This is a genomic window from Streptomyces sp. ID05-39B, from assembly GCF_033794725.1.
Lineage (GTDB): Bacteria > Actinomycetota > Actinomycetes > Streptomycetales > Streptomycetaceae > Streptomyces > Streptomyces bobili.
This window is the reverse complement of sequence record NZ_JARGEF010000028.1, coordinates 1-52037: the sequence shown is the minus strand read 5'-3', so window position 1 is coordinate 52037 and position 52037 is coordinate 1. Positions and strand designations below refer to the sequence as shown.

The 52037-nt window shown below is 73.2% G+C and carries 49 protein-coding genes; 18 read left to right on the top strand and 31 right to left on the bottom strand.

From position 1 onward, the window contains the following. The 8 genes from P1P75_RS09745 to P1P75_RS09710 all read right to left on the bottom strand — a co-directional run. The coding region (locus tag P1P75_RS09745) for a serine/threonine-protein kinase (RefSeq protein WP_319253585.1) at positions 1–1135 on the bottom strand (1135 nt) is incomplete at its 3' end. Between the two features lie 382 nt (positions 1136–1517). Continuing rightward, the gene (locus P1P75_RS09740) at positions 1518–2480 is read right to left on the bottom strand and encodes a threonine/serine dehydratase (protein WP_319253583.1); all 963 of its coding nucleotides are present in this window, start codon (positions 2478–2480) and stop codon (positions 1518–1520) included. A 366-nt stretch (positions 2481–2846) separates the two neighbouring features. Then, a complete protein-coding gene (locus tag P1P75_RS09735) occupies positions 2847–4157 on the bottom strand; it encodes a CAP domain-containing protein (protein ID WP_319253581.1) in 1311 nt (436 codons plus the stop codon). 107 nt (positions 4158–4264) lie between these two features. Beyond that, positions 4265–7246: an AAA family ATPase gene (locus P1P75_RS09730; RefSeq protein ID WP_319253579.1), complete on the bottom strand. Its 2982-nt coding sequence runs from the start codon at positions 7244–7246 to the stop codon at positions 4265–4267. Between the two features lie 82 nt (positions 7247–7328). Next, positions 7329–7682: a UBP-type zinc finger domain-containing protein gene (locus P1P75_RS09725; RefSeq protein WP_319253577.1), complete on the bottom strand. Its 354-nt coding sequence runs from the start codon at positions 7680–7682 to the stop codon at positions 7329–7331. Beyond that, entirely contained in the window at positions 7679–9166 is a 1488-nt protein-coding gene (locus P1P75_RS09720; protein WP_319253575.1) for an ATP-binding protein, read from the bottom strand. Before P1P75_RS09720 ends, P1P75_RS09725 begins: the two co-directional genes overlap by 4 nt. Next, positions 9163–10839 carry an FAD-dependent oxidoreductase gene (locus P1P75_RS09715; protein ID WP_319253573.1) on the bottom strand — a complete coding sequence of 559 codons (1677 nt, stop codon included), beginning with the start codon at positions 10837–10839 and terminating at the stop codon, positions 9163–9165. Before P1P75_RS09715 ends, P1P75_RS09720 begins: the two co-directional genes overlap by 4 nt. Before the next feature lie 187 nt (positions 10840–11026). Beyond that, the gene (locus tag P1P75_RS09710) at positions 11027–11380 is read right to left on the bottom strand and encodes a VOC family protein (RefSeq protein WP_319253571.1); all 354 of its coding nucleotides are present in this window, start codon (positions 11378–11380) and stop codon (positions 11027–11029) included. A 66-nt stretch (positions 11381–11446) separates the two neighbouring features. Here P1P75_RS09710 and P1P75_RS09705 point away from each other — a divergent pair, with 66 nt between their 5' ends. Further along, positions 11447–12319: a universal stress protein gene (locus P1P75_RS09705; protein WP_319253569.1), complete on the top strand. Its 873-nt coding sequence runs from the start codon at positions 11447–11449 to the stop codon at positions 12317–12319. 19 nt (positions 12320–12338) lie between these two features. Here P1P75_RS09705 and P1P75_RS09700 read toward each other — a convergent pair whose 3' ends face one another. Both P1P75_RS09700 and P1P75_RS09695 read right to left on the bottom strand, forming a co-directional pair. Next, positions 12339–13574 (bottom strand): DUF4032 domain-containing protein, encoded by a 1236-nt coding sequence (locus P1P75_RS09700; protein ID WP_319253567.1) that lies wholly within the window; start codon positions 13572–13574, stop codon positions 12339–12341. A 205-nt stretch (positions 13575–13779) separates the two neighbouring features. Then, positions 13780–14406 (bottom strand): alpha-ketoglutarate-dependent dioxygenase AlkB, encoded by a 627-nt coding sequence (locus tag P1P75_RS09695; protein WP_319253565.1) that lies wholly within the window; start codon positions 14404–14406, stop codon positions 13780–13782. Positions 14407–14544: 138 nt separating this feature from the next. Between P1P75_RS09695 and P1P75_RS09690 the strand changes: the two genes are divergently transcribed. Then, positions 14545–15243, top strand: coding sequence for a TetR/AcrR family transcriptional regulator (locus P1P75_RS09690; protein ID WP_319253563.1), 699 nt, complete (start codon positions 14545–14547; stop codon positions 15241–15243). 17 nt (positions 15244–15260) lie between these two features. Next, complete coding sequence (locus P1P75_RS09685) at positions 15261–16934, top strand: FAD-binding dehydrogenase (protein WP_319253591.1); 1674 nt, start codon at positions 15261–15263, stop codon at positions 16932–16934. Positions 16935–17123: 189 nt separating this feature from the next. On the opposite strand, the gene P1P75_RS09680 is transcribed toward P1P75_RS09685, so the two are convergent. Further along, on the bottom strand, positions 17124–17471 hold the full coding sequence (locus P1P75_RS09680) for a DUF488 family protein (RefSeq protein WP_319253561.1): 348 nt from the start codon (positions 17469–17471) through the stop codon (positions 17124–17126). A gap of 312 nt (positions 17472–17783) precedes the next feature. Here P1P75_RS09680 and P1P75_RS09675 point away from each other — a divergent pair, with 312 nt between their 5' ends. The 5 genes from P1P75_RS09675 (at position 17784) to P1P75_RS09655 (ending at position 23140) form a co-directional block, all read left to right on the top strand. After that, the gene (locus P1P75_RS09675) at positions 17784–19181 is read left to right on the top strand and encodes a M1 family metallopeptidase (protein ID WP_319253559.1); all 1398 of its coding nucleotides are present in this window, start codon (positions 17784–17786) and stop codon (positions 19179–19181) included. Positions 19182–19223: 42 nt separating this feature from the next. Next, positions 19224–19976 carry a L,D-transpeptidase family protein gene (locus tag P1P75_RS09670; protein WP_319253557.1) on the top strand — a complete coding sequence of 251 codons (753 nt, stop codon included), beginning with the start codon at positions 19224–19226 and terminating at the stop codon, positions 19974–19976. Between the two features lie 60 nt (positions 19977–20036). Beyond that, on the top strand, positions 20037–20732 hold the full coding sequence (locus P1P75_RS09665; RefSeq protein ID WP_319253555.1) for a response regulator transcription factor: 696 nt from the start codon (positions 20037–20039) through the stop codon (positions 20730–20732). Then, positions 20729–22594: a HAMP domain-containing sensor histidine kinase gene (locus P1P75_RS09660; RefSeq protein ID WP_319253553.1), complete on the top strand. Its 1866-nt coding sequence runs from the start codon at positions 20729–20731 to the stop codon at positions 22592–22594. Before P1P75_RS09665 ends, P1P75_RS09660 begins: the two co-directional genes overlap by 4 nt. A 96-nt stretch (positions 22595–22690) precedes the next feature. Beyond that, positions 22691–23140 carry a DUF6098 family protein gene (locus P1P75_RS09655; protein WP_319253550.1) on the top strand — a complete coding sequence of 150 codons (450 nt, stop codon included), beginning with the start codon at positions 22691–22693 and terminating at the stop codon, positions 23138–23140. Between the two features lie 19 nt (positions 23141–23159). On the opposite strand, the gene P1P75_RS09650 is transcribed toward P1P75_RS09655, so the two are convergent. Continuing rightward, on the bottom strand, positions 23160–23411 hold the full coding sequence (locus P1P75_RS09650; protein WP_319253548.1) for a WhiB family transcriptional regulator: 252 nt from the start codon (positions 23409–23411) through the stop codon (positions 23160–23162). A gap of 131 nt (positions 23412–23542) precedes the next feature. After that, positions 23543–24442, bottom strand: a complete 900-nt coding sequence (locus P1P75_RS09645; protein ID WP_319253589.1) for a LysR family transcriptional regulator ArgP — start codon at positions 24440–24442, stop codon at positions 23543–23545. 69 nt (positions 24443–24511) lie between these two features. Here P1P75_RS09645 and P1P75_RS09640 point away from each other — a divergent pair, with 69 nt between their 5' ends. Beyond that, positions 24512–25126 carry a LysE/ArgO family amino acid transporter gene (locus tag P1P75_RS09640; RefSeq protein WP_319253546.1) on the top strand — a complete coding sequence of 205 codons (615 nt, stop codon included), beginning with the start codon at positions 24512–24514 and terminating at the stop codon, positions 25124–25126. Between the two features lie 129 nt (positions 25127–25255). Here the strand turns inward: P1P75_RS09640 and P1P75_RS09635 are convergent, their stop codons facing one another. Both P1P75_RS09635 and P1P75_RS09630 read right to left on the bottom strand, forming a co-directional pair. Next, positions 25256–25711 carry a cyclic nucleotide-binding domain-containing protein gene (locus P1P75_RS09635; RefSeq protein WP_319253544.1) on the bottom strand — a complete coding sequence of 152 codons (456 nt, stop codon included), beginning with the start codon at positions 25709–25711 and terminating at the stop codon, positions 25256–25258. A 395-nt stretch (positions 25712–26106) separates the two neighbouring features. After that, a complete protein-coding gene (locus P1P75_RS09630; protein ID WP_319253542.1) occupies positions 26107–26328 on the bottom strand; it encodes a hypothetical protein in 222 nt (73 codons plus the stop codon). 356 nt (positions 26329–26684) lie between these two features. On the opposite strand from P1P75_RS09630, the gene P1P75_RS09625 reads away from it, so the two are divergent. From P1P75_RS09625 to P1P75_RS09605, 5 genes are all read left to right on the top strand, one after another. Then, entirely contained in the window at positions 26685–27086 is a 402-nt protein-coding gene (locus P1P75_RS09625) for an ATP-binding protein (RefSeq protein ID WP_319253587.1), read from the top strand. 228 nt (positions 27087–27314) lie between these two features. After that, the gene (locus tag P1P75_RS09620) at positions 27315–28172 is read left to right on the top strand and encodes a SigB/SigF/SigG family RNA polymerase sigma factor (protein ID WP_319253540.1); all 858 of its coding nucleotides are present in this window, start codon (positions 27315–27317) and stop codon (positions 28170–28172) included. Between the two features lie 74 nt (positions 28173–28246). Further along, on the top strand, positions 28247–28510 hold the full coding sequence (locus tag P1P75_RS09615; RefSeq protein WP_319253538.1) for a DUF5133 domain-containing protein: 264 nt from the start codon (positions 28247–28249) through the stop codon (positions 28508–28510). A gap of 208 nt (positions 28511–28718) precedes the next feature. After that, positions 28719–29558 carry a DUF1206 domain-containing protein gene (locus tag P1P75_RS09610; RefSeq protein ID WP_319253536.1) on the top strand — a complete coding sequence of 280 codons (840 nt, stop codon included), beginning with the start codon at positions 28719–28721 and terminating at the stop codon, positions 29556–29558. A gap of 29 nt (positions 29559–29587) precedes the next feature. Then, positions 29588–30019 carry a hypothetical protein gene (locus P1P75_RS09605; RefSeq protein WP_086767298.1) on the top strand — a complete coding sequence of 144 codons (432 nt, stop codon included), beginning with the start codon at positions 29588–29590 and terminating at the stop codon, positions 30017–30019. Between the two features lie 412 nt (positions 30020–30431). Here the strand turns inward: P1P75_RS09605 and P1P75_RS09600 are convergent, their stop codons facing one another. Both P1P75_RS09600 and P1P75_RS09595 read right to left on the bottom strand, forming a co-directional pair. Beyond that, positions 30432–32669, bottom strand: a complete 2238-nt coding sequence (locus P1P75_RS09600) for an FUSC family protein (RefSeq protein ID WP_319253534.1) — start codon at positions 32667–32669, stop codon at positions 30432–30434. A gap of 23 nt (positions 32670–32692) precedes the next feature. Further along, a complete protein-coding gene (locus tag P1P75_RS09595) occupies positions 32693–34069 on the bottom strand; it encodes an NAD(P)/FAD-dependent oxidoreductase (RefSeq protein WP_319253532.1) in 1377 nt (458 codons plus the stop codon). Between the two features lie 234 nt (positions 34070–34303). Here P1P75_RS09595 and P1P75_RS09590 point away from each other — a divergent pair, with 234 nt between their 5' ends. Then, the gene (locus P1P75_RS09590) at positions 34304–34792 is read left to right on the top strand and encodes a MarR family transcriptional regulator (RefSeq protein WP_319253530.1); all 489 of its coding nucleotides are present in this window, start codon (positions 34304–34306) and stop codon (positions 34790–34792) included. A gap of 30 nt (positions 34793–34822) precedes the next feature. Here the strand turns inward: P1P75_RS09590 and P1P75_RS09585 are convergent, their stop codons facing one another. From P1P75_RS09585 to P1P75_RS09555, 7 genes are all read right to left on the bottom strand, one after another. After that, complete coding sequence (locus tag P1P75_RS09585; protein WP_319253529.1) at positions 34823–36532, bottom strand: SpoIIE family protein phosphatase; 1710 nt, start codon at positions 36530–36532, stop codon at positions 34823–34825. Further along, positions 36529–37572, bottom strand: coding sequence for an ATP-binding SpoIIE family protein phosphatase (locus tag P1P75_RS09580; protein WP_319253526.1), 1044 nt, complete (start codon positions 37570–37572; stop codon positions 36529–36531). The genes P1P75_RS09585 and P1P75_RS09580 overlap by 4 nt, the downstream gene beginning before the upstream one ends. After that, positions 37572–38015, bottom strand: a complete 444-nt coding sequence (locus P1P75_RS09575) for an anti-sigma regulatory factor (protein WP_319253524.1) — start codon at positions 38013–38015, stop codon at positions 37572–37574. The genes P1P75_RS09580 and P1P75_RS09575 overlap by 1 nt, the downstream gene beginning before the upstream one ends. Next, on the bottom strand, positions 38012–38428 hold the full coding sequence (locus tag P1P75_RS09570) for an STAS domain-containing protein (RefSeq protein WP_319253522.1): 417 nt from the start codon (positions 38426–38428) through the stop codon (positions 38012–38014). The genes P1P75_RS09575 and P1P75_RS09570 overlap by 4 nt, the downstream gene beginning before the upstream one ends. Next, positions 38425–39324: an STAS domain-containing protein gene (locus P1P75_RS09565; protein ID WP_319253520.1), complete on the bottom strand. Its 900-nt coding sequence runs from the start codon at positions 39322–39324 to the stop codon at positions 38425–38427. The genes P1P75_RS09570 and P1P75_RS09565 overlap by 4 nt, the downstream gene beginning before the upstream one ends. Positions 39325–39569: 245 nt before the next feature. Beyond that, positions 39570–39956 carry an STAS domain-containing protein gene (locus tag P1P75_RS09560; protein WP_319253518.1) on the bottom strand — a complete coding sequence of 129 codons (387 nt, stop codon included), beginning with the start codon at positions 39954–39956 and terminating at the stop codon, positions 39570–39572. A 253-nt stretch (positions 39957–40209) separates the two neighbouring features. Beyond that, on the bottom strand, positions 40210–41088 hold the full coding sequence (locus P1P75_RS09555; RefSeq protein WP_319253516.1) for an RNA polymerase sigma factor SigF: 879 nt from the start codon (positions 41086–41088) through the stop codon (positions 40210–40212). A 221-nt stretch (positions 41089–41309) separates the two neighbouring features. Between P1P75_RS09555 and P1P75_RS09550 the strand changes: the two genes are divergently transcribed. Both P1P75_RS09550 and P1P75_RS09545 read left to right on the top strand, forming a co-directional pair. Continuing rightward, positions 41310–41681, top strand: coding sequence for a PRC-barrel domain containing protein (locus P1P75_RS09550; RefSeq protein WP_319253514.1), 372 nt, complete (start codon positions 41310–41312; stop codon positions 41679–41681). 80 nt (positions 41682–41761) lie between these two features. Next, positions 41762–42139: an ATP-binding protein gene (locus tag P1P75_RS09545; RefSeq protein ID WP_319253512.1), complete on the top strand. Its 378-nt coding sequence runs from the start codon at positions 41762–41764 to the stop codon at positions 42137–42139. 69 nt (positions 42140–42208) lie between these two features. Here P1P75_RS09545 and P1P75_RS09540 read toward each other — a convergent pair whose 3' ends face one another. Together P1P75_RS09540 and P1P75_RS09535 are read right to left on the bottom strand one after the other, a co-directional pair. Next, a complete protein-coding gene (locus P1P75_RS09540) occupies positions 42209–42643 on the bottom strand; it encodes an ATP-binding protein (RefSeq protein ID WP_319253510.1) in 435 nt (144 codons plus the stop codon). A gap of 173 nt (positions 42644–42816) precedes the next feature. Next, on the bottom strand, positions 42817–44724 hold the full coding sequence (locus P1P75_RS09535; RefSeq protein ID WP_319253508.1) for an AMP-dependent synthetase/ligase: 1908 nt from the start codon (positions 44722–44724) through the stop codon (positions 42817–42819). 174 nt (positions 44725–44898) lie between these two features. On the opposite strand from P1P75_RS09535, the gene P1P75_RS09530 reads away from it, so the two are divergent. Continuing rightward, complete coding sequence (locus tag P1P75_RS09530) at positions 44899–45132, top strand: DUF6480 family protein (RefSeq protein ID WP_319253506.1); 234 nt, start codon at positions 44899–44901, stop codon at positions 45130–45132. Positions 45133–45162: 30 nt separating this feature from the next. Here the strand turns inward: P1P75_RS09530 and P1P75_RS09525 are convergent, their stop codons facing one another. The 5 genes from P1P75_RS09525 to P1P75_RS09505 form a co-directional block, all read right to left on the bottom strand. Beyond that, positions 45163–46251, bottom strand: coding sequence for a glutamate--cysteine ligase (locus P1P75_RS09525; RefSeq protein WP_319253504.1), 1089 nt, complete (start codon positions 46249–46251; stop codon positions 45163–45165). A gap of 57 nt (positions 46252–46308) precedes the next feature. Then, positions 46309–48513, bottom strand: a complete 2205-nt coding sequence (gene glgB / locus P1P75_RS09520) for a 1,4-alpha-glucan branching enzyme (RefSeq protein ID WP_319253502.1) — start codon at positions 48511–48513, stop codon at positions 46309–46311. Between the two features lie 3 nt (positions 48514–48516). Beyond that, complete coding sequence (locus tag P1P75_RS09515) at positions 48517–49878, bottom strand: maltokinase (protein ID WP_319253501.1); 1362 nt, start codon at positions 49876–49878, stop codon at positions 48517–48519. 28 nt (positions 49879–49906) lie between these two features. Beyond that, on the bottom strand, positions 49907–51625 hold the full coding sequence (gene treS / locus P1P75_RS09510; protein ID WP_319253499.1) for a maltose alpha-D-glucosyltransferase: 1719 nt from the start codon (positions 51623–51625) through the stop codon (positions 49907–49909). A 32-nt stretch (positions 51626–51657) separates the two neighbouring features. Continuing rightward, the coding region (locus P1P75_RS09505) for an alpha-glucosidase C-terminal domain-containing protein (protein ID WP_319253497.1) at positions 51658–52037 on the bottom strand (380 nt) is incomplete at its 5' end.

Here is a 52037-nt window from a genome sequence, read left to right as displayed (position 1 = left end):
GGCTGGGGGAGGCCGCGGGCGGTGAGGACGCGGCCGGCGGGCTGGGGACCGGCGTCGGCACCTGGGGGGCTCTGTCGGCGCCGTCCTCGCCGGGCGGGGCGCTGGGCGCGGTCGGGCGGGCCTGCGCGCTGTCGGACGACATGTTCTCGGTGCCGGGCAACTGGCCCGTCGCGGCCAGGGCGGCCACCGTCACGCCGACCACGGCCAGCGCGGTCCCGGCCGCCATGGCCCGCCCGCTCCACCGCGGACCGGCGCCCCGTGCGACGGCGTACGCGCGCCGCAGCCGGGGCGCGGGCACCCCATGCGTGTCCTCGTCCAGGACCCGGGCGAGGCTCTGGCGCACCGCCGGCCGGGTCATCCGCTCCCGCGAGTCCTTGCGCAGCAGGCCCTGGACGACGGGCCCGAGCGGACCGGCCCGCAGTGGGGTGCGCAACGGCAGCCGGTCCACGCCCTTCAGCGTGGCCTCCGGCCGGTCACGGTCCCGGTACGGAGGCCGGCCCTCGACCATCGTGTAGAGGATCGCGCCCACCGCCCACAGATCCGCCGCCGGCCCGATCCGCTCGTCCCGCGCCTGCTCGGGGGAGGCGTACGAGGGGGCGGCGAGGCGGGGAGCGAGGGTCGCGCCCGCGAGGCCGAAGCCGGTGACGACGACGGGACCGCGCGCCCGTACGAACACCTGACCAGGACTCAGCTCGCCGTGGGTGATGCCCTCGCCGTGCGCGGCCTCCAGCACGTCGAGCAGTTCCAGCCCGATCCGGGCGGCACGGGCGGGCGGGAACACCCGCCGCTGCTCGATCAGTTGACCCAGTGGGAGGCCGTCGATCCACTCGGTCACGGTCCACAGGGACTCGCCCTCCGCCAGGGCGTCGTAAACGGTGGCTACCCGGCCGGGGCACACCCTGGCCATCGTCTCGGACATCCGCACCACACGCTCGGCGGCCCGGTGCGCGTCCTCCTCGCCGAGGCCCGCGGGCAGCCCGATCCGGGTGACCAGACACGGGCGGGTGCCGGGCGCGTCGTCGGCGTACTCGCCGTACCAGCCGACGCGGTTCGTCTCGCGGTGGACGACGTCGAGGAGCCGGTAGCGGCCCGCGACCAACTCGTGCGTGGAGACGTGCGCCTTGACCATGGTCATCCCTCGCTGAACCCCCGACTGCTCACCTTTCCCAGTGGTACGGCGATCGAGAGGGTGTGCGTTCAAGAGATCCGCAACTCCGCCGGGATTTCTGTCTTTCATTCAAAAAAGCGGGCGAGGTGCCGATCGTATGTGCGAGGAAAGGAAATTACTTCGGGCCGTCCAGGGGTGTAACCAGGGGTAAACGACTGGCGGGCGTCAACGGAATCGCGCGCGACGGGCGTCGGTCCATTCCCGGACGACGAGCGCCGCGGGCGATTTTTCCGGCGCCGCGCACACGCACACCGAAAACCTCGGGGCGGTCGGACGCGTCCGCACAGCGGAATCGCCGACACGGTACGAGTCGTCGGCGCGGTACGAATCGTCAGCGCGGCCCGAATCGTCAGCGCAGTCCGAAACGCTCGGCCCAGGACGCCATGTCCGCCGCCGACGCGTTGCCCCCGCAGACCACCAGCCCCAGCCGGGCGTCCGGGCCCACCCGCTCCATGATCCGGCGGGCGGCCGGCAGCAGACACCCGGCGGCCGGCTCGGTCCACACCTTGGCGTGCTCGGCCAGCTCCAGACAGCCCCGTACGGCCTCCCGGTCCGGCACCACGAGCACCTCGCCCACCAGCGCCGCGACATGCTCGTACGTCAGCGGTGCGACGGACGGCGCGCTCAGCGTGGTGGAGATGGACGACACCTCCACCGGCACCGGACCGCCGGCCTTCAGTGCCTCCGCCATGGCCTCCGCGCCCTCGGTCTCCACGCCCCAGATCCGCACCCGCGGCCGCAGCGCCCGCAGGGCCGCGGCGACACCGGAGATCAGTCCGCCGCCTCCGACGCTGACCACGACGTCCGTCAGCTCGTCGGCGGCGTCCTGCGCGAACTCCAGGCCGACCGTGCCCTGCCCGGCGATCACCACCGGGTCGTCGAAGGGGTGGACCAGCGTCAGGCCCTCGTCCCGTAGGTCGTTCACCAGCGCGAACGCGCTGCCCATCCCGTCCGTCAGCCGCACCGAGGCGCCCGCCTCCTCGGCGATCTCGATGGCGCGGGCGGGTGCCGAACGCGGCATGACGACCGTGGCCTTCACGTCGAGGGCGGCGGCCATGACCGCCACCGCGATCCCGTGATTGCCGCCGCTCACCGCCACCACGCCGGCCGCCCGCTCCGCCTCGTCGAGCGAGAGCAGCTTCGCCGCCGCCCCGCGCGCCTTGAAGGAGCCGGTGCGCTGGAGCAGCTCCAGCTTGACGGTGACGGGGACGCCGAGCAGGCCGGAGAGCCCAGGACTCGGGAGGGTCGGGGTGCGGACGACGTGCCCGGCGATCCGCTCCGCCGCGGCTTCGATGTCCGTGATGCCGATCAAGACGACCACCTTTCCCGCGCGCTGTGCCGCACGCTCTGTGCACCCTGTCGCGCGGCGGTGGCCCAGGTCAACCGGGATCCGGGCGGTGGTCAGAGGTCGCGCCGCACCAGGAAGTCGAACAGTGAGCGCAGGTCGCCGGCGGCCCGGGTGCGCAGCGGCGCCCCGGCGAGCGCCGCCTCCACGGCGGACACCTGCCGGTGGTGTCCCCTCGACGAGCGCGGCCGCCAGGTCTCCACCGAGACGCGGGCGTCACCGGGTGCCGTGGGTGGTGCTGTTGCCGATCAGGTGGTGCGTACGGCGGGCCGGGTTGCCTGTGAGGCGCACATCACTCGGCGGGACCGAGAGGGCCGGCCGGCCCATCGGGCGTCAGGCGCCGAAGAGTTGGGTCCAGTACGTGGCGGACGGGCCGCCGCCCGCGAAGCCGACGCCGATGTGGGTGAAGGCGGGCTTGAGGATGTTGGCGCGGTGGCCGGGGCTGTTCATCCAGCCCTCGACCACCTCGGCGGGGGAGCGCTGACCGCAGGCGATGTTCTCGCCGATCGTGCGCCGGGCCGACCCCGCGGCGGCGGCCCGGTCCCAGGGCTGACTGCCCTCCGGCGAGGTGTGCGAGTAGAAGGATCGGGCGGCCATGTCGGCGCTGTACGCGCGGGCGGCCGTGGCCAGCTGCGGATCGGAGGCGAGGGGCCGCAGTCCCGCCCGCGCCCGCTCCCGGTTGGTGCGGTCGATGACCTCCGCCTCGGTCCCGGCCAGCCCGGCCGGTGTCAGCGTGCTCGCCCACAGGGCCGTCCAGAAGACGTCACCGGTACGGCCGTCCTTCGCCTGGGCCAGGCCCGCATGGGTGAACGCCGGGTCGTGCAGGGTGCGCCGGGCCTGGTCGGTGCGCAGGCAGTACGCGAGGAACTCGGCCGGGGTGCGGGGTCCGCAGACCAGGTGCTCGCCCACCGCGAGGTAGCGGAAGCCGGCGGCCGTGACGCGCTGGTGGACGGAGACACCGTCGGCGCCCGTCGTGCCCAGCCGGCCGGCCGCGGCCATCACGGCGGCGTGCGTACGGGCCGCCGAGACCAGCCGGGCGTCCAGCGACACGGGCGGTGAACCGGCCGCGGCGCGCGCGGAGTTGACCGACCCGGCAAACCCGTCCGGGTCGGCGGCGGGGACGCGTGCGGGTGTGGTGACGCCGCGGGGTGGGGGAGCGGTCCCTTCGTCGGTGACCTCCACCCCGAAGTCCCGGGCCAGCCCGGCCAGTCCGTCCGCGTACCCCTGGCCCAGCGCCCGCAGCTTCCACACGCCGCCGCGCCGGTACACCTCCGCGAGCAGCAGCACCGTCTCCTGCCGGGCGGGCGGCGGGGTGAACCGGGCGAGGGCGCGGCCCTGCCGGTCGGTGACCCGGAGGGTGGGCGCGGGCAGCCGGGCCGGCGGTGTGCCCGGCTCCGCCGCGCTGACGACCACCGTGACCCGGGTCGCCCCGGCCCGCAGCCGCGCCGGTTCCAGCGTGAGCGTGTCGCCGCGCAGCCCGGCCCCCGGCGCCGTCGGCTGGTTGTAGAACACGAAGTCGGCGTCCCCGCCGACCTTGCCGCTGTCGTCCGTGACCAGCGCGCACACGTCGAAGGGACCGGACACCCGGACAGCCAGCGCACCTTCCGGCAGGGCCACATTGGCCCCGGAAACCAACTCACTCATCGTGCCGCCCGATGTCCCGGTCCCGACCCTCACAGGGACTCGCCGGAAGAACGGACGGCAGGACGGAGGGGTTCCCGAGCGAATCCCCCGCTCGACCTCAGCCGACCTCAGCCCGATGTCCCCGTCCCTGTCCCCGTCCCCGGCTCCGCCTCCAACAGCCTTTCCCGGTGGGCGATCGCCACCGCCTCCGTACGGCTGGACGCGCTCAGCTTGGCCAGGATATTGGAGACGTGGACGCTGGCCGTCTTGCCGCTGATGAAGAGTTCCTCGCCGATCTGACGGTTGCTGCGGCCCAGGGCGAGCAGCCGCAGGACGTCCTGTTCGCGCGCGGTGAGGGCGGCCGGTCCCTCCCGGCCGGGCGGCGCGGGCGCGAGCCGGCCGCGCCGGATCAGGGCGTCCACCCGCTCCAGCAGCGGCGCCGCCCGCAGCCGTACGGCCGTCTCGCGGGCGGCGCGGGCCTCGCCGGCCGCCTCCTCGCGCCGGCCGGCCGCCAACAGGGCCTCCGCCAGCCGCAGCCGGCACCGCGCGCGCTCGTACACGTCGCCGAACTCGAAGGCGGCCGCGGCCTTCTCCCAGGCAGCCGCGTCCGGTTCGCCGGCCGCCCGAGCCCGCTCGGCCTCGGCACGGGCCAGCCAGGCCTGCCCCTCCGGACCCTGCGGCACCCCGGCCTCGCCGCGCCGCGCAGCCGTCCGTGCCAGATCCACCAGTTCCTCCGCGACCCCCGCCCAACGGGCCGCCGTGGCCTCGTCGCCACCGGCGCGGGCCGAGGCGGCCGTGTCCGCGACCGGAGTGAGGGCGAGCGCGACGAGCCGGACGGTGACGTCGAGGGGGCCGCCCGTGTCGTCGGTCAGCGCCTCCAGGGAGGCGCGCAACTGCGTCACCGCCGCCTCGGCGTCACCCCGCAGGGCCGCCGCGTCGGTTCGCACGACGGCCGCGACGAGCGTCGCCATCCAGTCGGCGGCGCCCTCCGTCAGGGCCTCGGCCCGCTCGACGGCCCCCGCCTCGCCGCGGGCCAGCGCGACGTACAGCGCGGGCCCGGCCGCGTACCCGCCCGCCGAGGGCAGGACGGCCAGGTCGGCCGCCGCCGTCCGCACGCACTCGTCCCAGCGGCCCAGGGTGTGGAGCAGCAGCAGTTGCAGGTAGCGCATCTCCAGCGGATACGGCGAGGAGAGCAGGCCGGCCCGGCGGGCCCGGTCCAGGCCGTCGGCCAGCCAGGGCAGGCACTCCTCGAACTCCCCGGCCTCGTAGCAGCCGATGGCCAGGTTGAACAGGGCCCGCATCTCCACCGGGGCGCTGCCGGCCCGCCGGGCCAGCTCGCGGGCCTCGCGCAGGCGCTCGCGGCCCTCGGCGGAGCGCCTGCCGCCGCCCTCCAGGATGGCGAGCGAGATCAGCAGGTCGGCCTGTGCGTCTCTCACCCGCAGCCGGTCCGCGACGCCCAGCGCCTGCCGGGCGACCCGCAGCGCGGTCTCGGTCTCGCCGACCTGACGGGCCGCCAGGACATGGGTGGCCGCGGCCCACACCCAGGTCGGGGACGGCGGCTCTGCCGGGATCATGGCCAGGGCCTCGCTGCTGTAGCGGAACGCCGCGGTCAGACTGTCGACGCCGAGGAGGGTGCCGGCCAGCGTGTACCGCACGCGGGCGGCGAGTTCGGAGTCGGCGTCCTGGTCCACCCCGGCGAGCGCGGCGCGGGTCAGCGAGACCGCGCGGTGCCCCTGCCCCGCGTGCGCGGCGGCCGCCGAGGCGCGCAGCATGAGCGTGACCCGGTCCAGGCCCTCGCCCGAGGGGCGGGCGGCTGCGTCCACCGTGGGCCACAGGTCGAGCGCGGTCTCCAGCTGGCGCAGCTCCTCGGCGGGCGCCCCCACCCGCTGGGCGTGGTCGGCGGCCTCCAGGGAGGCGGCGAGCGCCTCCGGCAGGTCATGGCTCTCGCGGTAGTGGTGGGCCCGCTCGGCGGCGGTCTCGGCGCGATGCCCCCGGCCGCCGAGCAGGCGGGCGAACGCACCGTGCAGCCGGGCCCGTTCCCCCGGGAGGAGGTCGGCGTACACCGCCTCGCGCGCGAGCGCGTGCCGGAAGGCGTATGTGCCGCCCGCGCCCGCGACGAGGAGCTGGCGGCCTATGGCCTCGCGCAGCGCCGACTCCAGCTCGTCCTCGGGCAGGGCGAGCGCGTCCCGCAGCAGGTCGTGCTCCACCCGCCGTCCGGCCACGGCCGCGGTGCGCAGCACCAGTTGGGCGGTCTCCGAGAGCTGCTCCACGCGGATCATCAGCAGGTCGGCCAGACCGCTCGGTACCCCGCCCGCCCCGGTGTCCGTCGCGGCGAGCAGCTCCTCGGCGTAGAAGGCGTTGCCCTCGGCGCGCTCCACGATGCGGCGCACCGTGGTCTCCGGCAGCGGACGGTCCTCCAGGGCGCGCACCAGACGGGTCACCTCGGCGTCCGCCAGGGGCCGCAGCTCCAGCCGCTCCACGCCCGGCAGCCGCACCAGCTCGGCCAGCAGCGGCCGCAGCGGATGCCGGCGGTGCAGATCGTCCGCGCGGTAGGAGGCCAGCAGCGCCAGCCGATGGGCGGGGGCGCCGCCCGCGGGCCGCTGCAGGACACCCCGGCTCAGCAGGAACCGCAGCAGGTCCCGGGAGGACTCGTCGGCCCAGTGCAGGTCCTCAAGGACGATCAGGAGCGGGTTGACGTCCGCGAGGTCGGCGAGCAGGCCCGCCATCCCCTCGAACAGCCGCAGCCGTCCGCCCAGGTCCCGTACGGCGTCGTCCGGCCCGCCGCCGAGCAGCCGGCCGACGACGGGATGCGCGGCGAGGACGGCCGCGAAGCGCTCGTCCCCGGCGAGCACGCCCAGGATCTCGGTGAACGGCAGATAGGGCAGGCCGACGTCCCCGAGGTCGACGCAGTGCCCGGTCAGCACGGTCGTGCCGGTGCGCGCGGCCCGCGCCGCGGTCTCGTCCAGCACGCGCGTCTTGCCGACGCCGGCGTCCCCGGCGAGCAGCACGGCCCGCGCCTCCCCGGCACGGGCGCGCTCCAGCACGCCTGAGAGCCGGGCGATTTCCTCGTCCCGGCCGATGAACGCGGTGGCGAACGCTGTGGGTGGCACGGCTCCATCCTGGCATGCGGCACCGACAACCCCGCCCGCGAGCAGGGGAGACGGCTGAGCCGGGAGACCGCCCAGCCGGGGCTCAGCGGTTCAGCAACCGGGCCCAGTCGTCCGGCACCCGTCCCGCCGGGCCGGGCGTGGGCTGGTCCAGCGGGTGGCCGGACGGCTGCGCCAGCTCCGGGCCGGACTCGTACAGCTCGTCGCTGTCGTAGTCCCAGAACCAGTCCTCGCCGGGCTCGAAGCTCTGCACGAGGGGATGCCCGGTGGACTTCCAGTGCGCGGTGGCGTGCTGGGCGGGGGAGGAGTCGCAGCAGCCGATGTGGCCGCACAGCGCGCAGCGCCGCAGATGGAACCACCAGCCACCGGACGCGTCGCACTCGACGCAGCCGGTGCCACTGGGCGGGACGCTCGGGTCGATGGCGGTGGCGTCGGTCATACGGGCTCCTCGGCGGTCTCGGGGGAGGTGTCGGCGGCGTTCTCGGGATCGGTCTCGGGCGCGGTCAGCGGCAGCAGCACCTGGAAGCGGGTGTCGCCGGGCGCGGACTCGACCTGGAGGCTGCCGTGGTGCTTGTTCACGACGATCCGCCAGGAGATGTCCAGGCCGAGGCCGGTGCCCTCGCCGACCGGCTTGGTGGTGAAGAAGGGGTCGAAGATCCGGCTGCGGATGTCCGCCGCGATGCCGGGCCCGGTGTCGCCGAACTCCACCAGCAGACGGTCGCCCTCCCGTGCGGTGCGCACGGTCAACGTGCCTTCGCCGCCGTCGCTGTTGATGGCGAACACCGCGTTGTCGACGAGGTTGGTCCACACCTGGTTCAGCTCCGCCGGGTACGCGGGGACGTCCGGCACACCGCGGTCGTACTCCTTGACGACCTTGATGCGCTGCCCGATCTTCCCGGACAGCATCAGCAGGGTGCTGTCGAGGAGTTCATGCACGTCGACGACCCGGTAGGGGGCGCGGTCGAGCTGGGAGTACTGCTTGGCCGCGTCGACGAGGTGGGAGATCCGGTTGGTGGAGTCGTCGATCTCGTCCATCAACAGCTCGGTCTCGACCGTGTAGTTGAGCCAGCCGATCGCGTTGGGCAGGATGTCGGCCTGCACGGCCGCCGCGACCTCTTCCAGCCATTCCACGCCGAGCCCGGCCTGCACGAACGTCGGCGCGACCCGCCAGCCCTCCTGGATGCCGTGGCCGTCGAGCCAGTCGGTCAGCTCGTCCTCCCGGTCGGAGGCCTCCAGAGGACTCAGCACGGGGGCCTTGGCGACCCGTTCGGCCGTGCGCTCCTGGATCTCGATCAGCCCGGCGAGCACCTCGCGGGAGTAGGCGCCCTGCGAGATGACGGCGAGCTTGTGCCGCATCTTCGCGACCCGTTCCCGCAGCGTCGCCGTGGCCCGTACGGCCGCGGCGGCCGGGTTGTTGAGTTCGTGCGTGAGCCCGGCCGACAACGAGCCGAGCGCCAGCAGCCGTTCGCGCTGGCCGATGGCCCGCTGGCTGTTCTTCGAGCCGAAGAACAGTCCCTCCAGCAGATGCGCCGCCATCGGGAACCACTCGCGCATCACGTCCGAGAACGACTGCGCCGGCAGCACGAAGAACCGGGTCGGCTCCGTCACCCGCATCGAGTTGTTGTACACCTGCGGCACCCGGTCCCCGAGGTACGCCTGCATCGCGCCCGCGTACACGCCGCGCTGCGAGGTGCGGCTGACCTCGACGTCGTCGCCGCCGACCCGGCGGTACAGCACCACCGTGCCCTCGATCATCACGTAGAAGCAGGTCGCCGGGTCGCCCTCGGTGTAGACCGGGCCGGGCTCGAACCGCTCCACCCGGCCCTCGGCGCACAGCCGTCCGAGCTGCTCGGGGGAGAGCTTCTCGAACAGGAACAGCGTGCTGATCTCGACCGGCTCACAGGGCATCGGGCGCCCGCTCATGACTGCTCCAGGTAACGGTGGACGAGCATGACGGCCATGGCTCCCTCTCCGACGGCGGACGCGACGCGCTTGGCGGACTCGGCGCGCGCGTCACCCGCCACGAACACGCCGGGAATGCTGGTCTCCAGGTGGTACGGCGGCCGGTCCAGCTCCCATTGCGCCGGTGGCCGCCCGTCCGTGGTGAGGTCGGGCCCGGCCAGGATGAACCCGCGCCCGTCGCGCAGCACCGTGCCGTCCAGCCAGTCGGTCAGCGGGGCGGCGCCGATGAACACGAACATCCACTGCGCGTCGACGAGTTCACTGGCCCCGCTGTCCACGTCCCGCACGGTGAGCTGCTCCAGGTGTCCTTCCCCGTGTGCGGCCTCCACGACCGTGCGGGCCCGCACCGAGATGTTGGGCGCCTCCTCGATCTGCTGGACGAGGTAGTGCGACATCGACGCCGCCAGGGACTCCCCGCGCACCAGCAGCGTCACCGACTTGGCGCCCCGCGCCAGGTACATCGCCGCCTGGCCCGCGGAGTTGGCGCCGCCCACGATGTACACGTCCTGCCCCTGGCAGGAGGCCGCCTCGGTGAGCGCCGAGCCGTAGTACACCCCGCACCCGGTCAGGTCGTCGCAGCCGGGCGCGAGGAGCTGGCGGTACGACACCCCGGTCGCAAGGATCACGCTGTGCGCGGCGACCGCCGAACCGTCGGAGAACCGTACGACGCGGGCGGCGCCGTTGACCTCAAGTCCCGTCACCTCGCGCGCGGTGAGGATCTCGGCGCCGAACTTGGCGGCCTGCCGGCGGGCCCGGTCGGTGAGCTGCCCGCCGGACACGCCGTCGGGGAAGCCGAGGTAGTTCTCGATGCGGGAGCTCTGCCCGGCCTGCCCGCCGGTCGCCGAGCGTTCCACCAGCACCGTCCGCAGCCCCTCCGAGGCGCCGTAGACGGCCGCGCCGAGCCCGGCCGGGCCGCCGCCGACGACCACGAGGTCGTAGAACTCGGCCTCCGGCGTCGTCGCCAGCCCGACGCGGGAGGCGAGTTCGGGGGCGTCCGGCTCGATCAGCGCAGTGCCGTCAGGGGTGATCACCAGCGGCAGCCGCTGCCCGTCGGAGCCGGCCGCGGCGAGCAGCCGCAGTCCCTCGGGCTCGTCGCAGGAGTACCAGCGGTAGGGCACCTGGTTGCGGGCCAGGAACTCCCGTACGCCGGAGGAGCGCGCCGACCAGCGGTGCCCGACGACCTTGGTGGCAGGGACGGGCCGGTGGTCGCTGGTGCGCCACGCCGCGAGCAGGTCGTCCAGGACCGGGTAGAGCTTCTCCTCCGGCGGGTCCCACGGCTTGAGGAGGTAGTGGTCGAGGTCGACCACGTTGATCGCGTCGATGGCCGCGTTGGTGTCGGCGTACGCGGTCAGCAGGACGCGGCGGGCGCCCGGATACACGTCCAGGGCCTGTTCGAGGAACTCGATGCCGTTCATCTGCGGCATGCGGTAGTCGGCCAGGATCACGGCCACCAGGTCGCCGCGCAGCTTCAGCTCACGCAGAGCGTCCAGCGCGGACTCGCCGGACTCGGCGCGCACGATCCGGTAGGCGGCCCCGTAGCGGCGCCGCAGATCGCGGGCGACGGCGCGGGAGACCCCCGGGTCGTCGTCCACGGTCAGAATGACGGTCCGCGCGGTCTCGGCGGCCTGTGCCATACGTCTCCCACCCCGGGGGTCAGGACCGCCCGGCAGGGGAAGAACGGTCCATGGACTCGCGGCACGGCGGGCCCCGCGCCGGTTCCCGCCCATCGTATGTTCGATCGCCCCGGTTCGCTCCGGGACCAGGCGGACCGTGCGCTCTCGGCGCAGGGCCGTGCACCGGCGGTCGACGCGGGAGCGGGTCTCAGCTCCTGCGGTCGCTCAGCACGCAGAACTCGTTGCCCTCGGGGTCCGCCAGCGTCACCCAGCTCACCTCGCCCTGACCGACGTCCGCGTGGCGCGCGCCCAGGGCCAGCAGGCGCTCGACCTCCGCTCGCTGGTCCTCGGGCCGGAAGTCCAGGTGCAGCCGGTTCTTGACCGTCTTGGCCTCGGGCACCGTCCCGAAGAGCAGGCCGGGCAGCCGGTCCGGGGCCGGTCTGATCTCGAACTCGTCGGCCGCGTCGTTCACCACGACCCAGCCGAGGGCCTCGGCCCACCATCGTCCCAGGGCGACCGGATCGGCCGAGTCCACGATCACCTGTTCCCACTCCAAGGTCATGACGCCGACTGTAGTGGTGAACACTGGACCCGACGAAGTGGAAGCACGACGCGGGGAGGCGACGGGATGACGGGCCCGATCACGGCAGGGGTCGACGGGACGCAGGAGAGCCTCGCGGCACTGGCATGGGCGGCCAGGGAGGCCGTACGGCGGGACCTGGCGCTGCGGGTGGTGCACGCCTGGCGGTTCCAGACGGACGCGGCGGCAGAGGTGGCGGACCGGGAAGCCCAGGAGGAGTGGGTGCGGGCAGCCGTCCGGGAGGCCGTCACCGACGTATCCGGACGCCACCCCGCACTGCGGGTGACCAGCGACGTCCTGGAGGGCGACCCGGCGGACACGCTGGTCGCCGCCGCGGCGGAGGCGGAGCTGCTGGTGCTGGGCTCGCGCGGGCACGGAGCGGTCGTCGGCTTCCTGCTCGGCTCGGTGGGCCAGCAGGTGATCGCCGAGGCCCACCGCCCGGTCGTGCTGGTGCGGGCCGGGGACAGGGCGAGCGCCGAGGTGGCCGGGCACGAGGTCGTCGTCGGACAGCACGGCTCCCCCGAGGACAGCGGGCCCACGCTGCGGTTCGCGTTCGAGACGGCCGCCGCCCGCGGTGCCTCCCTGCGCGCCGTGCGGGCCTGGACGCTGCCCCCGGTGTTCTCCTACAGCCCCGCCTCGCTCAAGCTGCTCGACGACGCAGGCGGCCTGGAGCCGTACGAGAAGAAGGCCCTGGCCGACGCCCTCGCGCCGTGGCGGGAACGCTTCCCGGACGTGCCCGTGGTGGAGCACGTGGAGATCGGCAGCGCGGGACAGGTGCTGCTGTCGGTGTCCGGGCGGGCCCAGCTGGTGGTCGTCGGCCGGCGGGCCCGCCGTACCGCGGTCGGCGCCCGGATCGGCTCGGTGGCGCACGGCGTGCTGCACCACGCGGACTGCCCGGTCGCCGTGATCCCGCACGAGTGACGCGCCCCCGGCGCCCGGTTCACTCGGGCGTCGTCGGCTCCAGGGTCTCCCGCGCGCGGGGCAGGATCCTGGCGATGTAGTCCTGGACGGCCGTGTCGAGCCCGATGTCGTGCTGAGCGCGCTCCGACAGGTACCAGCGGTGTTCGAGGAGTTCGTGGTAGATCTCCGCCGCGTCCATGGAGCCGCGCAGTTCGAGCGGCACCGCCCGCACGGTCGGCCGGAACACGTCCCGCACCCAGCGGTGCGCCAGCACCTCGGGGCGGGCGGCGAGGGGGTCGCCCGGGGCGTAGTCGTCCTGGGTGGCCATCCAGCTCTCCAGGTCGTTGAGCAGCCGCCTGGCCTGGTTCTCCTCGGTGTCCAGGCCGGTCAGCCGCAGCAACTGCCGCTGGTGGTGGCCCGCGTCGACGACCTTCGGCACGAAGGTGACCGTGTCGCCGTTGGACGAGTGCTCGATCTGCATCTCGGCCACGTCGAAACCCAGCTCGTTGAGACGGCGGATCCGGCGCTCGATGTAGTGGTACTTGCCCGCCGGGTAGACGGAGGTGCGGGTCAGCTCCTCCCACAGGCGCTCGTAGCGGGCGCAGATCTCCCTGCCGAACTCGACCGGGTCCACCGACGGGTGCAGGGCGCCCGAGGCCTCCAGGTCGAGCAGCTCACCGCTGATGTTGACGCGGGCCAGGTCGAGGTCGTAGTCGCGCTGCCCGGGGCTGAGCTGCGGATGCAGGTCACCGGTCTCGGCGTCGACGAGATAGGCGGCGTACGCGCCCGCGTCGCGCCGGAACAGGGTGTTCGACAGTGAGCAGTCGCCCCAGGCGAAGCCGGACAGGTGCAGTCGCACCAGCAGTACGGCCAGGGCGTCCATCAGCCGGTGCATGGTCGCCGGACGCATGGTCGTCTCGAACATCGACCGGTACGGCATCGACCCGCCCAGATGCCGGGTGACCAGCACCGGCTCCAGCGGGTCGCCCCCGGTGTCGGCGCGCCCGGTGACCACGGCCAGCGGGTCGACGGCGGGGATGCCGAGCCGGTCCAGGACACGCAGCAGCTCGTACTCGCGCAGCGCCGGGCGCTCGGCCAGTTCCTTGACGGCGATCACCTCGTCGCCGGCGCGGGCGTAGCGCACCACGTGCCGGGAGATGCCGCGCGGCAGCGGTACGAGAACGTCCTCGGGCCACTCCTCCAGCGGAAGCTGCCAGGGCAGTTCCAGCAGGAGGGCCGGATGCTCCGGGTTGGTGGCACTGATCTGCAAAGCCATGGCCCGACCTTAGACCGACCGGCTCAGCCGGCGTGGTCCCGGGCCCTCGGTGAGGATCACCCGGTTGGTGTGGCTGCCGTGCACCAGGTAGGTGCCGTCCGCGACCTGCCGTACGGGGCCCGCATGATCGTCCCGTGGGGTGAGGTCCGTGTCCGACGGGAACAGGGAAGCAGGCCGGCGGGGGTGTGCGGGTCCGCTCGGCCTCCTACTGCACGCCGCGCGGCCGGAACTGGACGCTGATGCGAGGCCCCGCGGCCCGCGTCGTCTTGGGGACGCAGTGCTCCCAGGTCCGCTGGCAGGAGCCGCCCATCACGATCAGGTCGCCGTGGCCCAGCGGGCGCCGCACGGTGTCGCCGCCGCGCACCGGACGCAGGAGCAGGTCACGGGGCGCGCCCACGGAGAGGATGGCGACCATCGTGTCCTCGCGGGCGCCCCGGCCGATCCGGTCGCCGTGCCAGGCGACGCTGTCGCGGCCGTCGCGGTAGTAGCACAGGCCCGCGGTGACGAAGGGCTCGCCCAGCTCGTCGGCGTAGTGCGCGCAGAGGGTGGCGCGGGCCTCGTCCAGCACGGGATGCGGCAGCTCACGGTCCTCGCCGTAGAAGGCGAGCAGCCGGGGTACGTCGACCATCTGGTCGTACATCTGCCGGCGCTCGGCGCGCCACGGGACGTCGGCCGCGAGCTGTTCGAACAGCTGGTCCGCCCCGGTGAGCCAGCCGGGGAGCACGTCGATCCAGGCGCCCGAGCCGAGTCCGGTACGGCGGATCCCGGTCAGGGGTCCGAGGTGCAGCTCGTCGGTCTGGTCGAAGAGGGAGCCCTGGAGGTGCCTGGTCATGCGGCCAGCGTACTCCTTAATCGAATGTGTGTTCCATGTGGTGTCGGGGTGTGTCTCGTGCGGTCCGCCGCGCCGGCGCCGGAGCCTTTCGATACATCAACGCATCGGATACATTCCCGTATCGAACGGAGGTCCGGCATGGCGGACGAACAGACGGCGAGACGGGTCACCCGGCGCCGGGTGCGCACCCGGGCCAACCTCCTCGACGCCGCCTTCCAGGTGTTCGCCGCCAAGGGCTTCGGCCGGGTCTCCATCGAGGAGGTCTGCGAGACCGCCGGATACAGCCGGGGCGCCTTCTACTCCAACTTCGCCAGCCTGGACGAACTGTTCTTCGCGCTCTACCGCCAGCGCGCCGACCTCATCGCCCGGCAGGTCGCCGACGCGCTCGCCGGGGACGGCCCCGGCCTCGACGTGCCCGCCTCCGTGGACCGCGTCACCGAGGTGCTGCTCCTCGACCACGACTGGCTGCTCGTCAAGACGGACTTCCTCGTGCACGCCGCCCGCGACCCGGCCGTCGCCCGGTCCCTGCTCGAACACCGGGCCACCCTTCGCGGCGCCATCGCCGACCGGCTCGGCCGCGACCGCGCCCACACCGCACTGCCCGCCGTCCTCGGCGACGCCGACGCAGCCGCCCACGCGGTGGTCGCCGCCTACGACGGCGTCACCACCCAACTGCTCCTCGACAAGGACGTGGACGGCGCCCGCGCCTGGCTCAAGCAGCTCCTCACCGCGCTGCTCACCGAGGGTGGCGCCCATCTCGAACGTCCCCCCGGGATCCACCCGGGCAACCACCCCGACAACCACCCCGACAACCACCCCGACAACCACCCAGAATGAGAAAGGCAACGGTCGCCATGGACGCGGACGTCATCGTCGTCGGAGCGGGCCTCGCCGGCCTGGTCGCGGCGCACGAACTCACCAGCAGGGGCAGGCGGGTCGCCCTGGTCGACCAGGAGAACGCCGCCAACCTCGGCGGCCAGGCGTTCTGGTCCTTCGGCGGGCTGTTCCTCGTCGACTCGCCCGAACAGCGGCGCCTCGGCATCAAGGACTCCCTCGACCTCGCCTGGAGCGACTGGCAGGGCAGCGCCCAGTTCGACCGCACCGACGACGAGGACTCCTGGGCGGTGCGCTGGGCGCGCGCCTACGTCGAGTTCGCGGCCGGGGAGAAGCGCACCTGGCTCGCCGGGCACGGCATCTCCTTCGTACCGACCGTCGGCTGGGCCGAACGCGGCGATCTGCGCGCCGACGGACACGGCAACTCCGTGCCCCGCTTCCACGTCGCCTGGGGGACCGGCACGGGCGTCGTCGAACCGTTCGTCAGGTACGCCGAGCAGGCCGCCCGTGACGGGCTGCTCACCTTCCACCACCGCCACCGCGTCGACGAGCTGGTCCTGGAGGGCGGCGCCGCCCGAGGCGTACGCGGCACCGTCCTCGCGCCCGACGACTCACCACGCGGCGTCTCCTCCAGCCGCGAGCGTGTCGGCGACTTCGAACTGAGCGCCCAGGCAGTCATCGTCACCAGCGGCGGCATCGGGGCCAACCACGACCTGGTCCGCCGCCACTGGCCCGAGCGTCTTGGCACCCCGCCCGCCGAGATGGTCACCGGCGTCCCCGCCTACGTCGACGGCCGGATGCTCGACATCAGCGCCGGGGCCGGGGCCCGGCTCGTCAACCGCGACCGCATGTGGCACTACACGGAGGGCGTCCAGAACTGGGACGCCGTCTGGCCCGGCCACGGCATCCGCATCCTGCCCGGCCCGTCCTCGATGTGGTTCGACGCCCTCGGCCGCCGGCTGCCCGACCCCTGCCTGCCGGGCTACGACACCCTCAGCACCCTGCGGCATCTGCGCACCACCGAGGACCTCGCCGGCCACGACCACTCCTGGTTCGTCCTCACGCGCAAGATCGTCGAGAAGGAGTTCGCGCTGTCGGGCTCCGAGCAGAACCCCGACATCACCGCGAAGGACCGCAAGGCCGTCCTGCGCGACCGGATCCTCGGCAAGGGCGCGCCCGCACCCGTGCAGGCGTTCATCGACCGCGGCGCGGACTTCGTCGTCGCCGACACGCTGGACCGGCTGGTGGAGAAGATGAACGGCCTGACGGACAAGGCGCTCCTCGACGCCGAGGGCCTGCGCCGGCAGATCCGCGCCCGCGACCTCCAGATGGCCAACGCCTACAGCAAGGACGCCCAGGTGCAGGGCATCCGCAACGCCCGCCGCTACATCGGCGACCGCCTGGGCCGCGTCGCGTCCCCGCACCGCATCCTCGACCCCGACGCCGGACCCCTCATCGCCGTCAAGCTGCACGTCCTCACCCGCAAGACCCTCGGCGGCATCCAGACCGACCTGGACTCGCGCGCCCTCGGTGCCGACGGCAGCCCGGTCGAGGGTCTCTACGCGGCGGGCGAGGTCGCCGGGTTCGGCGGCGGCGGCGTCCACGGCTACAACGCCCTGGAGGGCACCTTCCTCGGCGGCTGCCTCTTCTCGGGGCGCGCGGCGGGACGGGCGGCGGCACGGCAGACGGGGTGACGTCCGGGGCCGGGGCGTGCCGGTCCCGTCCGGAGCGGCCCGGCCGCCGGCGGAGCGGCGGGCGCAGGCGTCGGGTCGCTCCCCGGCCCGCTCCCGCCCGACCGTCGGGTTCCGTCCGGGCCCGGACGGCCCGCCGACCGAGCGGGAGGCGGGCCGCCGTGTCGGCGAGCCGGCCGGGCGATCCAACCCTCAGCCGAGCATGCGGGCCAGCACGGCCGCGTGACTGTGCTCGGGCTCCTTCACCGCCGTGAGCAGAGTCACCGGACCGGCGTCCGCCAACTCACGTACCCGATCGAGGAGCTCGGCCGCCTCCGGCTCGGCAAGCTCCGCCTCGTAACGCCGCGCGAACTCCTCGTACGAGCCCTCGCCCGCGTGGTACCAGCGGCGCAGCTCGTTCGAAGGAGTCAGTCCCTTCGGCCAGTCGTCGACCCGCGCCGCGTCCTTCGCCAGGCCGCGCGGCCACAGCCGGTCGACCAGGACACGGACTCCGTCCCCCGGCTCGGGCGGGTCGTACACACGGCGGACGCGGACACTCATGGGCGGCCTCTCCACGGGGCGGTCGGTGCTGTCGAGGGTAGGACCGTCCGGCAACGGGAGGGCGGCGTCGCGGGGTCGGGCACGCCCATCTGCCGCGTTGTCGTCCGTCGCGATGGCTCCGCCATCACTCCCTCCTCCGCCTTGCAGCTGCACGCACCCGCCCCCGCTCCTTCTCCCACCCTCCCCTTGCCGGACGGTCTAAGCACGGGCCGCTCGCGCGCGCCGCACGGCTTGACCTGAACGAGGGCGAACCCGCGGGGCCCGGTGCCTAGTCTGATCACGTTTGATCACAGCCACCCCCCAGGAGCGCACGTGACTCACCTCCGCAGACGCCCCGCCCTCCTCGCGGCCGTACCCCTCGCCGTGACCGCCCTGCTGACCGCCGCCGACCCGGCGCTCGCCGCCGGTCCGGTGGGTACGCCCGGCGTCGGCGACCCCTACTTCCCGCTGGCCGGGAACGGCGGCTACCACGTCGACCACTACGGCCTGACCCTCCGTTACGATCCGGCCACCCGGCACCTCGACGGCAAAGCCGTCCTCACCGCCCGCGCCACCCAGGCCCTGACCCGCTTCGACCTCGACCTGAACGGCCTGAAGGTCACCGCCCTGACCGTCGACCACGTCAAGGCCGGACACCGCCGCGACGGCCAGGAACTCGTCGTCACCCCGCGCCGCGCCCTGCGCAAGGGTGAGCGTTTCCGGGTGAGCGTCACGTACTCCGGCACCCCCGGCCCGGTCACCGACCCCGACGGCTCCCTCGACGGCTGGATCCCCACCGACGACGGCGCGTTCGTCGCGGGGGAACCGCAGGGCGCCATGACCTGGTTCCCGGCGAACAACCACCCCACGGACAAGTCCTCGTACGACTTCGCCATCACCGTCCCCGAGGGCCGTACGGCCGTCGCCAACGGCGTCCTCCTCGGCAAGCGCACCGCGCACGGCAAGGCCACCTACCGCTGGCGGCAGGCCGAGCCCATGGCGGCCTACCTCGCCACGGCCACCGTCGGCACCTTCCAGGTCCGGCAGTACACCACCCGCGACGGCGTCAAGGTCTACGACGCCGTCGACCCCCGCGAAGCCGCCGCGGCGGGGCCCGTGCTGGCGAAGCTCCCCGCCGTACTGGAGTGGGGGAGCGGCCTGTTCGGCCCCTACCCCTACCGCGCCGCCGGCTCCATCGTGGACCACGCTCCCAACGTCGGCTACGCCCTGGAGACCCAGACCCGGCCCGTGTACGACAGAGCGCCCGACCTGAGCACCCTCGTCCACGAGAGCGCCCACCAGTGGTTCGGCGACTCCGTCTCCCTCACCTCCTGGAAGGACATCTGGCTCAACGAGGGCTTCGCCACCTACGCCGAGTGGCTCTACGCCGAACAGCACGGCGGCGACAGCGCCCAGGCCGCCTTCGACGCGCTGTACGCCCGCCCGGCGGCCGACGGCCTGTGGGCGTTCCCGCCCGGCGACCCCGGCAGCGGCGCGAACATCTTCGGCACACCCGTCTACGCCCGCGGCGCCATGGCCCTGCACGTCCTGCGGACCACGGTCGGCGACCGTGCCTTCTTCCGCGTCCTGCGCGCCTGGGCCGCCGCACACCGCGACGGCAACGGCACCACCGCCCAGTTCGAGCGGCTGGCGCAGAAGGTGTCCGGAAAGGACCTCGCAAGCCTGTTCGCCACCTGGCTGTACGCTCAGGGAAAGCCCAACCGTCCCTGAGAACCTGACCAGTTCCTCACACCTCTCGGCCAGGGTCGAGTCATGATCACGCATCGCGCCCGCGCCGCGCTGCTCGCCGCGTCCCTCCTGCTCACCGGATGCGGCGGCGGCGCGGCGACCTCGCCCGACCACAACGCCCCCGCCCCCGCGACCACTTCGGCGCCACCGGGCACGCCCGCGCCCAGAGCCGCCGTGCAGACGGTCCCGCGCAAGCTGCCCGGCCTCGGCCCGAAGACCCGCTCCGCCGTACCCGCCGCCGCGCGTCAGGTGGTCGTGGTGACCGGGCGCGGCCCTGACTCCCCGCTCTCCGAAGTCGTCCTGTACCGCCGCACCGGCACCGGCTGGCAGCCCGGCCCGGCCTGGCCCGCCCACAACGCCCTTCGTGGCTGGACCGACCACCACCGCGCCGGCGACCTGCGCACACCCATCGGCGTGTACGGCCTCTCCGACGCCGGCGGCCGACTGCCCGACCCCGGCACCCGGCTGCCGTACGACCGGTCGACCGGTGGATTCCGCTCACCCGGCACCGGATTCGAGGGTGAGTCCCTGGCCGGCTCCTTCGACCACGTGATCGCCATCGACTACAACCGCAAGCCCGGCACCTCGCCGCTGGACTGGACCCGCCCGCTGGGCGCCGAGCGCGGCGGGGGCATCTGGATCCACGTCGACCACGGCGGCCCCACCCACGGCTGCGTCAGCATCGCCGAACGGCACCTGAGGGAGCTGCTCCGCGCCCTCGACCCCGCCCTCCACCCGGTCGTCGTCATGGGCGACCATGCCTCCCTGGCCCGCTGACCCCGCCCTGCCGCCGACCGACGGCCGACCGCCCCACCGAACCAAGGGAGAGACCACCGCGTGTGCGCCCACGTACTCGTCGCCGAGGACGACGCGATGCAGGCCGAACTCATCCGCCGCTCGCTGCTCGCCGAGGGGCACACCGCCACCGTCGTGCACGACGGCTCGGCCGCGCTCGACGCGGTGCGCCGGGACCGGCCCGACCTCGTCGTGCTGGATCTCATGCTGCCGGTCATCGACGGCTTCGGGGTGTGCCGGGTGCTCCGCCGCAGCGACGACATCCCCGTCCTGATGCTGACCGCCCGCGCAGCCGAGGACGACGTACTGCTCGGCCTGGAGCTGGGTGCCGACGACTACATGACCAAGCCGTACAGCCCGCGCGAGCTGATGGCCCGTATCCGCACCGTCCTGCGGCGCAGTGGATCCACCGCCGGCCGGCCGGAGGACCCCGTGCTGCGGGCCGCCGGGATCGCCGTCGACCCGGTGCGGCACGAGGTGCGGTGCGACGGGGAGCCGGTGGACTGCACGCCCGCCGAGTTCCAGATCCTCCTCGCCCTCGTCGGCGAGCCCGAACGCGTCTTCTCCCGGCGGCAGTTGCTCCAGTACACCCGCGGCTACGACCGCGCCTCCACCGAACGGGCCGTCGACGTCCACATCATGAACGTGCGCCGCAAGATCGAGGCGGACCCGCGCAGACCCGCCCGGCTCCTCACCGTCTTCGGCGTCGGCTACAAACTCAGCGGCACCCGCCCGTGAAACGCACGCGGACCGGCACCGGCACGCGCACCCGCATACCGCTGCGCAAGCGCCTCCTCGTCCGGCTCCTCATCGCGTCCGTCCTGATCGCCGTCTGCTCGGTGGCCGCGACGGCCTGGCTGGCGGTGACCACCACCACCCGCGCCCTGCGGGAGGAACAGGGCCAGGCCCTCGCCGACGACATGGACATCCTCGCCCGGCTCAGCGGCTACGCGGCCACCCACCCCGACTGGAGCGGCGTACCCGCCACCGTCCGCGCCCTGTCCGCGCAGACCGGCCGGCGGATCGCCCTGACCGGCGCCGACCGCACCCTCATCGCCGACTCCGCGCCCCGCGGCACCTCCCTGCCGCCGCGCGCCGCCGCCACCGTCGACCCCCTGCGCACCGACACCTCCAGCGAACCCGGCGCCCAGCTCAGCGGCACGGACCCGCGCGTCGTCGGCCCCTACCGGCTCACGGCCGGCGAACGCGACGGGCTCGACGCCCTGGCCCGCAAACGGCAGAGCTGCTTCCTGCGCAACGGCATCGGCACCACCGTCTCCCGCACACCCAGCGGCCGCCCGGTCCTGCACCCCGCGGACGACACCGTCGAGGACGGCTACGTCCCCGAACCGTGTGCCGACGGGCGGCTCAACGCCGCGATGCCCACGGAGGAGAAGGCGCTGGCCGCACTCCAAAAGCTCGCCCGCGGCTGCCTGACCGAGGCGGGGCTGGACCCCGGCACACCCGTGGCCCTCGGCGGCATCGCCGGCCCCGGCGGCACGGACCTGCGCTCCCCGACGCCGTCACCCGGCTTCCTCATCAAGGGCGACGGCGCGACGACGCGCACCGCGCAGCGCTGCCTGGACGACGCCCGCCGCACCCAGCTCGACCCGTACGTCGCTCCCGTCGCGGAACTCTTCCTCGGCGGCGGGAACAACGCGGCCGGACCCCGCTGGGACATGTCCTCCGGCAACAAGGCGAAGGTCGTCGGCGCGGCCGGGCTCGTGCTCGCCGTCACCGTCGCCGTGACCGCCGTCGTCGCCACCCGCCTGGTACGGCCCCTGCGTGCGCTCACCGAGGCCGCCCAGCAGCCACCTGAACTGCACGTACGTGTGCCCGTCACCACCCGCGACGAGACGGGCATCCTCGCGGAGGCCTTCAACGGCCTGGCCGAGCGCCGTGAACGCCTCGAAGCGCAGCGCAAGGCCCTGGTCAGCGATGTCGCCCACGAGCTGCGCAGCCCGCTCACCAACATCCGGGGCTGGCTGGAGGTCACCCGCGACGGCCTCGTCGAGCCGGACCCGGCGCTCCTCGCGGCCCTGCACGAGGAGGCCCTCGTCCTGCAACGGGTCATCGACGACCTGCGCGACCTCGCCGACGCCGACGCCGGCACCCTGCGCCTGCACCGCGAACCGGTACCCGCCGACGACCTCCTCGCCCAGGTCGCCGCCGCCCACCGCGTGGCCGCCGACACCGCGGGCGTCACCCTGCGCACCGACACCCACGGCAGCCCCTGGCTGGACGCCGACCCGGTGCGGCTGCGGCAGGCGCTCGGCAACCTCGTCATCAACGCCGTACGCCACACCCCGTCGGGCGGCACGGTCACGCTGACCGCCCGCGCGGACGGCGAACAGGTGGTGCTGGAGGTCGCCGACACCGGCACGGGCATCGCGGCCGAGGATCTGCCGCAGGTCTTCGAGCGGTTCTGGCGCGCGGAGAAGTCGCGCAGCCGCCGCACCGGCGGCAGCGGACTCGGCCTGTCGATCGTCCGCCAGCTGACGGCCGCGCACGGCGGCACGGCACAGGCGGCGAGCACTGCGGGATCGGGGAGCGTCTTCACCCTGAGGCTGCCCGCCGAGCGGACACCGAAGGAGGGCTGAGGGGCGCCCGGAGGGCCTGATTCCGTCCGGGCGGTGCGGGTACCCCGTTGTCCTGACGGCGCGAGCCGTCCTGACGGCGGAGAGGGAGGTCAAGCCATGAGTTCGTCCGACGACCTGCCGGTCGCACGCTCCCTGGCCGAACTGGCCGACCTGGTCGAGCGGCAGAGGGGTCTGTTCGTCCGCTGGTCCCGTGGGCCGGGGACCGACCTCGGTGAGGCGTCCAGTACCGACGAACTCACCGGTGTCCCGATGAACGGCCTGTCCGCGAACCCCCTGGACGTCGAGGACTGGTGGGAGGACCGCTCCCGCATCCTGTGGGTCGCCCGGCGCCTGTACGACTACGCGCACCTGCCGCACGACAAGGGCCCCGGCGTCCGCCCCTGGGTCCTCGCGGGCCGGGAGACGAGCCGGGGCCCCGACAACGAGCCGCTCGTGTCCGACGTAGGGCCGCTGTGCTGGATCGACGGGTCGGTGATCGAGGCGGCGCGCGAGGAGGTGGCCCGCCAGGAGTCGCGGTGGGGCACGCTGCGGCGGACGGGCCGGTGAACACCGGCCCGTCCGAGGCTCATGAACTGCGGTGCCGTGCCCTGATACGCCGCTTCAGGGCATGCCGTTCGGTCTCGCTCGTACCGCCCCAGACCCCGAGGCTCTGATCGGTCTCGAGCGCCCACTCCAGACACTGCGCCCGGACCGGGCAGCGCCGGCAGACCGCCTTGGCCTGCTCGGTCTGCAGGAGAGCCGGACCCGAGGTGCCGATCGGGAAGAAGAGTTCCGGGTCCTCGTGGCGGCACGCGGCGCGCTGTCGCCAGTCGTCCATGCGAAGTCACCTGCGTTCGAAATCGTCGCGGCTGCGGATGAGTTGCTCCTGTTCGGGTGACCGGCGGGACGGAAGTGAAACCGTGCCGGGCGGGTGGGTGGCCGTCTCGGCGGCGCGGGGCGCCGGGCCGGTCAACTCCGCAGGGTCTGCGCCGCGGTCGCCGCCACGGCTGTCGCCACGGCCGCCAGGGCGGGGGAGTCGAGCTTCCACTGCTGCCAGAACAGGGGGACGTCGAAGGGACGCTCCGGAGCGAGCGAGACCAGGCGGCCTTCCGCCAGCAGCTTGCTCGCCTGCACCTCCGGCACCATGCCCCAGCCGAGTCCGGCCTCCACCGCGTCGAGATACCCCTCCGAGGTCGGCACGGTGTGGCGCAGCCGGCTCGCGCCGTCGGGGCCGCGCCGCAGCCGGCGTACGAACGCGTCCTGGAGGTCGTCGCGCCGGTCGAAGGTGACCACGGGTGCCCGCGCGAGTCCCTCGCCCAGGGGCAGGCCGTCGAGGAAGGCGGCGGCGAATCGCGGACCGGCCGCGGCGAAGTAGCGCATCGAGCCCAGTGACCTGACCGAGCAGCCGGTGACGGCGTCCGGCGAGGAGGTCACCGCGGCCATCACCAGCCCCTCCCGCAGCAGTTCCGCCGTCGCCGTCTCGTCCTCCCGGTGGAGTTCGAAGCAGAACGGCGGTTCGCGCGGCACGCGGGTGAGGGCGGGCAGGAACCAGGTGGCGAGCGAGTCCGCGTTGACCGCCACCGTCACGCGTGTCGGCTCACCGTCGCCGTTCATGCCCAGCTCGGACCGCGTGTCGCGTTCCAGCCGGGCCAGCTGGCGGGCGAACCGTACGACGATCTCCCCGGACTCCGTCGGCCGCACCGGCTTGGTGCGCAGCAGCAGGACCCGGCCCGTGCGCTGCTCCAGTGCCTTCACCCGCTGGCTGACCGCCGACGGCGTCACGTGCAGGGCGGTGGCCGCGGCGTCGAAGGTGCCCTCGTCGACCACGGCGAGGAGGGTGCGGACCTGGTCGAGAGGGAGATCTGTCATCACGAGTGCTAATGATACGTATGAATCTTTAGCTGGACCCATGTCGATCGGCTCCCTAGCGTGGACGTCATGTCCTCCTCCCTCACCGCCGCGGCAGCGGGCTTCGGTACCGGTCTGTCCCTCATCGTCGCCATCGGCGCCCAGAACGCCTTCGTCCTGCGCCAGGGCATCCGCCGGGACGCCGTGCTCCCCGTCGTCGCGATCTGCGCCCTGTCCGACGCCCTCCTCATCACGCTCGGGGTGGCCGGGGTCGGCGCTCTGGTGGTGGCCTGGCCGGGCGCCCTGACCGCCGTCGCCTGGCTCGGCGGCGGCTTCCTGCTCTGCTACGGCGTCCTCGCCGCCCGCAGGGTCCTGAGGCCGGGCGGCGCCCTGGAGGCGACGGGCGGGGCCACCGGCTCCCGGCGGCGCGCGGTCCTCACCTGCCTCGCCATGACGTGGCTCAACCCGCACGTCTACCTCGACACCGTGTTCCTGCTCGGCACCGTCGCAGCGGACCGCGGCCCGATGCGCTGGACCTTCGGCCTCGGGGCGGCGGCGGCAAGCCTGTGCTGGTTCGCCGCGCTGGGCTTCGGGGCGCGGCTGCTCGGCCGCTTCCTGGCCCGGCCCGGCGCCTGGCGCGTCCTGGACGGACTCGTCGCCGCGACGATGATCACCCTCGGGATCACCCTGGTCGCGGGCGCCTGAGCGCCCGGCCGGCGGGGCTGGTGACGGACAGCGGCGGCCTGCTGGTCGTCGTCGTGATGCCGGCCGTGGTGGCCCTGCGGGTCGTGCCGGCCGTGGTGCCCGCTCCGGGGCGGTACGCGTCTGCCCCGGTCAGATGACCCCGCGGCGGTGCGTGCTGTAGTGCTCCATGAGTTTGCCGCGGGTGGTCTCCAGGCGGTGGGCGAGGATCTCGGCCACGATCCGGACCAGGGAGAGGCCGAGCGCCGGGTCCTCCTCGCACAGCTTGAGCACCGGCTGGGCCTCGAACTCGTAGGCGCGGACCGGGCTGAACGCCTCCGCGCCGAAGTCCCATCGGTACGGGGGGAACAGCCAGGACCAGCCGAGGAGGTCGCCGGCGCCGAGGCTGGCGACGGTGACCCGCTGCACGGACGTCACCCGCTGGTCGAGGGTGACCGCGCCGGAGCGGATGACCCAGAAGCGGTCGGCCGTGCCGCCCGCTTCGAAGATCCGGGTGTCCTCCGGGAAGGACACCTCGCGGGCGAGGGTCATCAGACGGTGGCGTTGGGGCGGGGGGAGGGCGGTCAGCAGTCTTGTCGCTCTGGTCATGGCGCGGGGCTCCTCGCCGGGGACGGTTCCGGGATGTTCCCTGGGCCTCGGGGCCCTAAGCCCATTTCAGCCGCTGCGGGCGCCGCGAGCACCTCGGCGGCGCGAGATTTGTCCCGCGGGCATGGGAAAGCCCTGGCTGGACGGGGGAAGCCAGCCAGGGCCACCGCATGCGGTATGCGGAGGAGTATGCCTCGACTCCGCCACCACTGGATGAACCGTAAACCATTCTGGTGCCTATCACCGCATCACAACCCGGTCACGTGACCCGTTTCACTCGGGTCGGCGCCGCGCACCTGGCGAGGGCGGGTCTGCGGCGCGGGTGTGACCGCCGGCCATGCAGGTCCGGGTTGCCGCAGCTCTCGGCGCACACCCCGAAGGCACCGGCGCCGGCCAGGTCACGAGGGCTCAGCGTGGTGTCCCGGAGTCACGATCTCGTCCAGTACGTCGAGCACCGCCTCGTAGGCCAGGCCCCGTACGTGCGCCTCGCGCGCCGCGTCCGGATCGGTGCGCCCCAGATCCTCGCTCCGGGACCGCAGGGTCCGCAGCTCCTCTCGTGCGCAGGCCCTGGCGCGCTGGATGCGCCGCAGCAGTTCGTCCGAGTCCACGACATCCGTCATGTACCCCGCCTACCCCGGCGACGCCGGACGATGACCGGGCTTCGCCCCTGGATCCCCCGGTCTTCTCCGGCAGCCGCTCAGATGTCGCCGAATGCCCGGAAAGGCAGGTTTGGCGGGGCTCCCGGGGGCCAGCCGAAGGGAGTAGGGCCGTACCGCCCGGCGGGGGAGAGGGTCCATCGACCAGTCGAAGACGTCAGGAGAGCGAAAGGATGCGCGCGAACGCGAACAACGCGAACAACCGGAGCGACCGCACGAACAGTACCGACCGCATCGACCGGAGCGATCGCATCGACCGGAATGACCGGAGCGAGGGGGCCGAGCCCGTCGACCGTACGCACAGGACCGGCCGAACCGACGTGCCCGTGCACTGGCACGGGAGCGGCCCGTGCCGGCCGTCCGACGTGCGCAGTGCCATACGCCGCGCCGTCGCCGGGCGGGGCCGGACCACCGGCAGTCCCTACGACGAGGAAGCCCTCTCCGACGCCCTGCTCGTCGCCTCCGAACTCACCACCAACGCCATCCTGCACGGGGGCGGCATCACCGACTTCGACGTGGACGTGGACGGGCCGGCCGTGCGGGTCTCCGTGAGCGACCGCAGCGACCGGCTGCCCGTCGTCAGCGACCCGCTCGACGAGCAGGGGAGGCGCCGGACCGGCGGCCGGGGCTGGCCCATCGTCTGCCGGCTGGCCTGTGACGTCCGGGTGTCCGGGCTGCCGTCCGGCGGGAAGCGGATCACCGCCGTGGTCCCCGTGTCCTGACCGGCCGTCACGGCCGTCATGGCCGTATCAGCCGTATCAGCCGTCCGAACAGCTTTCCGGCCACCGGAGTTTGTTCCTCCGGACGCAGGGCAGACGGAGGTTCGTGCTTCGGACCGGAGGCGCGCCGACGGGAGTGGTATGACCGCTCCGGGGCGCTCCCTGCGCCCCGGGACGACAGCGACCCTCCCGTGGTCATTCCTTGACACGACCGCTCAGGAGCGATTCCGCATGCTCATCGACATGTCGACAAGCCGTCCTGCCACGTCCGCCCCGAACACCACGTCCGCCCCGAACCCCACCGGTCACCCCCGCCGCACCCACGACGACGCTCCCGACACCGCACGCCTCTTCGCCCGGCTGACCACGATGGAGGAGGGAGCCGAGAGGGACGCCGTCCGCGACGAGATCGTCACCGCCTGGCTGCCCATGGCCCACCGGATCGCCGGCCGCTTCCGCGACCGCGGCGAGGCCATCGAGGACCTCCGTCAGGTCGCGGCGCTCGGCCTGGTGAAGGCCGTCGACCGCTTCGACCCGGAACGCGGGGCCTTCGAGAGCTACGCCGTCCCCACCATCACCGGCGAGATCAAGCGGCACTTCCGGGACCGGATGTGGGCCCTGCGGGTGCCCCGCCGGGTGCAGGAACTGCGCAACAAGGTACGTCTGGCCCGACGCGAACTGGCCCAGACCCCCGGCGCCCCCGAGCCGTCGACCGCCTACCTCGCCGCCCACACCGGCCTCACCGAGGACGAGGTCGCCGCGGGGCTCGAGGCCCTGGAGAGCTTCAGCACGCTCTCGCTGGACGCCGAACTCCCCGCCGGCGACGACGGCTACAGCCTCGCGGACACCCTCGGCGAGGCCGACCTCTCCTACGACATCGTGGTCGACCGGGAGTCGGCCAAGGAGAGCCTGCGCAGGCTGCCGGAACGCGAGCGGGCCATCCTCTACATGCGCTTCTTCGAGGACATGACGCAGAGCCGCATCGCCGACCGGCTCGGCATCTCCCAGATGCACGTCTCCCGGCTCATCAGCCGCAGCTGTGCCCAGGTGCGCCAGGAGGCCATGGGCCGACCGGGCGACGGCCGCTGAGCCGGCGGCCACCGGGAGTCGTACGTACCCCACCGTTTCGGACAAGGAGCCTAAGGAGCCTAAGGAGCCTATTGATGCTGATGCCTCACCCCGCCGTCCTGCGCACACTCGTCGACGAGTTCGAGGCCACGAAGGCGAGTGGATCCCCCGAGGACGAGACGCGGGCGCAGGACCTCGCGTACACGCTGTGCGTCTCCACCGGGACCCGCGAGGTCACCCGGGCCCTGGAGGTGGCCCGCGGCTGGCTCGCCGCGGCCACCGACGCCGACGCCACCACCCGCCGCACCACCGACGCGCCCCGCGTGTCCACCACCGACGGGTCCCGCGTGTACGCCTGACAGGCCGGCCCACGGGCGCCCCGCCGCGGCACATCCGCGGCGGGGCGCCCGTGTGTGCGAAGCCAGGCGTGTGGCGCGGGGTGTGAAACCTGCGTGCGGCGCCCAAGCGTGCGGCGCCGAAGTGTGCGGCGCCGAAGTGTGCGGCGTCCGAGTGTGCGGCGCCGGAGCCGGGGCATCCGGGTTCCCGGGACTCTTCCAGGAGGTTGGCATGAATGCGAGTGCCCTGGTGCGCGACGGCAGGATCCAGGCCGAGCGCGCGGCGCGGGGTTCGGTCACGCGGGGGGCCGCGAGGGCCGGACTGGCCGCGCGCGGAGTGATCTACCTGCTCGTCGGGGCGCTGGCCCTCCAGATCGCCTTCGGCGCCGACGAGAAGCGGCAGGCGGACCGGCAGGGCGCCCTCGCCGAGATCGCGGACAGACCCTACGGCTCCGTCCTGCTGTGGGCCCTGGGCGCAGGGCTGGTCGGCATGGCCCTGTGGCGGCTGTCCGAGCTGGTCTTCGGCTCGGTCGGACCTGACGGCCGCAAGCTGAGGAAGCGCCTCCTGGCACTCGCCCGCTGTGGCTTCTACTGCTTCGTCGCCTACTCCGTCCTCGCCTTCGCCGCGGGATCGGGCGACGGGGGCGGGTCGAGCGACGAGCAGTCCCGTGACGTCACCGCCCGGGTGCTGGAGCTGCCCGCGGGGCGGTGGATCGTCGGCGCGGTCGGCGCCGGGATCGTCGTCGGCGGAATATGGATCGGCGGCCGGGCCCTGCTGCGCACGTACCGCGAGAACCTGCGTCTCGGGCAGATGTCCCCTCGGACGCGCCGACTGGTGGACGTCACCGGTGTGGCCGGCGGCGCCGCGCGCGGCCTGGTGTTCGCGGCGGCGGGCGCCTTCGCCGTCCGCGCGGCCCTCGACTACGAGCCCGACAGGGCCAAGGGACTCGACGACACCCTGCGCTCCTTCGCCGAGACGTCCGCCGGGCCGGGGCTGCTGGCCTGCGTCGCGGCCGGTCTGGTGCTGTTCGGGGTGTTCTCCTTCGCGATGGCCCGCTGGCGCAAGGTCTGAACATGCCGTCGGCGGGGAACCCGGGGGAGATGAACGAATCCGAGTTCCCGCCGGACGGACGGCCCGTGGACATGTACCTCGACCTCCTGCGCGTCCGCATGGACAGCGAGGACTTCGCGATGCTGCTCAAGGTCGTCGCGCCCGCCCTGCGTGCCCTCGACGAACAATCCGCCGAGACTCTCGACTTCGCCCTCGATCCGCAGGAGACCGAGGAGCTGCCCCAGGAGATCCGTGACGAGGCCGCCCTGGTCATCGCCACGGCCGTCACGGGCCGCCTCGACAACCAGCTCGTCGAGATCCAGGTCGACGGCACCGGCCCGGTCCGCGTGGTCACCGACGCGGTGACCGCCTCCGACCCGGACCGCCTCGCCGAGATCGCCGGCTGCATCCAGCAGCGCCAGAACGACACGGATGAGCTTCGCGGCATCGCGGCGGCGAGCGGCCTGCCGACGGACTTCTGACACCGTCCACCGCAGCCCACTCTCCGGGCGCCCGCCCGACGCCGACCGGCGCCGGGCGGGCGCCCGCTTCACATGGCGCGGCCACGGGGTGGCTGTCGGCTGCGGCCCACGGGGTTGCCGGCCGACGCCGTCCGGCCCCTGAGTCGGGCGCCAGTTCCTGCCGACGGGCGCCGACGGCGCGGTGACGGGCGACGGGTGACGAGGGCAGGTCCGGTGACGGGTGAGGAGGGCAGGTCCGGCCGCTGGTCGACGTCAGGATCCGCCCGCGGACGTCTGGGGCCTGCGGTCCACCCCGCGCGGGGTCGGTGGGGCGGCCAATGCCGCGTGGCTACGGCAGCCGACGCCCGTCTCGCATCCGGTGCCGGGCGGCCCCGTATGCCCGGACCCCGACCTCACCTCGCGGACCCCGACCTCACTTCCCCGGCGACGACACCGGAACCCCCAGCGGTCTGGCCAGGCCCGCCACCGCCTCGTCCAGGCGCTGCAGGTGGCGCAGAACGCGGTCGGTGACGCGGCCGTAGCGGGGGGTGCCGGGGGTGCCCGGCGCCAGCAGCGAGGCGACGCTGGGGCCGGTGCGGACCTCGGCCGTGCTGCGGTCGTCGGCGACCCGCGCGGCGATGGCGCCGATGTTGTGCAGGATGCGCTGTCCGGCTCCGCGCAGCCGGGGGTCCGCCGCGATGGACGGGTGGGTCGGCAGCAACTCGGCCGTGGCCGCGAGCGACCGGGCATGGTAGGCGCAGGTCTCCAGCAGGGCGACGACGTACTGGGCGGTGTCCCGCCGGGTCCGCAGCGGGGTGACCGGATGGGTCAGCGGATGGGTCGCGGACCGCAGGTCGGACAGGGCCTGGTCCAGTTCCCGGGCGCGGTCCAGCAGCTCGGCCGCAGGCCCGCCGGCGAGCTGTTCCAGGGAGGCCTCGGTGACGTCGGTCAGCCGGTCGAGGACGGTGGTGAGCAGCTCGTCCGTCCGCCGGTCGGTTCGCACCGGCAGGACCAGGACCGCCGCGACCACTCCGCAGGCCACCCCCAGCGCGGTCTCCTCGATCCGCAGGACCAGCACCTCCAGACTGTAGGTGTGCAGCAGCGTGTACAGCACGCCGAGCGCTGCGGTGACGAAGAACGACATCAGCGTGTACGACAGCGGCGCGGTGTAGAACATCGCGAACACGCACAGCAGCACCACCGCGAACGCCGTCCACGTGTGGTGGCCGACCAGTCCCGCGAGCCCGATGCCGGCGACCACGCCGAGCGCGGTGCCGAGCAGCCGCCGGTATCCCTTGACCAGGATCTCACCGGTGGACGCGGTGTTGAGGAACACGATCCAGCAGGTCAGGACCGCCCAGTACCAGCGATGGGTGGACAGCAGTTCGCCGCCGGCGATGGCCAGCGCGGAGCCGACGGAGACCTGGACGGCCGCGCGGGTGGTCGGCCTGCGCAGCCCCGTGGGCTTCCGCGCGGTCTCCTCCTCGGCCTCCGATCCGCCGATGGCCGCGTCCTCCGCGTCCAGTTCCTCCCGGGAGCGGGCCGTCTCGGGGCTGTCGTCGGACTCGTCCTGCGGCCCGTCGAGCGCGATCCGCAGGCCGAGCACGGCGCGGGCGCACTCGCCGACGCCCCGGAAGACGTCCCGCACGGCCGGTGAGGCGGACGGCAGGTTCTCCTCGTCGCGGTAGCCGAGCAGCCGGTTGCGGATCTGCGCGGACCCCGCGCCGTCGCCGACGGGATGCCGTACCAGCAGGCGCAGCGCGCGCAGGTCGCGGCGGAGCACGTCCGTCGACTCCTCCCGCACGGGCAGGAGACCGCCCTCGGGGACCGGCGCGCCCGGCAAGTGCAGGGTCAGGGTGTCGGCGCGTTCGGCGCTGCGCGCCGTCAGCAGGAGCAGTCCCAGCCGCTCGGCGGCGATCTCCGCGTCGGCGACCCGGCGCTGCACCAGCCGGGCCGCCGCCTCGTCCGGGGTGCCCTCCTCCAGCCGGCCGTGGATCATCATGGCCGTCTCGTGCAGCCGTGCCGTGCCGGTGCGGACGTGCGCCAGTGCCTTCTCCACCTCCTGCGGACCGGCGTCGAGCAGCTCCAGCTGGGCGTCGAGCAACTGCGCGAGTCGCGCCCTGAAGGCCTGCCGCAGCCGCAGCAGGATCCCCGCCGGTGTCTGCGGCACCAGCGCGAACCGGGCCAGTGCGCTGCAGGCGAAGGCGACGGTGAGGACTCCCCAGAGTCCGGGCAGGAGGTGCGCGGTGGCGCCCACGAACAGGGACAGGAAGTAGACCTGGAAGCCGATCAGGCCGAGCGCGGTGCCCCGGTCGCCGAACCGGCGGCCGTACACCGCGCAGAAGATGAGCACGACGAACACGATGTCGCCGGCCAGAACGTGGGAGCTGAGCAGCGCCGCGAGGGACACCGAGGCCAGTGCCACGGGCAGCCCCAGCGCGAGGGTGACCGCCTGCGGGCCGCGCTGCTTCTCCCGGACGGCGAAGGTGGCGACCATCGCCGCGATGGCGCCCGCGACCAGATGTGTGACGTCCGCGTCCAGCAGGGAGAGCACGGCCAGGGTGAGGGTGATCGCGCCCACCGTGCGCAGTCCGGCCGCGAGCCGCAGGAGCCCGGGATCGGATGCCCTGACCCGGTCCCGCACCCCCGCCGCCCGCGCCGCCGCCTTCACGCCGCCGTACTCTCCCGCCCGTCTCAGCCGGCCTCGGGGCGTCCGCCCTCCACCTGCGCCCGTACCTGCTCGGGCGTCAGATAGGTGTCGGTGTACTCGAAGTCCTTCAGCTTGGCGGGCCGCCTGGCCTGGAAGCCGGTGCGGACGAAATCGTCGCCCGCGACCGCGTTGAGCGTCCAGTTCGTCAGCACGCGCGCCTTGGCCACGCCCGTGCGCAACGCCGCCCAGTGGTACCCGCGGGCCACCGCCTGCGCGGGCAGCCCGCGCAGTTCGATGCCGAGCGGCTTGGACACGGCGTCGGTGCCGCCGAGATCGACGACCAGCCCCAGATCCTTGTGCGCGTACGGCCGCATCGACCGGCCGCGCAGGTGCGCGATGACGTTGTCGGCGGCCACCTTGGCCTGACGCATCGCGTGCTGGGCGGTCGGCGGGCAGATGGCGCCCTCCTCGCCCTTGGCCTCGTCGGGGACGGCGGCGGCGTCGCCGAGCGCGAACACGCCGTCGTGGCCGGGCAGGTCCATGTGCGAGCTGACGGAGAGCCGTCCGCGGACCGTCGGGGCGCCGAGCGTGGCGATCAGCGGACTCGCCACGACACCGGCCGTCCAGATCAGCGTGTGGGTCGGCACCACCCGGCCGTCGGTGAAGGTGACCTCCTGTGGTCCGGCCTTGGCGATGGACACCCCCAGCGACACCTCGATGCCCCGCTTGCGCAGCACGTCCTGGGCGCTGCGGCCGAGCTTGTCGCCCAGTTCCGGCATCAGCTTCGGGGCGATGTCGATCAGGTGCCACTTGATCAGGCCCGGGTCGAGCCGGGGATAGCGTTTGACCGCGTTGTGGGTGAGCAACTGGAGGCAGGCCGCGGTCTCGGTGCCGGCGTAGCCGCCGCCGACGACCACGAACTGGAGGCGGGCCGCCCGCTCGGCGGGGTCGTTGCTGGCGTCGGCGAGGTCGAGCTGGGTGATGACGTGATCGCGGATGTAGGCCGCCTCCGCGAGCGTCTTCATGCCGAAGGCGTTGTCGGTCAGCCCGGGGATGTCGAAGGTGCGGGTGACGCTGCCGGGAGCGAGCACGATGTAGTCGTACGGCTCGTTCACGATCTCGTCGGTGATGGTGCGGATGACGCAGACCTTGGATGCCAGGTCCACGCCGATGGCGCCGCCCGGGATGATCCGGGTGCGGTACTTCTTGCTGCGGCGCAGGGACAGCGCGATCGACTGGGGCGTCAGCACCCCGGAGGCGACCTGCGGAAGCAGCGGCAGATAGAGCTGGTAGGCGAACGGTGTCACCAGGGTGACGTCGGCCTCCGCGGTGGTGAGCCGGCGTTCCAGCCGTCGAACGCACCCCACTCCCGCGAAGCCCGCTCCCACCACCAGGATCCTGGGTCGTGTCACGATGTCCATCCCTTTCTGCGGCTCCGGGCGGTCTGCCTCGACGTGGTGCGGGTGCCCGCCGGGCGGCCTTTTCGCACACCGTCGATCCCACCGCGACCGGAGCGGTTGCGCCAGCCGGACGGAGCATGCAGACGAACGTTTCTCCTGAGGCCCCGTGCTACCCGTACAACGGCCCGTGTACGCCCCTGTCCTTCGGGTAGGCCCGACGTACATGACAAGTGCGGTGGCCGGAGGGCAGTGGGTGTGGAGTGCGCGGAAGGCTCCGACGACGGCCGGTGGGAGAGCCGGGTGGCACAGGCCGGGCGGGTCGTCGACGCGGTGGAGAGCCTCGTGGCCGACTGGCTCGCGACGGCCGAGGAGGCCACGCCGCGGCTGCCCGCCCGGCAGCTGCTCGCCCTGCGGACGGTGCGGCACACCCCGGAGCTGAACCTGACCGCCCTGGCCGAGCGGCTCGGCGTGGGCCTGCCCACCGCGAGCCGCCTCTGTGACCGGCTGGAGGCGGCCGGCCTGCTGGAACGCAGCGTCCAGCCGCGCAACCGGCGCGAGGTGCAGCTCGTGCTGACCTCCCGCGGACACCGCGTCCTCACGGACGTCACCGAGCGGCGCGTCCACCGCCTGGCGACGGTCCTTCACGACATGACGCCGGCCCAGCGCACCGCCCTGGAACAGGGCCTGTCCGGCTTCCACCAGGCGCGCGGCGCCCACCACCGGCCGACGGCGCCCGAGGCGTGACGGGCCGCGGGCGACCGCACCAGGCCCTGTCTAGCCGGCCCGCACCGCCGTGCTGTCGATATGGCACAGCAGCAGACAGACGTCGTCGTCGCGTTCGGAATCGCTCAGCATCGGGTCCAGGATGCGCTCGGCCGCGCCGTCGAGATCCGCGTCCAGTTCACCGGTGCCGAACGAGCCGAGCGACGCCGCGAGCCGTTCGATGCCCGGGTCTATGCCCTGAGCGCGCCGCTCCACCAGGCCGTCGGTGTACAGCGCCAGCGTCGAGCCGGGCACCAGGGGCACCGTGTGGTCGGTGATCTCCTGGTGCAGCGGGATGCCCAGCATGGCCCCCGGCTTGGCGTCCAGCGTGCGCACCCGGCCGTCCGGGTCGCGCAGCACCGGCGGCGGATGCCCGGCCGCCGCCCAGGTCAGCACCGGCTCGCCGGGCTGGAAGCGGGCGATGACGGCGGTGGCGTACAGATCGGGCTGGAGGTGGTGGAGGAAGGTGTGCAGCCGGGTCAGCAGCACGCCGGGGCTGCCGCCGTCGACCGCGTACGCCCGGAGCGCGGTGCGCAGTTGGCTCATCATGACGGCCGCGTGCAGGCCGTGCCCGGTCACGTCGCCGATGACGGTGATCAGGCTGCCGTCGGGCTGCCGGAACGCGTCGTACCAGTCCCCGCCGATGTTCAGCCCGTACGTCGCCGGCAGATAGCGGGCCGCCAGGCGCAGGCCGGGCGTGGTGGGCAGCTCGGTCAGCAGGGCGCGCTGGAGCGTCTCGGCGATGTCCCGGTTGTGCTCGAAGCGGCGCGCGTTGTCGAGCGCGATGCTGGCCCGCCGGGTCAGCTCGATCAGCATGACGGCGTCGTCCGGGTCCCAGCGCTCACCCGGCGGGGTCAGCGTCAGCACGCCCAGCGGCGCGCGGCGCGTCGGCAGCGGGACGCACAGCAGCGGCCGGTCGGGATGCAGCGCCGACGGCGGCTGGTCGTCGACGCCGGGCAGCCCCCCGGGGTGGGCGGCGGCGTACTGGGGGCGGCCGGTCCGGGCGGCGACCACCGCGGCGGCCGGGCGCGGGGCGGGCGACTGCGGGTCGTCCTCGGAGTCGAACAGCCAGATGTCGATCGTGCGCGCGTACTCGGGCACCAGCAGCTCGGGCAGCCGGCGCACGATCTCCTCGTGGTTGAGGGACGCCGTCAGCACCGCGCTGGCGTCGGCGAGGAAGGTCAGTCTGCGCCGGGCGCTCTCCGCCTCCTGGCGGGCCGCGCGTTCCGCCGCGAACGCCTCGCGCTGGGCGCGTCCGGCTGCGTCCAGCTCGGCGTGCAGCGCCAGGACGCCCTGATTGGTCTGGTGCAGCTCCTCGCGGTGGAAGTCGACCAGCTCCTGCTGCTCGGCGAGCCGGTCCAGCACCAGGGCGGTGTCCTCGTCGGCGCCCAGCAGGGCCTCCGCCAGGACACCGGTGTCGTCCGCCACCCCGGCGCACGACGGAGGACCGGCCGGCTCGGGGCAGGGCACGGCGAGATGCCACGGCGGCTCCGCGGTCGCGGGGAGCGGGGCGACCTCGACGCGCAGCAGGCCGCCGCCGGTCTCCAGGAGCAGCCGCCAGCCGCCGCCCTTGGTCAGACACTGGCGCAGCCGCTCGCTGAGCGCGGTCGCCAGCCGGGTCCGCTCCAGCGGCACGACACCGCAGGCGGCGGCCAGCCGCGCGGCGGCGATGCGGGCGCGCGCCGCGTCGGTGACGGTGGTGATCTCCCAGGTGCGCGTCATGGGCGGTCCGGCGGGGTCGGGGACAGGACGGCCACGGCGGTGTCGTCACGCACCGGGCGGGCGGAACTGCTGGTGTCGCGCACGGTCACCGCCGCGGTCACCGCGGGGTCGGCCGTCGCCGGCCGGGGACCGGCGGGCGGTGCCCAGCGGCTGGGCAGGCCGTCGCTGTGCAGGACCAGCAGACGGTCGGCCGCCCACGGCGCCACGGTCTCCGGCAGCCTCGTCGGGCGGTGCACGCCCACGATGCCGGGCCGGGAGAGCAGATGGCGCCAGGAGTCGCCCTCGCGCAGCCGCGCGCCCACGTTGCCGATGCCGGCGAACCGCAGCCGCTCGGACCGTACGTCGAGCTGGGCCACCGCGACCGCGGCGCCTCTGGTGCCGCGCAGTGCGACGTCCAGGCGGTGCAGGATCTCGGCGGGCGGAAGCTGGGCGCTGCGGTGCACCTCGTCGACGGCCGCCGCGGAGGCGCGGGCCGCCTCCGGGCCGTGGCCGAGTCCGTCGGCGAGCATCAGGGTCAGCAGGTCGCCGGCCCGCACCCAGGTCCAGGCGTCCCCCGAGTACTGGGCGCGGGCGAAGGGGATGTTGACGCCGCCGGCCCGCGCGGGCGCCGGATCGCGGGGGTCGGTCCGCGCGGCGGCGCCGAGCCGGGCCAGCGCGACCGTGCCGTGGCCGGGGACGCTGTGCAGGTCGAAGCCGTCGCAGACCCGTCGGCAGGTTCCCAGGCCGGCGCCGAGGGAGCCCGCCGTGGAGAATCCGTCGCCGAAGGCGGCCGGCACGTCGGCCATGCCCGGGCCGTGGTCGACGGCCGCTATCTGCACGACGACCCCGCCCCGTCCGGCGGGCGGCGGGACCATGTCGACGAGGAGCTGCCCGCCGCGGGCGTGCTTGAGGAGGTTGGTGGCCAGCTCCGTCGCCACCAGCGCGGCGGCCGCCGTACGCTCCTCGTCGAGGCCGACGAGGGCCGCGGCCTCCTCCGCGGCCACGCGCGCGTCCCGCACCCGCGTCGAGTCGTGCACCGGCACGTCCCACACCCGGGGCATCAGGGTTCCTCGCGCGGCCGGGGCGTCCGGGCCGCCCAGGAGGTCACGGTCACCGTCGTACCGGCACCGGGCGTGCTGTCGATGGCGAACTCTTGCACGAGCCGCCGGGCGCCGCCGAGGCCCATGCCGAGGCCGCCGCCGGAGGTGTAGCCGTCGCGCAGCGCCTGCTCGACGTCGGGGATGCCGGGCCCGGAGTCGGAGAACACCAGCCGCAGCCCCTGGGCCCGTCCGTCGGTGAGCGGCACCGCCCGCAGCTCGCCGCCCCCGCCGTACACCAGGGTGTTGCGGGCCAGTTCGCTGGCGGCCGTGACCAGCTTGGTCTGTTCCACCAGGCCGAAGCCGAGCGTGGCGGCGGCCTGCCGCACATGCTGCCGTACCCACACCAGGTCCAGATCGGAGCGGATCGGCAGGCGGGCCTCGACGCCCGCGGCCGTCCCGCTCACCGGGGCTCCCGGCGCGGGCCGTCCGTCGCCGTGACGTCCACCCGCCCGAGCAGCTCCAGAGCCGCCCCGGTGCTCAGCGCGGTCCGCAGGCCCGGCAGGGTGAGGCCCAGTTCCACCAGGGTGAGCGCGACCGCGGGCCGCATGCCGGCCACCACGGTCTGCGCGGCCAGCAGCCGGGCGTTGGCCGCGATCTCGGCCAGCACCCGCCCCAGGAAGGAGTCGACGATCTCCACCCCGGAGATGTCGATGACCACGCCGGTCACGCGACTGCCGGCGATCGCCGCCACGATGTCCTGCCGGAGCTGCTCGGCCGTGCCGTCGTGCAGGTCCCCCTGGAGGGTGACGAGCAGGACGTCGCCCAGTCTGAGCACCGGCACGGGGGCCCCGCCGGCGCGGGAGAGGTCGTGGTTCACCGGTGACCCGCACCGCCGGGCGTCGCGTGCACGATGTCGGCGCCCAGCCCGTGCAGGGCGTACGCCAGGGCGTCGGCGAGACCGGCCCGGGTGACGACGGTGCCGAGGTCGAGGCCGAGGTGCACGATGGTCTGCGCGATCGCGGGCCGGATGCCCGAGACGACACACTCCGCGCCCATCAGCCGTACCGCCGCGACGGTCTTCATGAGGTGCTGCGCGACCAGCGAGTCGACCGTCGGCACGCCGGTGATGTCGAGGATCGCGTACCGGGCCTGCTGGTCGACGACCGCTTCCAGCAGGGTCTCCATCACGACCTGGCTGCGTGCGCTGTCGAGGGTGCCGATGAGCGGTACGGCGACGATGCCGTCCCAGAGCCTGATGATCGGCGTGGCGACCTCCAGCAGCTGCATCTGCTGCCGGTCGATGAGGGACTGGACCTCCGTCAGCGCGGTCTCCATGACGACCAGCCGCAGGGTGCCCATCAGGACGGTCAGGGCCTCGGTGGACTCCCGCAGCCGGTCCGCCGGGGCGTCGGGCAGGTCGGCGACGAGCAGGTTCACCACGGGCGCCCGCAGGGCGTCCACCTCGCCGGACACCTGCGCGGTGGACATCCCGGAGCGGGAGCGGGCGGCCGTCATGCGTGCCAACTGCTCGCGTACGACGGTGAATCCGGCGCTGTCGGAGTCCTCCACCCGTCCGGAGGCGGCGACCTGGGCGAGGGCGTCGACGACGCTGCGGCCCGCCTCCACCGCCTCGTCGCGCGAGACGGTGAACACGGCGCGGAACAGGGGTTCGTCGGCCCAGCGCTGGGCGATCTGCTCGCGGCGGCGGTTCAGGAAGGCCCCGACCTCGTCCGTCGGGCTCGCCTGCGGTGCGGCCGCTTCGTGCTCAGGCACTGCTTCACTCCTCATCTGCGTCCTGGCGCCGTGCACCGGGCCCCGGCCGGTGGGACGGCGTTCGACCTCCGTGGCGGTCCGACCTGCACCGCGACACCCGCACGACGCCCGCCAACCGCCCCGCTCACTCTCTTGCCCACCCCACACAGTTGTCAAATGACAACTGTCGTACGGCCGTCGGCCGCATCCCCGACGGTGCGCGCGCGGCGCGATGTGCGGGAGATGCGGCCGACGCCCGTACGGGCCTACGGCGCCTCGGGCGACGCCTGCGGGCGGTCGATCAGCGCCAGGGCGTCGTCCACCTTGTCCGAGATCGGGACCGTGATGCTGACCCCGGTGAGGTCGAGGACCCGGCGCACGGCCGGCGTCGGATCGATCACGTGCACGCTGCCGGGCAGCTCCCGCGCCTCCTGGTACACGCGCAGGATGATGTTCATCCCGGACGAGTCCATGAACGGCACCCCCGACAGGTCCAGCAGGAAGTGCCGGCGGCCGTGATGGAGCTGGTTGGCCAGATGGGCCTGGAACTCCGTCGCGGTGTCGAGGTCCAGATGACCCTCGACCGTGACCAGGGCCACGTCCTCGCGGGGCAGGGTGACCTCCACGGACAGCGGGTTGTGGGCGATGGACACGAATACCTCCGAAAACTGACGGTCCGGGCTCTCTGCTCCGGCGGGCGACCGCGCCGCGTGACCGGGACGCGGGGGGCCCGGGCGGCGCACCGGCCCCGGCCCGTGCGCCTCTCCTCCCACCCGCGGATCCCTGCCTCGCGCCGCGCCCCGGCGGATACCCCGGAACCGTCCGGACATGCACGCGGGGCCGCGCGAACCGCCGCGGGTCGTCCCGGCGGACCCGCGGCACAAAAAGGGACCGGCTAACGGCCCTTCAGGCGACCTCGGCGCCCAGCAGGCCGAGCCGCAGCCGCGCCACCATGCGGCTGATGAGCCGTGAGACATGCATCTGCGAGATGCCCAGCTCCCTGCCGATCTCGGCCTGCGTGCGCTCCTCGACGAACCGCAGATGCAGGATCCGCCGCTCGCGCGCGTCCAGTTGCGCGATGAGGGGCGCCAAGGAGTTGAAGTCCTCCACGAGTTCGAGGGCCGGCTCCTCCGCGCCGATGAAGTCGGCCAGCACCGACTCGCCGTCCGGTCCGCCGTCGGAGGTGAGGGCCGCGTCGAGCGAGGCGGAGGTGTAGCAGTTGGAGGCCTTGCGCGCCTCGATGACCTCCTCCTCCGACAGCGACATCAGCTGCGACAGCTCCCGCGTGGTGGGCATCCGGCCCAGCCGGGTCTGCAACTCGTCGGTCGCGCGGGCCAGTTCGACCCGCGCCTCCTGCAGCCGGCGGGGCACGTGGACCGCCCAGCTGGTGTCCCGGAAGAACCGCTTGATCTCGCCCACGATGTACGGCACGGCGAACGAGGTGAACTCGACCTCACGGGCCAGTTCGAACCGGTCGATCGCCTTGATCAGCCCGATCGTCCCGACCTGGACGATGTCCTCCATGGAGTCGCCCCGGCCGCGGAACCGGGAGGCCGCGTACCGCACCAGCGAGAGGTTCATCTCGATCAGCGTGTTGCGCACGTACTGGTGCTCGTGCGTGCCCTCCTCGAGGACGGCGAGCCGGTCGAAGAAGGGGCGGGACAGCTCCCGCGCGTCCCGCGGACTGACCGCGGTGGGCACCTCGACGATCGGGACCCCTCCCCGCAGGTCGTCGGTGGCCTGCCCTGCTGTGGCCGTTCGTTCCTGTGCCGTCACGGCCTTCATCGCGTTCACTCCGTTCGTCGGGGCCCGCCGAACTGCCGGGGTTCGTCGAGCCGTTCGATGACGCAGTCCGTCTGCCCCCGCTTCCCCGACTCATGCCGCCAGGGACGCGCCACTGCCTTGCGGTGACGTGAACGAGCCAGGGGCCGGGACGGCACGGAGCACCCCGAATGCGGGCGCGGCGGCCGGGTATCAGGTGCTGGGGAACCCGAGAAGGGAGCAGCGTGACCATCGACAGAATCTGGTCCTATCCGGCGGACAGCGGGCATGCCGAGGGGCAGGACCTCACGGGGTACGGGGTGATCGGGGCCGACGGCAACCTGGGGCACGTCGAACGCGAGGACGGCCACCACGGGATGTGGCACCTGGTCGTCGACACGGGCGTCTGGCTGTTCGGCAGAAGCGCCGTCGTCCCGGCGGGCGTCGTCACGTCCGTCGACGGGACCGGCCGGCGGATATCCCTCTCCTGCACGGTGGACGAGGTGAAGGAGGCGCCCCGCTTCCGGACCGACAGCGAGACCATGGACCCCGCCTATCTGACAGCCGTCGCCGACTACTACCGGCGGCTCACCCCGCGCGGGACCACGACCGCGTGACCACAGCGGTGACCATGCCGTGAGGGGAGAGGGACTCGCGCCCGCCCGAGCGGGCTCCGCCCGGGTGACGACCGCCGCCGGTGCGCGACGTCCGCGCGGTGGTGGACGTCTGCTGGGACGCGACGGCCCGGCCGGCCGTGGAGCGGGACGTCATCGACCTGCTGCTCGTCGTCTCGGAGCTGGTCGCCCACGCCGTCCGGCACGGCGGCGGCCTGGCCGGCTTCGAGGCGTCACCGGCCGCCGACGGCATCCGGCCGGTGGTCCACGACCACAGCGCCGTCGTCCCCGACGCGGCGTACGGCCCCGGCGCCTTCCCCGCCGGCCACCGCGGCAGCGGCTACGGCTGGCCGCTGATCATCGGGCTGGTCCGCGACATCCGCATCGGCCCCCGCCCCTCGGGCGGGACGACGATCAGCGTCTTCGTGCCGGTCAGGACCGACGGCGGCGGGGCCTCCTGACCCCGGCAGGCGAACGGCACCCTCGCGGCTCGCAGCTTCACGGCTCACCACGGGAGAAGCCTTCACGGCTCACCACGGGAGAAAGACGTGCACGTCCTTTCCCTCGTCCGCGGACACCACGCTCACCTGGCTGCACAGCGTGTGGATCAGATGCCAGCCGATACCGCCGCCCCCCGCGTCGGGATGGAAGGGCCGGGGGGCCGGCGCCGTCGGGTTGGTGTCGTGCAGCGTCACATGCACCCCGTCGAAGGTGGGGCGCAGATGCAGAACGAAAGGGCCCGGCGCGTACTGGACCGCGTTGGAGGCCAGCTCGGTGACGATCAGCACGATGTCGTGCCAGCACTCGGGCGCTGTGGGCGGGGTCGCGCGGGCCAGCGCGCGAAGGAACTCCTCCGCGGCCAGTCGCGCACCCGTCACGTCCTGCGGTTCACCCGCGAAACGGGCGGTGCGGCTCGGAACCGTCCAGGAGGCCGGTGTGTCGTTACCACGGGGCTCGGTCGCCATGTCGTCGTGCGGCCCTCTGTCGCCGGACCGTCGTCCTTTCTCGTGCGGCTCTGTCGTCGCCACTCCACAGGGTTCCCTGGCCGGAGCGGCCTACGCACCCCGCACCCGGCGGCCGCGCCCGGCCACGCGGGGCGACCGGGCACCCACCCGGCGTGCCCGCGATCCGCTGCCGGTCAGCGGAACACGTCGTCCGAGTCGTCCCAGCTCAGCACCTCGGGCACGGCACTCTCCCGCGGCACCCGCGCACGGGCCTGGTACATGGCCTCGATCTCGGCCGCGTAGTGCCGCACGATCGAGTCGCGGCGCAGCTTCATCGACGGCGTCAGCAATCCGTTGGCCTGGTTGAACGGCTCCGACAGCACCCGGAAGACCCGGATCGACTCCGAGCGGGACACCGAACTGTTGGCCGTGGCGACCGCCCGCCCGATCTCCTCCTGCAGGGCGTTCTCCTCCCGCACCTCCCGGCTGGAGCTGTCGCCCCCGTGCATCGACGGCAGGTTGCGCCGCCAGTGCGCCAGGAACTCCGGGTCCAGCGTGATCAGCGCGCCCACACAGGGCCGGTTGTCTCCCACGACCACCGCCTGATGGACGAGCGGGTGCAGCCGCAGCCGCTGCTCCAGCGCGGTCGGGGCCACGCTCTTGCCGCCGCTGGTGATGATCACGTCCTTCTTGCGGCCGGTGATGGTCAGATAGCCGTCGTGGTCCAGGTGGCCGAGGTCCCCGGTGGCCAGCCAGCCGCCCCACAGGGTGGCCCGGGTGGAGGCGTCGTCGTTGACGTAGCCCTGGAACAGCGACGGGCCGCGGACCAGGATCTCCCCGTCGTCGGCCACCTGGATCTCGATGCCGGGCAGGGCCTGCCCGACGGTCCCCGTCTTCTCCCGGCCGTACGGCTGCATGGTGATGCCGCCGCTGGTCTCCGTCAGGCCGTAGCCGTCGTGGACGTAGATGCCGATGCCCTCGTAGAAGAGGGACAGGTCGGGGTGGAGCGGTGAGCCGCCCGATGTTCCGCGGTGCACGCGGCCGCCGAGGGTGGCGCGGAGTCTGCGGTACACCGTCCGTTCGAACAGGGCGTGCTGGAGCCGCAGGTCGAAGCCGGGGCCCGAGCCGCGCCCGAGCCGCTGCCGCTCGACGGCCGCCGCGAAGTCCCGGGCGGTCTCGGCGGCCCGCTCGAACAGCGCGCCGCGGCCCGCCTCCTGGGCCGCGCGCAGGAAGTTCTTGTAGATCTTCTCGAAGACCGACGGGACACCGTACAGATAGGTCGGGCGGAAGGTCCGCAGCGCCTCGGCGATAGCCTCCGCGCTCAGGTCGGGTTCGTGCCCCATCAGGATGCCGCCGCGCAGGCACAACCCCTGGATCATCAGCCCGTACACATGTGAGAACGGCAGGAAGGCGAGGACCGACGGCTGCTGACCGGGCGGCGCCGCGGTGCTCCCCCAGCCGGCCAGCAGGGTGTCGCAGGGCGAGGCCAGACTGCGGTGGGTGAGCGCGCAGCCCAGGGGCCGTCCCGAGGTGCCCGAGGTGTACGCGATCACCGCGGTGCTGTCCGGCAGCACGATCCGGCGCAGGGAGTCCACGGTGGTCTGCGGGATCACCTCACCGCGCCGCGCGAGTTCCTCGAACGCCCCCGCGTCGAGCTGCCAGACGTGCCGCAGGGCCGGCAGGGTCGCGCACACCGAGCCCACCGTCATGACGCTCTGTTCGTCCTCGACGACCACGCCCACGCAGCGCGCGTCCCGCAGGATCCACTCGACCTGGTCGCGGGAGGACGTCGGATAGACGGGTACGACCTCGGCGCCCACCGTCCAGAGGGCGTAGCTGAGCACCGTCCACTCGTAGCGGGTGCGCGCCATGACCGCCACCCGGTGGCCCGGCGCGATCCCCGACGCGATCAGGCCCTTGGCCAGATCCACGACCTCGTCGCGCAGCTCCACGGCCGTCACCTCCTCCCACGGACCGGAGGAAGCGGACCGGCGCGCCAGCACCGGCAGGGTCGGAGTGCGTGCGGCCGTCTCGAAAATGCTGTCGGCGAGCCCTCCGGTCAGGGGCGAGGCGGCTGGGGGAGCGAAGGCGACGTCGCGCATGCGCTGCTCCTGACAGGTACGGGGTGTGACTTGGCCGATGAGGACAGTTATCGACGGTGGTCGAATGTAGCCCAGGCAGGACCGCCGTGTGGCCGGGAACAGATAACTATTCCGCGTTGATGATCTCGGCTGCGCACTGTTGGTGAACGCTTCCGTTCGGGGGACTCGGAGAACATGACTCACATCAACCCCGACCCCGACCCCGACCGCACCACTGGACTGGAACCGGGCGGCGGCGTACCGCCCGGCGAGACCCCGCCCGCGGAGAGCAGCATGCCCGAGGCCGGCCCCCAGGAGACCCACAATCCCCCCAAGGGCTGGGCCAAGGGCCCCCTCACCCTGATCCTCGTCCTCGCCGTGCTGGTCGCGGCCTTCTTCCTGGCCTACGCCCTCGTCCTCATCCTCTGACCCCGGGGGACCGGCGCGGCGCGAGGCCTGTCAGCTCTGTGTGTGCCGCACGCAGGCGGTGACGACCTCGCGCAGGCTGCCCGTGTGCTCCCACACCTCCCGTTGCACGATCGCCCCGTTGCCGTGCCGCAGCAGTCCGTCGCAGCCCGTCCGGACCCGCTCCAGGTCGCCGCTTTCGGCCAGCGCCTCCGCCACGTGATCGACCAGGGCCCGCACCACCGCCTCGGCGGGCGCGTGCCGCATGGTCGCCGGGTGCAGCAGATCCGCGGTCAGCCCGGACTTGGCCGCCCGCCAGTCGGCCAGCCGCAGCAGGCTCACACTGTGGTCGACCGGCTCGACACCCGCCTTCCACTCGCGGGCCGCCGTCTCGACGAGGGCGCGCACCAACGTGGCCACCAGCACGGCAGTGTCCGCGTGCAGACAGACGTCCGCGACCCGGATCTCGACCGTCGGATAGCGCGCCGACAGCCGTGCGTCGAAGTAGACCATCGCCTCGTCGAGGATCGTGCCGGAGGCCACCATGTCCGCCACCCGCCGGTGGTAGCGCTCCGCCGAACCGAACAGCTCGGTCGGACCGGCCGACGGCCAGCGCTGCCACACCCGGCTGCGGTAGCTGCTGTACCCCGTCTCCTTGCCCTGCCAGAACGGTGAGTTGGCGCTCAGCGCCGACAGCACCGACAGCCACGGCCGGACCCGGTCCACGACCGCGACGCCCTCCTCGTCCGACTCCACCGACACATGGACGTGGCAGCCGCAGACGAGCTGCTCACGGGTGGCGATGCCGTACTGCTCCGCCATCCACTGGTAGCGCCGGTTCATGCCGACGGAGGGGCGCACCGGCAGCGGCGACGTCGCCAGCGCCGCCACCGTGCACCCGATCTCCCCGGCGTGCCGGGCCGCCTCCCCGCGTATGCGGACGATCTCCTCGGCGAGTTCGTCCATGCCCGACTGCGGATGGGTGGCGAACTCCAGCATCTGGTCGTGCAGTTCCTTCTCGAAGACCTGCGGCTCCGCCCGGTCCCGTGCGGCGCGGGCGAGCACCGCGGCGGATCGAGCCTGCGGTTCTCCGGTCTCCGGGTCGACCAGGAGGAGTTCCTCCTCCACTCCGACGGTGCGCACGTGATGCAGCCCTCCTCCGGCAGTTGGTACGCACCCGACTGCCCCGTCGGCACCGGTTCACACCGACGTGGGCGTCAGCCAGACCGTGGCGAGCGGCGGCAGGGTGAGGGTGATCTCCCCGTTCTCCGGCTTGACCCCGTCGAGCAGCCGCACGTCGCTGCCGCCGTACCGCATGTCGTCGGTGTTGAGGGTCTCGTACCAGACGGGCACGTCGTCAGGTACGGCCATCCGGTAGTCGTGCCGGACGACGGGGGAGAAGTTGCTGACCGCGAGGAGGGGGACGCCCTCGGCGTCGTAGCGCAGGAACGCGAAGACGTTGTCCTCGGCCGCGTCGCAGAGCACCCAGGAAAAGCCGCCCGGGTCGGTGTCCCGCTGCCACAGCGCCGGCGTCGCCCGGTAGCGCGTGTTGAGGTCGCGCACCAGGTCCCGTACGCCGCGGTGGTCGGCCTCGGGACCGTAGCCCTCGTCGAGCAGCCACCACTCGGGGCCGTGTTCCTCGGACCACTCCGCGCCCTGGGCGAACTCCTGCCCCATGAAAAGGAGTTGCTTGCCCGGGTGGGCCCACATGAAGGCGAGGTAGGCCCGGTGGTTGGCGCGCCGCTGCCACCAGTCGCCGGGCATCTTCGACACCAGCGCCTGCTTGCCGTGCACGACCTCGTCGTGCGAGATGGGCAGGACGTAGTTCTCGCTGTAGGCGTACACCATGGAGAAGGTCATCTCGTGGTGGTGGTACTTGCGGTGCACCGGCTCCTTGGCGATGTACTCCAGCGAGTCGTGCATCCATCCCATGTTCCACTTCAGCCCGAACCCGAGGCCGCCGCTCTCGGTCGGCCGGGTCACCCCCTCCCAGGCGGTGGACTCCTCGGCGATGGTCACGACGCCCGGGTTACGGCGGTAGACCGTCGCGTTCATCTCCTGGAGGAACGCCTTGGCGTCCAGGTCCTCCCGGCCGCCGAACACGTTCGGCGTCCACTGCCCGGAGTCCCGCGAGTAGTCGAGGTAGAGCATGGAGGCGACGGCGTCCACCCGGAGCCCGTCGACGTGGAACTCCTCGCACCAGTACACCGCGTTGGCGACGAGGAAGTTGCGCACCTCGGTGCGCCCGAAGTCGAACTCGAACGTCCCCCAGTCCGGATGCTCGGCCCGCTGGGCGTTCCCGGGCTCGTACAGCGGATCCCCGTCGAAGCGGGCCAGCGCCCAGTCGTCCTTGGGGAAGTGCGCCGGCACCCAGTCCACGATGACGCCGATCCCGGCCCGGTGGAGCGCGTCGACCAGGTACTTGAAGTCGTCGGGCGTGCCGAGCCGGGCGGCCGGGGCGTAGAAGCCGGTGATCTGGTAGCCCCAGGAACCGGAGAACGGGTGCTGGGCGACCGGCATGAACTCCACATGGGTGAAACCGAGATCGCTGACGTACGCCGGAAGCACATCGGCGAGCTGGCGGAACGTCAGTCCCGGCCGCCAGGAGGGCAGATGCACCTCGTACACCGAGAACGGCGCGACATGCACCGGCACGTCCCCCCGGTGCGCCATCCACTCGGCGTCGTCCCACTCGTAGTGCGAGGCGTGCACGATCGACGCGGTGTCCGGCGGGACCTCCGCACAGCGGGCCATCGGGTCGGCCTTGAGGAAGCGGTCGCCGTGGCGCGAGGTGATCTCGAACTTGTACCGGGTGCCCTCGCCGACCCCGGGCAGGAACAGCTCCCACACCCCGGACGAGCCGAGGGAACGCATCGGGAACGCGGTGCCGTCCCAGTACGTGAAGTCCGCGGCGAGCCGTACCCCCTGGGCGTTCGGCGCCCACACCGTGAACCGGGTGCCGGTCACGCCCTGGTGGGTCATCGGCTCGGCGCCGAGCGCCTTCCACAGCTGCTCGTGCCGGCCCTCCCGGATGAGGTGCAGATCGAGATCGCCCAGTGCCGGCAGGAACCGGTAGGGATCGTGCACCTCGCTCTCGTCGCCGTCGTACGCCACCAGCAGCGTGTACGCCGGGACCGCGGCCAGCGGCAGGACCGCGGCGAAGAGACCGTCGCCCTCCGAGACCAGCGGGGTGCGTCGGCCGTCCACCAGCACGGCGACCGAGCGCGCGAAGGGGCGCAGGGCCCGGAAAAGGACACCGCCGGACACCGGGTGCGCGCCCAGCACGGCGTGCGGGTCGTGGTGCGCGCCCGCCAGCAGGCGGCCCCGGTCGGCGGGGTCGAGCGCGGGCGCCACCGGCGGGCGGGGGCCGGCCGGCTCGGGCAGAGATGTGTCACGCAGAGCCATCGGTCAGCCTCCTCGGACGGCGAGTCGTTCGATCGCCGCCATGGGTACGGGTAGCCAGTCGGGACGGTGCCGCGCCTCGTACAGCACCTCGTACACGGCACGGTCGGTTTCGTAGGCACGCAGCAGGGCGTGCTTCTTGCGGGGGTCCCAGCCGGCCCGCTCCGCGTAACCGGCGCAGAACGCCTCCCGGCAGCGGCGGGCCCACTCGGGACGCCAGGGACGGCGCTGCCTGGCGGCGTAGTCGAACGAGCGCAGCATGCCCGCGATGTCGCGGACCGGGGAGTGCGCGCTGCGCCGCTCGGCCAGCGGCCGGGACGGTTCGCCCTCGAAGTCGATGACGAACCACTCGCGTCCGGCGTGCAGCACCTGCCCCAGGTGCAGGTCGCCGTGGATGCGCTGGGCCGGAGGGCCCGGGTCGCAGGCCGCGAGCGCGCCGAAGGCGGTGGTGAGCCCGGATACGTAGGGGCGCAGTGCCGGTACGTGGTGGGCGGCGGCCTCCAGCCGCTCGGTCATCCCGGCCGCCGTCCGGGCGTTGTCGCCGAGCGGTCCGGCGGGGAAGGCCGCGGCCAGCGCGAGGTGCACCTCGGCGGTGGCCCCGCCCAGCGCGTGGGCCTGCGGGGTGAAGTCCTCCCCGCGGGCCAGGGCGTCCAGGGCCAGCGTCCAGCCGTCGGAGGCGTCGGGCAGGAACGGCTGGAGGACACCGAGCGTCGCCTCCTGCGGATGCGTCGTGCGGTACCAGGCGACGGGGGCCGGCACCCGGCCGCACCCCTGCGCGGCCAGCGCGACCGGCACCTCCAGGTCCGGGTTCACCCCGGGCTGGATGCGCCGGAACACCTTCAGGATGAACGCGTCGCCGTACACCAGAGACGTGTTCGACTGCTCGGCCTCCAGCAGCCGGGGCGCCAGCCCGGCCGGCACGTGGACCGACGGGTCGGACTCGAAGGACAGCGGGCCCAGCGGCCCCGGATGGCGCATGCGCTCCAGCAGCAGATGCGCCGACCGAGGGTCCTGCAACGCGTCGTGCACGGTGAGTCCGGCCAGCGGCCCCTCCTCGACCCTGCCGATCAGGGCCCGGCCCAGCCGGGGCGACAGATGCTCCTGGATGCCGAGGAGCAGCTGGTAGCAGTCACCGGGCGGGGGAGTGCCGCCCGGTGAGGGCACGCCCGACTGGCCGGTCTGCACCAGCAGATGCAGACAGCCCGGATACAGCTCCGTCATGGACAGCAGACGCAGGTCGTTGAGGGGCCGGTCCTTGCCCGCGAACCAGCGCTGCCGGGGCAGCCAGTCGCGCAGCAGCGCCCCGAGCGTCCCGGTGGAGCGGACGCCGACGACACTGCCTGGGCTCAGAGGTGCGGTCTTCTGCATGGTGACGCGTCCTTCCCTCGGCGCACGCTCACAGGCGCCGGCCGACGCGGGATGCGGCTCGGGCGAGCCGGAACCAGTAGAAACCGTGTCCCGCGAGGGTGAGCAGGTAGGGCAGTTCACCGATCGCGGGGAAGCGGACCCCGCCGAACAGTTCGACCGGGTGGCGGCCGTCGAAGCGACGCAGGTCCAGCTCGGTGGGCTGGGCGAAGCGGGAGAAGTTGTGGACGCACAGGACCAGGTCGTCCTCGTACTCGCGCAGGAAGGCGAGGACGGCCGGGTTGGAGGAGGACAGTTCGGTGTAGGTGCCGAGGCCGAAGGCGTGGTTCTGCTTGCGGATCTCGATCATGCGGCGGGTCCAGTGGAGCAGCGAGGAGGGCGACTCCATCGACGCCTCGACGTTGGTGACCTGGTAGCCGTGGACGGGATCCATGATGGTCGGCAGAAAGAGCCGGCCGGGGTCGCAGGACGAAAAACCTGCGTTGCGGTCCGGTGTCCACTGCATGGGGGTGCGCACCGCGTCGCGGTCGCCGAGCCAGATGTTGTCGCCCATGCCGATCTCGTCGCCGTAGTAGAGGATCGGCGAGCCGGGCAGGGAGAGCAGCAGGGCGGTGAAGAGTTCGATCTGGTTGCGGTCGTTGTCCAGGAGGGGCGCGAGCCGGCGGCGGATGCCGATGTTGGCGCGCATGCGCGGGTCCTTGGCGTACTCCGCGTACATGTAGTCGCGCTCCTCGTCGGTGACCATCTCCAGGGTCAGCTCGTCGTGGTTGCGCAGGAAGATGCCCCACTGGCAGTTCGTCGGGATGGCGGGTGTCTTGGCGAGGATCTCGGACACCGGGTAGCGGGACTCGCGGCGCACCGCCATGAAGATGCGGGGCATGACGGGGAAGTGGAACGCCATGTGGCACTCGTCGCCGCCGGAGGCGTAGTCGCCGAAGTAGTCGACGACGTCCTCGGGCCACTGGTTGGCCTCCGCCAGGAGCACGGTGTCCGGGTACTGCGCGTCGATCTCCTTGCGGACCCGCTTGAGGAAGGCGTGGGAGGCGGGGAGGTTCTCGCAGTTGGTCCCCTCCTCGGCGTACAGGTAGGGCACCGCGTCGAGCCGGAAGCCGTCGATGCCCAGGTCCAGCCAGAAGCGGAGGGCGGCCAGGATCTCCTCCTGGACGGCCGGGTTCTCGTAGTTGAGGTCGGGCTGGTGGGAGAAGAAGCGGTGGAAGAAGTACTGCCCCCGCACCGGATCGTACGTCCAGTTGGAGACCTCGGTGTCGACGAAGATGATCCGGGCGTCGGCGTACTGTTTGTCGTCGTCGGCCCACATGTAGTAGTCGCCGTACGGCCCGTCGGGATCGGTCCGGGATTCCTGGAACCACGGGTGCTGGTCGCTGGTGTGGTTCATGACGAAGTCGATGATGACGCGCATGCCGCGCTGGTGGGCGGCGTCGGCGAACTCCACGAAGTCGGCGAGGTCGCCGAACTCGGGGAGCACCGAGGTGTAGTCGGAGACGTCGTAGCCGCCGTCCTTCAGCGGTGACTTGAAGAAGGGCGGCAGCCACAGGCAGTCGACGCCCAGCCACTGGAGGTAGTCGAGTTTGGCGGTGAGGCCCTTGAGGTCGCCGACGCCGTCGCCGTTGCTGTCCTGGAAGGAGCGGACGAGGACCTCGTAGAAGACGGCACGTTTGAACCAGTCGGGATCGCGGTCCTTGGCCGGGGTGTCCTCGAAGGTGTCCGGGACGGGGGAGTTGACGGTCATGACGCTCGGGAGTCTCCGATCTGCGCTGTGAGTCACCGGACGTGGAACACGTGGGCCGGCGTCCGGCCGGGCTCCAGGCGTACGTAGTTGTCGCTGCCCCAGGCGTAGGTCCGGCCTGTCAGCTCGTCGTGCACGGACAGGGCCGCGCCCTGGCTTCGGCCGAGGTGCGGCAGGTGCAGGGAGACGGTGGCCTCCTGGGTGTGGTGCGGGTCGAGGTTGACCACGACGAGCACGGTGTCCTCGCCCGTGCGCTTGCTGTAGGCGATGACGGAGTCGTTGTCCGTTCGGTGGAAGCGGAGGTTCCTGAGCCGGTGCAGCGCGGGATGGGCCCGCCGGATCTCGTTGAGCCGGGTGATCAGCGGGGCGATGGTGCGGCCCTCGCGCGTGGCGGCCTCCCAGTCCCGCGGCCTGA

What these genes read in the sequence shown, in the direction of transcription:
- P1P75_RS09725 (WP_319253577.1), bottom strand. Translation starts at nt 7,682, where the DNA reads ATGACCGACGCCACCGCCATCGACCCGAGCGTCCCGCCCAGTGGCACC.
- P1P75_RS09605 (WP_086767298.1), top strand. Translation starts at nt 29,588, where the DNA reads ATGAACGAATCCGAGTTCCCGCCGGACGGACGGCCCGTGGACATGTAC.
- P1P75_RS09635 (WP_319253544.1), bottom strand. Translation starts at nt 25,711, where the DNA reads ATGACCAGAGCGACAAGACTGCTGACCGCCCTCCCCCCGCCCCAACGC.
- P1P75_RS09515 (WP_319253501.1), bottom strand. Translation starts at nt 49,878, where the DNA reads ATGCAGAAGACCGCACCTCTGAGCCCAGGCAGTGTCGTCGGCGTCCGC.
- P1P75_RS09540 (WP_319253510.1), bottom strand. Translation starts at nt 42,643, where the DNA reads ATGGCGACCGAGCCCCGTGGTAACGACACACCGGCCTCCTGGACGGTT.
- P1P75_RS09705 (WP_319253569.1), top strand. Translation starts at nt 11,447, where the DNA reads ATGACGGGCCCGATCACGGCAGGGGTCGACGGGACGCAGGAGAGCCTC.
- glgB (WP_319253502.1), bottom strand. Translation starts at nt 48,513, where the DNA reads ATGGCTCTGCGTGACACATCTCTGCCCGAGCCGGCCGGCCCCCGCCCG.
- P1P75_RS09650 (WP_319253548.1), bottom strand. Translation starts at nt 23,411, where the DNA reads ATGGACGACTGGCGACAGCGCGCCGCGTGCCGCCACGAGGACCCGGAA.
- P1P75_RS09530 (WP_319253506.1), top strand. Translation starts at nt 44,899, where the DNA reads ATGACTCACATCAACCCCGACCCCGACCCCGACCGCACCACTGGACTG.
- P1P75_RS09710 (WP_319253571.1), bottom strand. Translation starts at nt 11,380, where the DNA reads ATGACCTTGGAGTGGGAACAGGTGATCGTGGACTCGGCCGATCCGGTC.
- P1P75_RS09715 (WP_319253573.1), bottom strand. Translation starts at nt 10,839, where the DNA reads ATGGCACAGGCCGCCGAGACCGCGCGGACCGTCATTCTGACCGTGGAC.
- P1P75_RS09670 (WP_319253557.1), top strand. Translation starts at nt 19,224, where the DNA reads ATGATCACGCATCGCGCCCGCGCCGCGCTGCTCGCCGCGTCCCTCCTG.
- P1P75_RS09615 (WP_319253538.1), top strand. Translation starts at nt 28,247, where the DNA reads ATGCTGATGCCTCACCCCGCCGTCCTGCGCACACTCGTCGACGAGTTC.
- P1P75_RS09580 (WP_319253526.1), bottom strand. Translation starts at nt 37,572, where the DNA reads ATGCCCCGGGTGTGGGACGTGCCGGTGCACGACTCGACGCGGGTGCGG.
- P1P75_RS09630 (WP_319253542.1), bottom strand. Translation starts at nt 26,328, where the DNA reads ATGACGGATGTCGTGGACTCGGACGAACTGCTGCGGCGCATCCAGCGC.
- treS (WP_319253499.1), bottom strand. Translation starts at nt 51,625, where the DNA reads ATGACCGTCAACTCCCCCGTCCCGGACACCTTCGAGGACACCCCGGCC.
- P1P75_RS09720 (WP_319253575.1), bottom strand. Translation starts at nt 9,166, where the DNA reads ATGAGCGGGCGCCCGATGCCCTGTGAGCCGGTCGAGATCAGCACGCTG.
- P1P75_RS09620 (WP_319253540.1), top strand. Translation starts at nt 27,315, where the DNA reads ATGCTCATCGACATGTCGACAAGCCGTCCTGCCACGTCCGCCCCGAAC.
- P1P75_RS09735 (WP_319253581.1), bottom strand. Translation starts at nt 4,157, where the DNA reads ATGAGTGAGTTGGTTTCCGGGGCCAATGTGGCCCTGCCGGAAGGTGCG.
- P1P75_RS09685 (WP_319253591.1), top strand. Translation starts at nt 15,261, where the DNA reads ATGGACGCGGACGTCATCGTCGTCGGAGCGGGCCTCGCCGGCCTGGTC.
- P1P75_RS09595 (WP_319253532.1), bottom strand. Translation starts at nt 34,069, where the DNA reads ATGGACATCGTGACACGACCCAGGATCCTGGTGGTGGGAGCGGGCTTC.
- P1P75_RS09645 (WP_319253589.1), bottom strand. Translation starts at nt 24,442, where the DNA reads ATGACAGATCTCCCTCTCGACCAGGTCCGCACCCTCCTCGCCGTGGTC.
- P1P75_RS09700 (WP_319253567.1), bottom strand. Translation starts at nt 13,574, where the DNA reads ATGGCTTTGCAGATCAGTGCCACCAACCCGGAGCATCCGGCCCTCCTG.
- P1P75_RS09585 (WP_319253529.1), bottom strand. Translation starts at nt 36,532, where the DNA reads ATGACGCGCACCTGGGAGATCACCACCGTCACCGACGCGGCGCGCGCC.
- P1P75_RS09640 (WP_319253546.1), top strand. Translation starts at nt 24,512, where the DNA reads ATGTCCTCCTCCCTCACCGCCGCGGCAGCGGGCTTCGGTACCGGTCTG.
- P1P75_RS09695 (WP_319253565.1), bottom strand. Translation starts at nt 14,406, where the DNA reads ATGACCAGGCACCTCCAGGGCTCCCTCTTCGACCAGACCGACGAGCTG.
- P1P75_RS09655 (WP_319253550.1), top strand. Translation starts at nt 22,691, where the DNA reads ATGAGTTCGTCCGACGACCTGCCGGTCGCACGCTCCCTGGCCGAACTG.
- P1P75_RS09690 (WP_319253563.1), top strand. Translation starts at nt 14,545, where the DNA reads ATGGCGGACGAACAGACGGCGAGACGGGTCACCCGGCGCCGGGTGCGC.
- P1P75_RS09610 (WP_319253536.1), top strand. Translation starts at nt 28,719, where the DNA reads ATGAATGCGAGTGCCCTGGTGCGCGACGGCAGGATCCAGGCCGAGCGC.
- P1P75_RS09680 (WP_319253561.1), bottom strand. Translation starts at nt 17,471, where the DNA reads ATGAGTGTCCGCGTCCGCCGTGTGTACGACCCGCCCGAGCCGGGGGAC.
- P1P75_RS09535 (WP_319253508.1), bottom strand. Translation starts at nt 44,724, where the DNA reads ATGCGCGACGTCGCCTTCGCTCCCCCAGCCGCCTCGCCCCTGACCGGA.
- P1P75_RS09555 (WP_319253516.1), bottom strand. Translation starts at nt 41,088, where the DNA reads ATGAAGGCCGTGACGGCACAGGAACGAACGGCCACAGCAGGGCAGGCC.